Annotated in this window: 52 protein-coding genes and 1 pseudogene (2 of these 53 only partly in view); 31 read left to right on the plus strand and 22 right to left on the minus strand. The window is 40.6% G+C overall.

Annotated features, from left to right (window positions below; translation table 11 throughout):
* From EHO58_RS14880 to EHO58_RS19580, 9 genes are all read left to right on the plus strand, one after another.
* Positions 1-353 carry the 3' portion of a hypothetical protein gene (locus tag EHO58_RS14880; RefSeq protein ID WP_135680429.1) on the plus strand. The gene continues 136 nt to the left of window position 1, outside the view, so the window shows 353 of its 489 coding nt (coding positions 137-489); its start codon lies off the left edge, out of view; the stop codon is at positions 351-353.
* Positions 354-461: 108 nt separating this feature from the next.
* Positions 462-818, plus strand: a complete 357-nt coding sequence (locus EHO58_RS14885; RefSeq protein WP_244241188.1) for a hypothetical protein — start codon at positions 462-464, stop codon at positions 816-818.
* 111 nt (positions 819-929) lie between these two features.
* Positions 930-2345: a TolC family protein gene (locus EHO58_RS14890; RefSeq protein WP_135680430.1), complete on the plus strand. Its 1416-nt coding sequence runs from the start codon at positions 930-932 to the stop codon at positions 2343-2345.
* Positions 2342-3337, plus strand: coding sequence for an efflux RND transporter periplasmic adaptor subunit (locus EHO58_RS14895; protein ID WP_135680431.1), 996 nt, complete (start codon positions 2342-2344; stop codon positions 3335-3337). Before EHO58_RS14890 ends, EHO58_RS14895 begins: the two co-directional genes overlap by 4 nt.
* A gap of 5 nt (positions 3338-3342) precedes the next feature.
* Positions 3343-4077, plus strand: a complete 735-nt coding sequence (locus EHO58_RS14900; RefSeq protein ID WP_135680432.1) for a hypothetical protein — start codon at positions 3343-3345, stop codon at positions 4075-4077.
* The gene (locus EHO58_RS14905; RefSeq protein WP_135680433.1) at positions 4077-7397 is read left to right on the plus strand and encodes an efflux RND transporter permease subunit; all 3321 of its coding nucleotides are present in this window, start codon (positions 4077-4079) and stop codon (positions 7395-7397) included. Before EHO58_RS14900 ends, EHO58_RS14905 begins: the two co-directional genes overlap by 1 nt.
* A gap of 380 nt (positions 7398-7777) precedes the next feature.
* Positions 7778-11071: an efflux RND transporter permease subunit gene (locus EHO58_RS14910; RefSeq protein ID WP_135680434.1), complete on the plus strand. Its 3294-nt coding sequence runs from the start codon at positions 7778-7780 to the stop codon at positions 11069-11071.
* Between the two features lie 37 nt (positions 11072-11108).
* Entirely contained in the window at positions 11109-11510 is a 402-nt protein-coding gene (locus tag EHO58_RS14915; RefSeq protein WP_135680435.1) for a hypothetical protein, read from the plus strand.
* Between the two features lie 195 nt (positions 11511-11705).
* Complete coding sequence (locus EHO58_RS19580; RefSeq protein ID WP_167483220.1) at positions 11706-11849, plus strand: hypothetical protein; 144 nt, start codon at positions 11706-11708, stop codon at positions 11847-11849.
* A gap of 107 nt (positions 11850-11956) precedes the next feature.
* Here the strand turns inward: EHO58_RS19580 and EHO58_RS14920 are convergent, their stop codons facing one another.
* From EHO58_RS14920 to EHO58_RS14940, 5 genes are all read right to left on the minus strand, one after another.
* Positions 11957-13543, minus strand: coding sequence for an outer membrane beta-barrel protein (locus tag EHO58_RS14920; RefSeq protein WP_425269455.1), 1587 nt, complete (start codon positions 13541-13543; stop codon positions 11957-11959).
* 286 nt (positions 13544-13829) lie between these two features.
* Complete coding sequence (locus EHO58_RS14925; RefSeq protein ID WP_135680436.1) at positions 13830-15125, minus strand: CCA tRNA nucleotidyltransferase; 1296 nt, start codon at positions 15123-15125, stop codon at positions 13830-13832.
* Positions 15122-15481, minus strand: a complete 360-nt coding sequence (locus EHO58_RS14930; protein WP_135626232.1) for a hypothetical protein — start codon at positions 15479-15481, stop codon at positions 15122-15124. The genes EHO58_RS14925 and EHO58_RS14930 overlap by 4 nt, the downstream gene beginning before the upstream one ends.
* Positions 15482-15563: 82 nt before the next feature.
* Positions 15564-15959: a ribonuclease HI family protein gene (locus EHO58_RS14935; protein ID WP_135680437.1), complete on the minus strand. Its 396-nt coding sequence runs from the start codon at positions 15957-15959 to the stop codon at positions 15564-15566.
* A gap of 6 nt (positions 15960-15965) precedes the next feature.
* Positions 15966-16277 carry a hypothetical protein gene (locus EHO58_RS14940; RefSeq protein ID WP_135626234.1) on the minus strand — a complete coding sequence of 104 codons (312 nt, stop codon included), beginning with the start codon at positions 16275-16277 and terminating at the stop codon, positions 15966-15968.
* 70 nt (positions 16278-16347) lie between these two features.
* On the opposite strand from EHO58_RS14940, the gene EHO58_RS14945 reads away from it, so the two are divergent.
* From EHO58_RS14945 to EHO58_RS14955, 3 genes are all read left to right on the plus strand, one after another.
* Positions 16348-17136, plus strand: coding sequence for an arginyltransferase (locus EHO58_RS14945; protein ID WP_244241189.1), 789 nt, complete (start codon positions 16348-16350; stop codon positions 17134-17136).
* 75 nt (positions 17137-17211) lie between these two features.
* Positions 17212-17937 (plus strand): SDR family NAD(P)-dependent oxidoreductase, encoded by a 726-nt coding sequence (locus EHO58_RS14950; protein ID WP_135626236.1) that lies wholly within the window; start codon positions 17212-17214, stop codon positions 17935-17937.
* Positions 17938-17954: 17 nt separating this feature from the next.
* Positions 17955-19448, plus strand: a complete 1494-nt coding sequence (locus EHO58_RS14955; RefSeq protein ID WP_135680439.1) for an FAD-binding oxidoreductase — start codon at positions 17955-17957, stop codon at positions 19446-19448.
* 75 nt (positions 19449-19523) lie between these two features.
* On the opposite strand, the gene EHO58_RS14960 is transcribed toward EHO58_RS14955, so the two are convergent.
* The gene (locus tag EHO58_RS14960) at positions 19524-21053 is read right to left on the minus strand and encodes an LA_3751/LA_3752 family putative glycosyltransferase (RefSeq protein ID WP_135680440.1); all 1530 of its coding nucleotides are present in this window, start codon (positions 21051-21053) and stop codon (positions 19524-19526) included.
* A gap of 121 nt (positions 21054-21174) precedes the next feature.
* Between EHO58_RS14960 and EHO58_RS14965 the strand changes: the two genes are divergently transcribed.
* Both EHO58_RS14965 and EHO58_RS14970 read left to right on the plus strand, forming a co-directional pair.
* On the plus strand, positions 21175-22821 hold the full coding sequence (locus EHO58_RS14965; RefSeq protein WP_244241190.1) for a hypothetical protein: 1647 nt from the start codon (positions 21175-21177) through the stop codon (positions 22819-22821).
* 95 nt (positions 22822-22916) lie between these two features.
* The gene (locus tag EHO58_RS14970; RefSeq protein WP_167483221.1) at positions 22917-24200 is read left to right on the plus strand and encodes an EAL domain-containing protein; all 1284 of its coding nucleotides are present in this window, start codon (positions 22917-22919) and stop codon (positions 24198-24200) included.
* Here EHO58_RS14970 and EHO58_RS14975 read toward each other — a convergent pair.
* Together EHO58_RS14975 and EHO58_RS14980 are read right to left on the minus strand one after the other, a co-directional pair.
* A complete protein-coding gene (locus EHO58_RS14975) occupies positions 24197-25057 on the minus strand; it encodes a fatty acid desaturase (protein ID WP_135680443.1) in 861 nt (286 codons plus the stop codon). The two genes, EHO58_RS14970 and EHO58_RS14975, sit on opposite strands and share 4 nt — an antisense overlap.
* A 123-nt stretch (positions 25058-25180) precedes the next feature.
* Positions 25181-26341, minus strand: coding sequence for a DUF1577 domain-containing protein (locus EHO58_RS14980; RefSeq protein WP_135680444.1), 1161 nt, complete (start codon positions 26339-26341; stop codon positions 25181-25183).
* An 88-nt stretch (positions 26342-26429) separates the two neighbouring features.
* On the opposite strand from EHO58_RS14980, the gene guaB reads away from it, so the two are divergent.
* From guaB to EHO58_RS15010, 6 genes are all read left to right on the plus strand, one after another.
* Complete coding sequence (gene guaB / locus EHO58_RS14985; RefSeq protein ID WP_135680445.1) at positions 26430-27956, plus strand: IMP dehydrogenase; 1527 nt, start codon at positions 26430-26432, stop codon at positions 27954-27956.
* 72 nt (positions 27957-28028) lie between these two features.
* Positions 28029-28787: an outer membrane lipoprotein-sorting protein gene (locus tag EHO58_RS14990; protein WP_244241200.1), complete on the plus strand. Its 759-nt coding sequence runs from the start codon at positions 28029-28031 to the stop codon at positions 28785-28787.
* Positions 28787-29485, plus strand: coding sequence for a 16S rRNA (uracil(1498)-N(3))-methyltransferase (locus EHO58_RS14995; protein WP_135680446.1), 699 nt, complete (start codon positions 28787-28789; stop codon positions 29483-29485). Before EHO58_RS14990 ends, EHO58_RS14995 begins: the two co-directional genes overlap by 1 nt.
* A 441-nt stretch (positions 29486-29926) precedes the next feature.
* Complete coding sequence (thiS, locus tag EHO58_RS15000; RefSeq protein WP_135680447.1) at positions 29927-30127, plus strand: sulfur carrier protein ThiS; 201 nt, start codon at positions 29927-29929, stop codon at positions 30125-30127.
* Between the two features lie 7 nt (positions 30128-30134).
* Positions 30135-30803, plus strand: coding sequence for a thiamine phosphate synthase (locus tag EHO58_RS15005; protein ID WP_135680448.1), 669 nt, complete (start codon positions 30135-30137; stop codon positions 30801-30803).
* 97 nt (positions 30804-30900) lie between these two features.
* Positions 30901-31731: a WecB/TagA/CpsF family glycosyltransferase gene (locus tag EHO58_RS15010; RefSeq protein WP_020771613.1), complete on the plus strand. Its 831-nt coding sequence runs from the start codon at positions 30901-30903 to the stop codon at positions 31729-31731.
* A gap of 1 nt (position 31732) precedes the next feature.
* Here EHO58_RS15010 and EHO58_RS15015 read toward each other — a convergent pair whose 3' ends face one another.
* The gene (locus EHO58_RS15015; protein WP_135680449.1) at positions 31733-35470 is read right to left on the minus strand and encodes a tetratricopeptide repeat protein; all 3738 of its coding nucleotides are present in this window, start codon (positions 35468-35470) and stop codon (positions 31733-31735) included.
* A 122-nt stretch (positions 35471-35592) separates the two neighbouring features.
* Here EHO58_RS15015 and EHO58_RS15020 point away from each other — a divergent pair, with 122 nt between their 5' ends.
* Both EHO58_RS15020 and EHO58_RS15025 read left to right on the plus strand, forming a co-directional pair.
* Complete coding sequence (locus EHO58_RS15020) at positions 35593-36471, plus strand: early set domain-containing protein (RefSeq protein ID WP_135680450.1); 879 nt, start codon at positions 35593-35595, stop codon at positions 36469-36471.
* Between the two features lie 31 nt (positions 36472-36502).
* Positions 36503-37225 (plus strand): hypothetical protein, encoded by a 723-nt coding sequence (locus EHO58_RS15025; RefSeq protein ID WP_135680451.1) that lies wholly within the window; start codon positions 36503-36505, stop codon positions 37223-37225.
* A 22-nt stretch (positions 37226-37247) separates the two neighbouring features.
* On the opposite strand, the gene trxB is transcribed toward EHO58_RS15025, so the two are convergent.
* The gene (gene trxB / locus EHO58_RS15030; RefSeq protein ID WP_135616441.1) at positions 37248-38195 is read right to left on the minus strand and encodes a thioredoxin-disulfide reductase; all 948 of its coding nucleotides are present in this window, start codon (positions 38193-38195) and stop codon (positions 37248-37250) included.
* Between the two features lie 170 nt (positions 38196-38365).
* Here trxB and EHO58_RS15035 point away from each other — a divergent pair, with 170 nt between their 5' ends.
* Together EHO58_RS15035 and EHO58_RS15040 are read left to right on the plus strand one after the other, a co-directional pair.
* Positions 38366-39676, plus strand: coding sequence for an LA_2490 family SGNH/GDSL-type esterase (locus tag EHO58_RS15035; protein WP_135680452.1), 1311 nt, complete (start codon positions 38366-38368; stop codon positions 39674-39676).
* A complete protein-coding gene (locus tag EHO58_RS15040; RefSeq protein ID WP_135680453.1) occupies positions 39666-41096 on the plus strand; it encodes an MBOAT family O-acyltransferase in 1431 nt (476 codons plus the stop codon). Before EHO58_RS15035 ends, EHO58_RS15040 begins: the two co-directional genes overlap by 11 nt.
* A gap of 101 nt (positions 41097-41197) precedes the next feature.
* Here the strand turns inward: EHO58_RS15040 and EHO58_RS15045 are convergent, their stop codons facing one another.
* Together EHO58_RS15045 and EHO58_RS15050 are read right to left on the minus strand one after the other, a co-directional pair.
* Positions 41198-42253 (minus strand): LA_2486 family SGNH/GDSL-type esterase, encoded by a 1056-nt coding sequence (locus EHO58_RS15045; protein ID WP_135680454.1) that lies wholly within the window; start codon positions 42251-42253, stop codon positions 41198-41200.
* Positions 42250-42798 carry a tetratricopeptide repeat protein gene (locus EHO58_RS15050; protein ID WP_100724731.1) on the minus strand — a complete coding sequence of 183 codons (549 nt, stop codon included), beginning with the start codon at positions 42796-42798 and terminating at the stop codon, positions 42250-42252. The genes EHO58_RS15045 and EHO58_RS15050 overlap by 4 nt, the downstream gene beginning before the upstream one ends.
* Before the next feature lie 173 nt (positions 42799-42971).
* Between EHO58_RS15050 and xerD the strand changes: the two genes are divergently transcribed.
* From xerD to EHO58_RS15065, 3 genes are read left to right on the plus strand one after another with little or no spacing between them, the layout of a single operon-like run.
* Positions 42972-43868, plus strand: coding sequence for a site-specific tyrosine recombinase XerD (xerD, locus tag EHO58_RS15055; protein WP_100724756.1), 897 nt, complete (start codon positions 42972-42974; stop codon positions 43866-43868).
* A 17-nt stretch (positions 43869-43885) separates the two neighbouring features.
* Positions 43886-44311 carry an ATP-binding protein gene (locus EHO58_RS15060; protein WP_135626253.1) on the plus strand — a complete coding sequence of 142 codons (426 nt, stop codon included), beginning with the start codon at positions 43886-43888 and terminating at the stop codon, positions 44309-44311.
* A gap of 60 nt (positions 44312-44371) precedes the next feature.
* Complete coding sequence (locus tag EHO58_RS15065) at positions 44372-44776, plus strand: LA_2478/LA_2722/LA_4182 family protein (RefSeq protein ID WP_135680455.1); 405 nt, start codon at positions 44372-44374, stop codon at positions 44774-44776.
* Between the two features lie 7 nt (positions 44777-44783).
* Here the strand turns inward: EHO58_RS15065 and EHO58_RS15070 are convergent, their stop codons facing one another.
* Entirely contained in the window at positions 44784-46502 is a 1719-nt protein-coding gene (locus tag EHO58_RS15070; protein WP_135680456.1) for a DUF342 domain-containing protein, read from the minus strand.
* A gap of 211 nt (positions 46503-46713) precedes the next feature.
* Between EHO58_RS15070 and EHO58_RS15075 the strand changes: the two genes are divergently transcribed.
* Both EHO58_RS15075 and EHO58_RS15080 read left to right on the plus strand, forming a co-directional pair.
* Complete coding sequence (locus EHO58_RS15075) at positions 46714-47319, plus strand: LIC_11485 family protein (RefSeq protein WP_135680457.1); 606 nt, start codon at positions 46714-46716, stop codon at positions 47317-47319.
* A gap of 1 nt (position 47320) precedes the next feature.
* Positions 47321-48298 (plus strand): tetratricopeptide repeat protein, encoded by a 978-nt coding sequence (locus EHO58_RS15080; protein WP_135680458.1) that lies wholly within the window; start codon positions 47321-47323, stop codon positions 48296-48298.
* Here EHO58_RS15080 and EHO58_RS15085 read toward each other — a convergent pair.
* Both EHO58_RS15085 and EHO58_RS15090 read right to left on the minus strand, forming a co-directional pair.
* Positions 48295-48759 (minus strand): chemotaxis protein CheX, encoded by a 465-nt coding sequence (locus EHO58_RS15085; RefSeq protein WP_086446434.1) that lies wholly within the window; start codon positions 48757-48759, stop codon positions 48295-48297. The two genes, EHO58_RS15080 and EHO58_RS15085, sit on opposite strands and share 4 nt — an antisense overlap.
* Positions 48759-49976: a hypothetical protein gene (locus EHO58_RS15090; RefSeq protein ID WP_135680459.1), complete on the minus strand. Its 1218-nt coding sequence runs from the start codon at positions 49974-49976 to the stop codon at positions 48759-48761. Before EHO58_RS15090 ends, EHO58_RS15085 begins: the two co-directional genes overlap by 1 nt.
* A gap of 104 nt (positions 49977-50080) precedes the next feature.
* Between EHO58_RS15090 and EHO58_RS15095 the strand changes: the two genes are divergently transcribed.
* The gene (locus EHO58_RS15095; protein ID WP_135680460.1) at positions 50081-50788 is read left to right on the plus strand and encodes an LIC_11490 family protein; all 708 of its coding nucleotides are present in this window, start codon (positions 50081-50083) and stop codon (positions 50786-50788) included.
* 23 nt (positions 50789-50811) lie between these two features.
* Here the strand turns inward: EHO58_RS15095 and lmtA are convergent, their stop codons facing one another.
* From lmtA to EHO58_RS15130, 7 genes are all read right to left on the minus strand, one after another.
* The gene (gene lmtA, locus EHO58_RS15100; RefSeq protein ID WP_135626260.1) at positions 50812-51570 is read right to left on the minus strand and encodes a lipid A Kdo2 1-phosphate O-methyltransferase; all 759 of its coding nucleotides are present in this window, start codon (positions 51568-51570) and stop codon (positions 50812-50814) included.
* Positions 51571-51649: 79 nt separating this feature from the next.
* Complete coding sequence (locus EHO58_RS15105; RefSeq protein WP_135680461.1) at positions 51650-52651, minus strand: DUF4340 domain-containing protein; 1002 nt, start codon at positions 52649-52651, stop codon at positions 51650-51652.
* The gene (locus tag EHO58_RS15110) at positions 52651-54309 is read right to left on the minus strand and encodes a GldG family protein (RefSeq protein WP_135680462.1); all 1659 of its coding nucleotides are present in this window, start codon (positions 54307-54309) and stop codon (positions 52651-52653) included. The genes EHO58_RS15105 and EHO58_RS15110 overlap by 1 nt, the downstream gene beginning before the upstream one ends.
* Positions 54306-55052 carry an ABC transporter permease subunit gene (locus EHO58_RS15115; RefSeq protein WP_135680463.1) on the minus strand — a complete coding sequence of 249 codons (747 nt, stop codon included), beginning with the start codon at positions 55050-55052 and terminating at the stop codon, positions 54306-54308. Before EHO58_RS15115 ends, EHO58_RS15110 begins: the two co-directional genes overlap by 4 nt.
* Before the next feature lie 3 nt (positions 55053-55055).
* Positions 55056-55967: an ABC transporter ATP-binding protein gene (locus EHO58_RS15120; RefSeq protein WP_135680464.1), complete on the minus strand. Its 912-nt coding sequence runs from the start codon at positions 55965-55967 to the stop codon at positions 55056-55058.
* 51 nt (positions 55968-56018) lie between these two features.
* Positions 56019-56321: an STAS domain-containing protein gene (locus EHO58_RS15125; protein ID WP_100707228.1), complete on the minus strand. Its 303-nt coding sequence runs from the start codon at positions 56319-56321 to the stop codon at positions 56019-56021.
* Positions 56322-56417: 96 nt separating this feature from the next.
* Complete coding sequence (locus EHO58_RS15130) at positions 56418-57203, minus strand: class I SAM-dependent DNA methyltransferase (RefSeq protein ID WP_135680493.1); 786 nt, start codon at positions 57201-57203, stop codon at positions 56418-56420.
* A gap of 59 nt (positions 57204-57262) precedes the next feature.
* Here EHO58_RS15130 and EHO58_RS19880 point away from each other — a divergent pair.
* A pseudogene (locus EHO58_RS19880) lies at positions 57263-57671 on the plus strand (SpiroCoCo family coiled-coil protein) (its annotated part continues 830 nt past the right edge of the window); the annotation flags it as partial.

The following is a 57671-nucleotide window of genomic DNA, read 5'->3' on the forward strand; positions in this document are numbered from 1 at the left end:
ATGATGCGAAATGTAAAGAGTTCGTTCTCAAATCCATTCCGGATGCGGATGTGAATTTATTGGGACAAAATGCAAATCAGACGGAGTTGGAAGCTTCTGCTCATATCTTTATCCGTTCCGAACTGATCCAATCGCTTCTATACCAAAATAAATTATATGTAAAAAACAAACTAGGGGAACCGGACGAAAAAAGGGTCGTGAATAACTGGGCTCCTGGAATGGAAGAATGGCTTTATTATAAACCTGTTTCTAAATTTGCAGAAGGGTCCAGGCCTGATCGAGAGATCTTAATACGTTTCCAACGAGGTGCAGTAGTCCATGTGGGTTATACTCCACCTAGGCCTAATCGTTAGTCCATCTTCTATATAATTTAACAAAAAACTTATTGGAATGCCAGCCATTTCTTCGTAATATATAGTAAGGATTGACGGAATATACACCTATATTCTTTTGGCATAATAGTGCGGCGCATACCTTACATTCTGCTGATTTTGTTACAGATTGCTCTGGTAGTCTTTTCATCCACTTTGGAATGGGTGGATAAGGACTTAGAGAGCCGTGCTATTTCTTTATCCCAAACAAAGAAAAACATTTCCACCGCCCTGGAATCGGATCTTAAGGACTCCGAAGGATTAGTTTATACACAAGCAAGAGAAAGAGACAGTAGACTTATTGATTTTCTTGCAGAAGCGTTATCCAGCTATCCTTGGACCCCGTCCACATTCGTTTCTAAGTTCGTAGATATAAGCGGCCCATACAGATCGGACCGACTTCTCCACTTTTCCCTAACAAATCTCCCTCCACCTAGCCTGGCTTAATCGGTTTTATATTACTTCGGAACGATTTTCGCGCCATAGGTCTATTGGCATCGTTCCACAGGGGAGTCTTGCATAAGCAAAAGCTATCTTTAGGGATAACTTCGTACAACTATGAATAAAAAGATACTAACGTTTCTAATCTTGGTCTGGGCGACGAATCAGACCGTTTCTCAGCCTGATCCTAGTCCGGGTGGAGCTTCCGGTGGGATAGATCCTTTGTATTCTGAAGCTAAGATCGCTGCAGCTTCAGGAGACCAGGAAAGAACACAAGTTCGTTTGGAACTTGCAAAGGCAGAAGAACTTCTTTGGAAGAATAACCTTCTCTTACTCGCTTCCAAGTTTAATATAGACGCGAGAAAAGCAGGCATAGAACAAGCAGGTCTCTATGCGAACCCGAATATTTTCGTGGATCAGAGTATTTTCGCGGAGCCTACACAACGTTATTTCGATTTTACCAGATCGGGACAAACTGTAGTGCAGATCCAACAAGTATTCTTACTCGGCGGTAAGATAGACAAACGTGTTCGTGTCGCCGAGTTAAGCGCTAAGATGAGCGAGCAAGAGTTTTATGATCTTGCAAGAGCGTTGATCACTAAGCTACGTAGGACCTTCTACTTTATTCATTATTACCGAGATGCTATCGCTTTTTACGATAAAAGTCTGATCGCCTTAGATAAGACCGTAAACTCTGCAGAACTTGCTTATAAAAGAAGAGCAGTCCTTCAGTCCGAAGTTTTACGTTTAAAGGCACTTCTATTCTTCTTAAGAAAAGAAAGAGAAGATCTTAGGATTAAGGTCCTGGAGAAGGAAGCAGACCTAAGAGTTTTGCTTAACGAAGATGCTTATAGAAGCCAGTCAGTCGCAATCGTTCCGATCTTGGATCTGGACTTTGTGGAAAAGGCAACTATCGAAGGATTTAAATTAGATAATATGCTTGCTAAGGCTCGGGAATACAGACCCGACCTGAAAAAAGCAGTACAAGCTTTAAGATACGAAGAAGCGAACCTGGAATTGCAACATGCAAACGCGATCCCGGATCTTGCATTCGGTCCGATGTACAACAGAGGGGGAACCGCCTTCCAGAACTATTGGGGGATTACCGCTCAGTTGAATATTCCGATCTTCGATAGGAACCAAGGTAATATCAAGGCAGCCGAAAAATCCATCCAAGTCAGAAAACAAGAATTAAAAAACCTGATTTTGGAAGTGGAGAACGATGTGAGCGTAGCATTGGCTACTGCGAAAGCAAAAGACGATCTCTATAGAAAATTCAGAAATACTTATACTAAGGATTACGCAGATTTAGCGGAGGATATGATCCTTAGTTACGAAAAACGTTATATATCCATTTTAGAATTCGCCGACTTCTTCGAAACATACAGATCCAGTATCGTGGAAATGTTACGCCTCCAAACGGACAGAATGGAAGCGATCGAAGGAGTAAATTACTCGGTCGGAACGGGGCTGATCGTCCCAAGTTATAAATCCAACGGAGATTCCGGTACTCAGGAAGGGGGCTCGAAATGATTCCATCATCTAACAAACTTAGAATTTTATTAATCGTTCTGGTGGCGGCAATTTCCGTTTCCATCGTTTCTTTCACATTGAATAAGGGTGGGAAAAAAACTCCTCCTCGCCCTCAAAAGGCGATCGTCCATGATAAAGGTGAAAGGATAGAGTTTAAGGAAAATAGTCCTGGGCTTGAGATTATCAAAAGTGCGGAGATCGGCAAACCGGGCGAATTCGTGAATGTAGAAGCCCCTGCAAGGTTGATCGCAACTACTTCTCCTTCCGTATCCGATTCGGAGCATATCGTATTATTCGAATCCGCTGAATTGAACGATCTATATGTAGGTTATGTCCATGCGAAGAACAGTCTGAACAGATCCCGCAAAAATTTGGATCGTATCAAAGACATGTTCAAACATAGGGTTGCTACCGAAAAAGATTTGGTAGAAGCTGAGACCGAAGTGAATAACGACGAAGCTGAATTCGCAGAGTTCGAAGGAAAGCTGAGAGCTGTGGGTTTGAATCCCGCCTTGATCAAAAAGGCGGCCGGTCAAACTGCATGGATCATTTCCGACGTTCCAGAATCCCAACTTTCCAGTCTGCAAAAAGGAAGAAGAGTGAAGGTTATCTTCAATTCCTTCCCGAACCAAGAATGGAACGGAACTGCAGAAGCGCTCGGAGATAACGTAGATCCTTATACAAGAACTGTAAAAGTCAGGATCGCGATCAAAAACGAAGGTTATAGATTAAAACCGGGGATGTTCGCAACCGTAAAATTTCCGGAAGAAACAGGAAGCGACTCGGTGGTGATTCCTTTCAATTCCGTAGTAACCGTAGAGGGAAAAAATTACGTATTCGTAGAAGAAACTCCTCACGAATTTTTCAGAAGGGAAATTGTGCTCGGGATCTCTACCAGAGAGAGAGTTAACGTTCTGGAAGGACTGACTAAAGGCGACAGGGTGGTTATAGAAGGAGCCATTCTATTAAAAGGACTTAGTTTCGGATTTTAATCTCTATGAAAAGAATACTAAGTTTTATTATTATAATATTCTTATTTTCTTTTGTTTCTTCCGTTTATTCGGAGGAAAAAAAGAAGGATTATAAGAGCGAAGAAATTTCTCCCGAGTGGACACCGGATGCAGATCGTAAAAGCAAATTTGGTGCAGAAGAAAAAGATGAACTTTCACAAAAGGCGCTTCCAAAATCTACGAACTTTTTCGTATACGGAGCGAGTGTTGGTTCTCCCGGAAGCATCAATTTTAATTTAGGATATTATTATAAGGATATAGTAATACGCGGGTCCGGCGGGCATTGGGGACCTCATTGGTGGGGATGGCAGGCGGACCTAGGATTTAGTTTCTGGAAAACTTCCGTCATCGCACATAGTGTTTCCGTAGTAATAGGACAATTCCAAGTGGACCCTTTTGCCCCGGAGTTAGGAAGAGGTGGACAAACTTCTTATCCAACAGGCAGCGATTTCCCAGGATATCAACACAGAAATCCGACATTTGAAGATCTGATCATTCGTTCTTATATAGCCGAACAAAATCCGAATTTGGCAGCTGTTTTGGAATACCAAAGTAGAGATACCCAAAAAGTTACGTTGAACCAAAGGTATATTGGACTAACCTATGATTTCCTTCTAGGAAATTTCTTTCTGCAAGTTGGAGGAGGGATAGGAAGCGGAGATTATAAAAATCCTCAACTTCTCATCCAATTAGGCTACTTCTTTGATACTAGGTCCTACTAATGAAGTTTATCAATTTAATAATAGAGTCCTCGCTACGTTTTAAATTTATCACTCTTGCGCTATCCATATTGGCATTGCTCTTGGGAGTGTGGTCTTGGATCCATATTAGAAAAGAAGCATATTCTGATATTGCGGATACGCAGGTCCGTATTGTAGCAAAGTTTCCCGGAAAAGCTACCTTAGAGGTAGAAGAAAGGGTGACCATGCCGATTGAGCGGGTACTTCACTCAACTCCGAATGTGATAGTAAGACGTTCTAGGACGATCAATGGACTTGTAGTATTCCAGTTCGTTTTTGAAGAAGGAACAGACGATTATTTCGCACGTATGCGACTCATGGAAAAAGTGAGGGACGCAGTCATTCCGGAAGAAGTAAGTCCAACTTTAGCACCGATGAGTTCTCCTGTGGGAGAGGTATTCCGATATGTAGTGGAATCCGTAGACGGTACTAAAACTTCTATGGAGCTTAGAAGTATCCAGGACTGGATTGTGATTCCTAAGTTACTTCAGGTTACCGGAATTGCGGATGTGGTTACCTTCGGAGGTTTACCTAAACAATATCACGTAGTAACTTCTCCTGATAAACTAATCCGATATAAGGTCACAGTTGCTGATGTGATCGAAGCGATTCAGGATAATAACCTGAACACTGGTGGTAATTTTCTATTACAAGGGGAGCAATCTCTCCCGATCCGATCCTTGGGATCCATTCGTTCGCCTCAAGATATCGAAGACATCGTAGTAAAAACCGTGAATGGAGTTCCGGTTTACGTCAAGGACGTGGGTACGGTGGAAATCTCTCATCCTATTCCGAGTGGGGTTTTAGGTTATACTGTCCAGAATGATACGGAAGGTCTGGTCGATGTAGACTCAGCAGTCCAAGGTCTTGTGGCAATGAGACGTTGGGTGGAGCCTAACGCGTTCGGAGAAAGGGTCAGAGCTAAGATACAAGAGATCAATGAAAAGTATATGCCGGAGGGCACTCGACTTAGACCCACCTATGATCGTGGAGACTTGGTCAATTATACTCTGAGAACCGTAGGAACTACTTTGATCGAAGGGATCGGAGTGGTAAGCCTTGTGGTTATCTTCTTTATCGGAAGTTTTAGGGCTTCGGTGGTGGTGGTTGCTACCATTCCTTTCGCATTATTATTCTCGTTCACAGTGATGAACGCATCAGGGATCTCCGCGAGTTTGCTCTCCTTAGGAGCTGTGGACTTCGGGATCGTTGTGGATAGCGCCGTGGTCATGGTGGAAAATATCATGAGGCGGTACAAGGAAGCTTCTCCGGAAGATAAACAAAAGGGGATCATTCGATTTACGTATGAATGTGCCACAGAGGTCGGAACAGAGATCTTATTTGCGATCATGATCATCATTCTGGCTTATCTTCCTATCTTCTCTTTTGAAAGGATAGAAGGGCGACTCTTCAAGCCGATGGCATTCACATTGTCTTTCGCAATCTTCGGTGCGTTATTATTTACGATGACCGTAGTTCCGGTATTGATGGCTTTCTTCTTCCGCAAATTTTTCGAAGGGCAGACAAATAAACCGATCGAATGGCATAATCCATTCTACCATTGGGTGGAAGCAAAATACGAGAAGATCGTACACTTCTTAGTGGATCGTTCTAAACGTGTAGTCGCCATTGCATTCAGCATTGTAGGGGGACTTCTCGTAATCGGCGGCATGTCCTTAGGAACCGAGTTCTTACCTTCTTTGGACGAAGGTGGATTTACTCTTCGATTGTATTTCCCTGTAGGTATCTCATTACCCGAGGCCAAAAAATTCGTACCTGAAGTCAGAAAGATCATTTATAAGAATGAACAAGTGAATATGATCCTTTCTCAATATGGAAGGAATGATGACGGAACGGATCCACTTCCTCCAAACCGTTTGGAAGTTTATGTAGGTTTGAAAGACTATAAACAATGGAAGGAAAGGATCACAAAGGAACAATTGCTGATCCGAATGAGAGACAATCTTGAAAGCGGATTGCCTGGAGTTCGTGTGAGTTTCTCTCAACCTATCATGGATAATTTGTCGGAAGCGATCATGGGGACTATTGCAGACTTAGCAGTTTTCGTTTCAGGCCAAGACTTGACCGTTATGCGGCATTTGTCTGAACAAATTTTGGAGATCGTTGCCAAAATGAAGGGTGCAAGCGAGTACGGGATAGAACAGGAAGCTCCTGCTCCTCAACTCGTGATCCGGATCAAACGTGCAGTCGCTGCCCGTTACGGAATCAATGTAGAAGATATCCAAAAAGTGATCGAAGCAGCTGTAGGTATGGAACCGATCAGTTATCTTTACGAAGGCCCAATGGATAATCCTCCTAAAGAACGTGCGTTATTCGGAATTGCAGTCCGTTTTGCCAAAGATTATAGACAATCTGCGAGAGAGATTGCAAATATCCCTATCATTTCTCCTAAAGGAGAAAGGATCCCACTTTCTCAAGTAGCTGATATCACTCAGGAAGATTCTCCTACTATGATCTTCCGCCAAGATGGAAAACGTACACTTACGGTTCGTATGAACGTTAGGGGAAGAGACCAGGGTGGATTTGTTTCCGAGCTGAGAGAAAGAGTGAATAAAGAGATCCAGATCCCAGAAGGATACGAAGTCAAATATGGGGGCCAATACGAAAACTTGGCAAGGGTTGGGAAACAATTAGCTATCGTGATCCCATTAACAATCGGGATCATTTTCGGGCTTTTATTCATGCTCTATAGGGATCTAAAATCTGTGATCGTTGCCCTATCCTGTATTCCTCTTTCCTTGTTAGGCGGGATTTACGCTCTACTTGCTAGAGGATATTACTTCAACGTATCAGCCGGAGTTGGATTCATTTCCTTATTCGGTATTGCTACCATGGCAGGAATCCTATTCGTGTCTAAAGCAAATCATATGCTTAGGGACAATCCGAATATGAGCGTAAAGGAAGCTTCCGTTCATTCTGCAGTCACGCAGTTAAGACCGAGATTGATGACAATGTTATTGGCATTGCTTGGTTTGATCCCTGCAACGATCGCAACCGGAGTAGGATCGGATGTGCAAAGACCTTTGGCAACCGTAATGGTGGGAGGACTTGCTTCTGCACTCTTACTCATCTTAACTGTGATGCCTAGTTTGTACATTTTAGTGATCGGTGGTTCGAAAGGATCCAAGCAGGAGCAGAAAAAAGACACATTCGAACTTCATCCGGAAGCATACGTTTCTTTATACGAGAATTTAGAGGAAGAAGAACCTAAGTCTAAAAAGGGTAAAACTTCTTCTAGAAACTCGAAGGTTCGAAAATCCAAGCGATTACTCCAACGGTAAAATATCGATTATTGTAAAACGGAAACTTCAGTCTCCGCCTAACAAAGGATAAATTCATTTTCCCCGCTTTTTGATCGACAGATCGGGAAGCGGGATCTCGTACGCTTTCATTGAGATTCCATTAAAAAAAGATTGCTCCACAAGCCTTGAACGATATTGCTAAACCCGGAGACTATAGGCCTATAATCCGGGGAATCTTAAGTCCGACTTCTATAATATATCCAGGTCCCCTTTTCGGGAGATTTTGCATGAAAGTCTATGAATCAGTTCTTGCCCGAACTGTTTGTATGACTTTTCTCTGACCTTTTCATGTTAATTTGAAGATCCTCTTTCTTTCCGGCCTCGTATAGGTCCTTATTTAATTCCAAAGGACTTAAGTAATGATCGATAAACTCATAGAATCTGTTCTCAAGTTCAGGATTCCTACTATCATCGCTTGTTTATTCATTTCGATTTTAGGAGTTTGGGCTTGGACAGATATTCGAAAAGAAGCTTATTCGGATATCGCAGATACTCAAGTTCGCTTGATCGCGAAATTTCCGGGTAAAGCCGCTGTTGAAGTAGAGGAAAGAATTACTCTTCCGATCGAAAGGGTACTGAATGCCATCCCTAAAGTAGCAGTCCGTCGCTCCAGAACCATCAATGGTCTTGTAGTATTTCAATTCGTTTTTGAAGACGGGACCGACGATTATTTTGCCAGGATGCGACTCATGGAAAGGGTCGCGGATGCTGATATTCCTGAGGAAGTCCAACCTGCTTTAGGACCTATGAGTTCTCCTGTGGGAGAAATTTTCAGGTACGTTGTGGAGTCTTCCGGAAACCACACTCCGATGGAATTGAGAACGATCCAGGACTGGATTGTAATGCCTAAGATGCTTTCTATACCTGGAATTGCGGATGTAGTCACATTCGGAGGTTTACCTAAACAATTCCATATAGTAACTTCCCCCGATAAATTAGTACGTTATAAACTTACAATCAGTGATGTGATCCAAGCTGTTCAGGGAAATAACTTGAATACGGGTGGAAATCTACTTTTGCAAGGTGAGCAAGGATTTCCAATCCGCTCGTTAGGTGCAATACGAGAAGCTCAACATATCGAAAATATCGTAGTAAAAACAGTGAATGGAGTCCCTGTATTTATCCGGGACTTGGCTACTGTAGAAATTTCTCACCCGATCCCAAGTGGAGTCTTAGGTTATACGGTCCGTGTAGACGATCAGATCATGGATATTGATTCCTCGGTCCAGGGGTTGGTGGCTATGCGTCGCTGGGGTGATCCGAATGAGATGGGAGATAGGATCCGCGCCAAAGTAAAAGAGATCAATGAGAATTATCTTCCAGACGGAGTACAACTTAGAACTACCTATGACAGAAGTGACCTTGTAAATTATACATTACGCACTATCGGAAGAACCCTTTTAGAAGGAGTGATGGTTGTAAGTTTGGTGCTAATTTTCTTCATAGGAAGTGCAAAAGCATCCCTCGTGGTAGTGGCAACCATTCCGTTCGCATTATTATTCGCATTCCTTCTAATGAATATAACCGGGATCCCTGCGAGTTTATTGTCTTTGGGAGCTATCGACTTCGGGATCGTAGTGGATGGTGCCGTGATCATGGTAGAAAATATCATGAGAAGATATAGGGATGCTACTCCGGGAGATAAGAGCAAAGGGATCATTAAGCTGACTGCAGAATCCGCTTCCGAGGTCGGGACCGAAATTCTATTTTCAATCCTGATCATCATACTTGCTTATTTGCCTATTTTTTCTTTTGAACGTATCGAAGGACGTCTTTTTAAACCGATGGCCTTCACAATCTCTTTTGCGATCTTCGGGGCTTTGATCTTCTCCATGACGGTCGTTCCTGTATTGATAACTTATATGTTCCGAAAGTATTTCGAATCGGAAAACCCGGGACCGATCGCGTGGCATAACCCAGTGTATGCGTGGATAGAGGAACGTTATAAAAAGTTAATAGACTATCTAGTGGAAAGATCCAAGAGGGTCGTCATTTATTCCTTCACTGCCGTGGTCATACTTTTAGGGATCGGTGGATATAAACTCGGAACGGAATTCTTGCCCGAAATGGACGAGGGCGGTTTTAATTTAAGAATATTTTTCCCTGTAGGGATCTCTCTACCGGAAGCTCGTAAATTTATGCCTAAGATACGAGAGACTATTTATAAGAACGAACAGGTAAGCGTAGTACTTTCTCAGTTAGGAAGGAATGACGACGGAACCGATCCACTTCCTCCGAACCGTTTGGAAGTGCTCGTAAGTTTGAAGGATTACGATGACTGGAAGGAAAGGATCACTAAACAAGAACTTCTTCTTAGAATGAAAAATGATCTAGAGGCCACTCTTCCCGGAGCAAGGATCAGTTTTTCTCAGCCTATCATGGATAACTTATCGGAAGCGATCATGGGAACCATTGCTGACCTTGCAGTATTCGTTTCCGGACAAGACTTAAAAGTGATGCGTAAACTTGCGGAAGAGATCTTGGATATTGTAAAGGATATGCCGGGAGCAAGTGAGTTCGGTATAGAGCAGGAAGCTGATAGCCCTCAGTTAACTGTTCGGATCGATCGAGAAGCCGCGGCCCGTTATGGTATTAATGTAAGCGATATACAACAAATGGTAGAAGCTGCCATCGGAATGCAGAGGATCAGTACTTTATACGAAGGGCCTTCCGACATTCCCCCAAAAACACCTGCTAGATTCGGGATTGTAGTTCGATTCTCAAAAGATTATAGGGCTTCCAAAAGAGCTATAGAAGCAATGCCTATCATTTCTCCAAAAGGAGAAAGGGTGCCTCTTTCTCAATTAGCGAAAATTACTTTGGAAGACGGGCCTACTATGATTTTCCGCCAGGAAGGTAGAAGGACAATTACTGTTCGAACAAACGTAAGAGGAAGAGACCAGGGTGGATTCGTAAATGAACTTCGTAAAAAAGTCCAACAGAAGATAAAACTCCCGGAAGGATACGAGGTCCGTTACGGAGGACAATACGAGAATCTTGCTCGAGTAGGTAAAAAATTGGCGATCGTTATTCCGGTTACGATTGCCATCATTTTCGGAGTATTATTCTTACTTTATAGAAATCTAAAATATGTTTATGTGGCTTTGGCCTGTCTCCCTCTTTCATTGGTGGGAGGAATGTATGCACTTCTACTCAGAGGGTATTATTTTAACGTATCTAGTGGGGTAGGATTTATCTCTTTATTCGGGATTGCCACTATGTCTGGGGTACTTTTCGTTTCTAGGACAAATCACCTTCTAATGGACGAACCTACATTAACGACTAAAGAAGCCGTAACACAAGCTGCCGTGATCCAATTGCGACCGATGTTGATGACGATGTTACTTGCTCTACTCGGATTGATCCCTGCTACTTTGGCATCGGGAGTAGGTTCCGACGTCCAGAGACCATTGGCAACGGTAATTGTAGGAGGATTATTCTCCGCATTATTCCTGGTATTGAGTGTTCTTCCTTCTCTCTATCTGGTAGTAGTAGGGGATAGAAAACATCCGATTGAAGAAGAGACATTCGAACTTCATCCGGAAGCGTACGTTTCCTTATATGATGAAGAAGATATCGAAGATGCCTCTCCTGCGCATAGGAACGGAAGTAAGAAGGTAAAGAAAAAAGTTCTCGCTAAAAAGAAACGTTAGGTTATGCACTTGTCTTAAATAAAGACAGGTGATGACAATGAATCTACCCGAAAAAATTTTGATCCTGACTGGGGTCTTAAATTTAGCATACGGAAGTCTAACAGGCTTCGCGTATGCATTCGCGAGAATGAAGGCTGAGTTTCCTTCCAGATATTTGCAGGCTGCCCATATCGGACCATTGATGCAAGGTGCTATGATCCTTGGTTTGGTATTTGCATTTCAACTAGCTCCTCTTTCCGAAACGTCCGCTCTAATCGGTGCAATTTCATTTGCGGTTTCTTCCGGATTTATCGCCTTAAAAGATACTGTGGACTGGCTCCAAGGTATCAAAGATGAATTTAAGGAAAATCCGCCTCTTGGAAAGGTCCTCGGTGGAATAGGTGTCACTGCGAACCTTGTCGGGATTGCGATTATCGTCTATGGGGTTTTAGTAGCTTAAAAGTTAAGGAAGAAGGATCGGTGAGGCATACCGGTCGCAAAACCGATTCATTATCCGACGTAAAAATCATAAAAATCTATCTGGGAAATCTAAAATTTCTTGGATAGATTTTTGAAATTCCGAACCGAGAAACGACTAACAGGACGAAGTTTTTTGACGATTTTTTCGCTCTAAAAATCTTAGAGGGTCTGGAAGATGAGCGAGAACTTAAAAGCAAAACTTAAAAAAGCAGACGTCGGCTTTTGGAAAAAGACATTCAGATCCTGTTGGAATATTCTCCCTCATTCCTTTAGAAGGCAATTGGTTGCCATGTCTGGGCAGTCGGATCTGGATTTTTGAGAAGTTAACCTTCTTCTTTCCTTAGTTTAAATTTCCCTATTTATCCGAAGATAAAAAAAGAGCGCCCGAAAGGACGCTCTTTTTTGTAGAAATCTACTAAATCCGGATTAATCGAACTTAGCAACGACCCCTAAGGTTATACCGTATTGGTCTTTACTTTTCTCACCACTTTGAGTTACGAATTGATAACCGGTTGCCCAGTCTCTTCTCATATCCAATTTGATGAGTAGATTTTCAGTGTAGTTCCAAACTGGAGTTACAGTAAATGTTTTATACTGTCCGTAGTTAGAAGATCCACCGTAATCTTTGTAGTTTTTAGGATCAAGAGCAGCAAGAAGTTGATCTGCGCTTAAACCAGCCAATGCAGGATTAGTTGCAAGGATTTGTTCTGCAATAGCTTTGTCTTGTGCATATTTTCCTGCATACCAAGAGTTAGCTGCTTGAGATCCTGCAAACGGGTTGAAGGTAGTCAAACGGCCGTTGTTATGGCTATCGTCGATATACTCAAAACGAACATTGATTCCCCAAGTCTCACCGATCTTGAATTTACTGAAGATACCGTAAGACTTATAGGTACTTTTGGTTTTTTCAGTAGTAACAGTTCCGCCAAGAATAGTTTCAACATTTGCAGTACCTGCTGAGTTGTACTGTTGTTGGAGAAGGTTAGCTGCAGCAGCGCCACCAGCTTTCTCACTCCAAGTATAATCTAAGTCGATTTGGATTCTGTCTGTCGGAGTCATGGACAAGATTGCATGGTTCATGAACCAATAATCTTTATTATACTTTGCATTAGGAGCAGTAAGAGCTGCAACTGCAGGGTCACCTGTAGCAGTAGCTAATTGATCAGCTGCATATTGTTTCCATGGATCGATTCTTCCTGTAGCACCATCTTGAGAATACAAAGTGTTCCAAGTAATGGATAATTTGTCTTCAATCAAGGTTCCCTTTAGCTGTGTTCCAATCGCTTTATGCTGAGTAGCTGCTTCGTAGAAGTAGTTATTAGTAGTACTTCCATCAGGAACTCCAGTTCTATAACCAGTACCACCACCACTGTTATACAGATAAAAGGTTCCTGCCCATTTGTCTGTAAATTGAGTAGTTAAGCGAGCACCGGTGTGAATGAACGGGATGGTGTTTTGGAAGATGGCCCCTATCGAGTAGTTAGGGTTGTTCATCGATTCCAACACTTCATATCCAATATGTGTTGCCATCTTACCAACGTCTAAGGTCATCCCCTTTAACACAGGGAAATACATACTGATATACGCTTGTTTCAGCATGTTATAGTTATATACACCGTTAGCTTGGGAATATGGCGCCTCTTGGAACGCGTTGTTTTGTCCGTTTTGGAAATCCACACGGAATCCCCAAGGGCTGGATTTTTCAGCTGTTTTTTGAACAGCAAGAGCTGCTGCGTTAACACCAAAGTTTTTGTTGCTAGTTTCGAACGATCTGGTCGTATCTACGGCGCTTCCTTGGAGTGGGTTGTTATTGTACATGTAGTACACATCCACAAATCCGGAAAAGTCTACCTTATCATACCATTTCGTATCTTCAGGTTCTGGGGCTGGAGCAGCTTTCACTGCACCTGCTGCCTTCGGGTCCGGCGTTTCCTTCTTCGCTTGGGCAAACATCGAAGAGGCGGTCACCAGAGTAAAGGTAGCAATGAGGCTGGCTGTTTTTTTTCTCATCATTCTCCTAAATCTCCTATGCCGATAAGTATGCAACTAGCGTGCCAACATGTTAAAAATAGGCAAAGAGACTAAATAAGGCTTAAAAACGATTCTAAAACCAATATTTGATGCTCATATTTTATAAACTTTTTGGACTAATTTTTCAATAAGCGCAATATGCTTAAATTTTGAGCATGATTTAGTGTGCTGAAGGACTAGGCAGACTAGAAGATGTTTTGGTATAAACCGGGTTGGAAGAAGGTGAATTTTGTAGTAGCTTCGACGAATTTAGATCTTAAGCCCTCGGTTAGAGTGATTTCCGGATACTATCTAGAAGAAGTTCCTTTGAATTCAGGCTTGGATCTTGGAGCACGGAAATCAAAGAGGATCGCAGTACCTCTCCCAATTTAGGCGCAGGAAGTTCCGGGAATTTTTCCCGGACCAAGTTTCCGTCTATGGTTAGGTCTGAAAGAAGAAGAGGGGGATTCTTCTTCCATTCTTGTTCTGCGTTTGAAAGCCAAAATGATTCTTCATTTAAGAAAGCGGACCAAAGAAGGGAAAGTTCTAAGCACCAATCCCAAAGATCTTTTTTTCCTGCATATTGAGCGACGGGATGGAGCAGATGAGTGCGAAGTCCTGGAGAAGTTTTTAATTCTTCTCTGTATTGGATGATTGAATATAAAGTTTTTACCAAAAACTGAGAATCTTTGGTCCTCTGGTTGGAGAATCTGAGTTCTTTAAAAAATACAGTCGAGTCAGAAAACCAGGTTTGTTCTGCAAAACAGGAAGCCAAAAAATAAGCCAGTCTTGGTCTTTCGGAAGTTTCTATAAGTTTGGAAAATCCGTTTTTATATTTTTCCCAGTCTACCGAATATAATTTTATTTTGGTGAATAATTCCAGAATTTTATGTTTTCTTAATAGATCCAATCCTCCGATCGGATTTTTACTTTTGAGTATTTTTAAAAATTCGTCATGTATTCTTTCCGGGGAAACCTTTGCTGTGACCTGTTTGCATGTTTCGATCGCTTCTGAAGTATCAGGGTGGATTGTAAATCCGAGTGTAGAAACAAATCGAATGGCTCTAACCGGTCTAAGTCCATCTTCCGTAAATCTGGAGACCGGGTTCCCTATGGTTCTGATTAAAGAATTTTGAATGTCTTCTTGTCCGGAATGTTCATCTACTAATATCTCTTGGAGAAGATCCAGGGCGAGGGCATTCATAGTGAAGTCCCTTCTTTTTAGATCTTCGCTTAGGCTTACTCCGAATTGTACTGTTTCGGGCCTTCTTCCGTCTATATAGTCTTCGTCTTTTCTGAATGTGGTCAATTCATAAGATCTATCCTGGAATAATACCGTGATGGTCCCATGTTTGATCCCTGTCGGCACGGTCCTTTTGAAGATCTTTTGCATTTTTTCCGGAGAGATAGAAACTGCGAGATCGTATTCGTGTGGGATTCTATTTAAGATCAGATCTCGGACACTTCCGCCGACTAAATAGGCTTCTCCTCCATGATCTTTTATCGTTTTACTGATCTCTAATAGATCCTCTATAAAAGGAGAAGGGATTTGCGAGATAAGTTGTTTCGGATCGGGGCTCATCATTCCTGGACGATCTTTTTCCAAATCGGTAGATAACGATCTTTGAGTGCAGGGTTCTTGGAAAAAATTTCCTCTACCTGCTTTTTGGTTTTTTGATCTACGGAAACTCTTAAAAAGGGAAGATCCGCTTGTTGGGAAAGGATTTGGTCTATCCTTCTTCCTGTTTCGTCCCAGGCAGTATTACAAATTTCTTTGTATTCTTCGTCCTTATGCTCGTTGCATAGGATGGCAAGTTCCAAATATTTTCCTTCTTTTTGTAGGTCTTTCATTTTATCTAAGATACTACCTTTACAGTTGGGCAAAGATAGAAGGCCGAGAAGTGCAAAGCAGATCGGAAGTAATTGCCTTTTAGAACTCATGCTAGGAATTTTTTATAAAGAACTCCATTAGGAAACCATTTTTTATTTTGTAGGAACTCCAACACGGCGGTTGAAGGTGCGTTTAAGATTCGAAGGCCAGGTTTGCTAACTTATCTGCCCGCTTGTTTTTCTCTCTCGGAACATGGTGGATTGAGAAAAGTTTTAATTTAGAAGTCAGACCTTTGACCTTTTCCTTTGCAATTTGTAGGTGAGGAGATTTGACCTTATATTCTCCCTTGAACTGTTTTACTACCAGTTCCGAATCCAAATAGGCTGTAACTTCGAGAGCGTCTTGGGAGAGGCAATATTCGATCCCCGCTTCCAGAGCCGCCCATTCCGCAACATTGTTTGTTCCGTCGGAGATCCTACGCGAGATAGAATGTACCTCGGTTTCTCCTTCGTAAACGGCAATCCCGATGGAAGAAGGTCCCGGATTTCCTTTGGAAGCTCCGTCGCAGTATATTTTGAACTTTTTCACCTGGTTTTAATCTTGGTTTTTAGATCCCAAAATGAATTGGAATGGTCTCCAGAATATTAAATACCCGATCAGGATGAATAAGGAAAGGAAAAAGGAGAGTATCCCTAAAACCAAAAATTGGAAGGTCCGATACAAATGATCGAATGTATGGGGGAAAAATAACCCTCCGATCAAACATAGAAGTCCGACTGCTAATAAGGCAAACAGAACGAAAGGAAGGGATAAAAAATAAAAAAGATAACTTAAGGCAGTAAGCCCGAAAGCCAATTTATAAGCGTTCCAACGTGCCGGATGATCTATCATTAAACCAAATACCATCAATAGTCCTATCCTTCGGAGGCTTTGGTTTGGCAATGTAAAAACTATCTAGGATATTGGCATTATAACAATGCAGATAGATTATTTTCAGTTCCTAAATTCACTCCCCGAAACTCCTGAATCGGAATGTAGTTATTATCCGGACAGGCGTTCCAAGGTAAAAGGTTTTATCTTAAGGGAAAATATTCCTTTAGAGGGATTGGACGTACTGTTTAGATTTGGATTTAGAAGATCCGGGAACTTTTTTTATAGAACAAATTGTTCGAACTGTTCCCATTGTTTGAGTTATCGTATTCCTCTCGAAATCTTTCAGAAAACTTCCTCACATAAAAGATTGGAAAAAATCAATTCTGATCTAAGTCTCAAAACATCTCTCCCGCAGATTGACGCGAATAAGGAAAGTTTATATCTAAAGTATCAAAGACATAGGCATAAGGGAAGTCACGGAGAATCCGATTTTGAAATTTTGGAAACGATGAAATTCCAAATGTATGTAGGTTCTGAAAATTCTTTAGAACTTCTTCTTTATAAAAACGATGTACTTTTAGGTTGGATTTTATTGGATCTAGGACTCGAGACTGTGTCCGCTGTGTATTCCGTTTTTGACCCGGAAGAATCCAAAAGAAGTTTGGGAAATTTTCTGATATTATCTTCTATTCTTTGGGCAAAAGAAAAGGGATTTAAAGAATTTCAATTGGGTCTTTTTCTTCCGGGACATCCTAAGATGGATTATAAAAAGAACTGGAAACCTTCTGAAATTTTAAATCGTAATACCGGTGTTTGGTATGAAAGCGGATCTTTTCTTTCCGATTATATTTCGGAGAATGGTCCCAACGGAGATAAACGATTAGGCGCATAGGCTCGGGTCATTCTTCTCCCCAAAACAGCCCAAATCAGGCTTGTCATACTGGCCTTGCATCCCAGAAAGGTTGGTATGGCTAAAAAGATCATCGTAGTAGGCGCTTCTAGCGGTATCGGAAAAGAAATTGCATCTCAATTGATCGAAGAGGGACATCAGGTCGCTGCTTTTGCAAGAAGAGAGAAGGAACTGAAAAAACTTCCTTCCTCCAAGACAAAAAACTTATTCGTCAAACATGACGTTACTGAATACTCCAAGGTCCCGGGAGAATTTGCCAAGGCAGTAAAAGCCTTAGGCGGTTTGGACGAAATTTATTACGCATCCGGTGTGATGCATAGAGTCGGCGCAGAAGAATTTTCTGTCGAGAAAGACTTGGAAATGTTAGAAGTGAACCTTTTAGGTTGTGTGGCTTGGTTGAACTCCGCTGCTACTTATTTCCAAGAGAAGAAGGCAGGCAAAATTATAGGTATCTCTTCCATTGCAGGTGATAGAGGTCGTAGAGGGAACCCGGTTTACAACGCATCTAAGGCAGGTATGTCCACTTACTTAGAGGCTTTACGCAATCGTTTGGCAGTAAAAGGGATCCAAGTTGTTACAGTAAAACCTGGAATGATCGAGACCCCAATGACGGAAGGTTTACCAGGCCTTATGTGGCTTATTACCGCTAAGGAAGCTGCTCAAGTTATATTAGCAAAAGTGAATGCAGGAAAAGAGAACTTCTATGTGCCTGCTCGTTGGGCTTTGGTCTCTTTGATCATTAGACTTATCCCTTCTTTTATTTTCAGAAAACTTTCCGTTTAAGGAAAAGGTGATCTAAAATGGCAACCGCTTCTAAAAAAAAGACCGTTAAAAAAGCGACATCCTCCAAAATTAAAAAAACAGGTTTCGATCTGAAAGAGTTCGAGTCCCATTTAAGTCCTGCTCAAAAGGTAGAAGCTTGGGGAATGAATCATTTCTCCAATAGTAAGGTTTTTTTACCTACATCTATTCAGGATTTTAAGGATCTATTCTCTTATGCAAGAGATACGAATACGAAAGTTGCATTTAGGGGTGGCGGTTGCAGTTACGGTGACGCTGCTACGAATGAACAAGGGATCGTAGTAGATATCCGTAATTTTAATAAGATATTATCCTTTGATCCTAAAACAGGTGTCTTGGTTGCTGAGTCGGGAGTCACCATCAAACAACTTTGGGAATTCGGGATCGAAAGAGGATTCTGGCCTCCAGTTGTAAGTGGTACAATGTTTCCTACTCTAGGTGGCGCACTTTCTATGAATATTCATGGAAAGAATAACTTTGCTGTTGGGCCGATCGGAGATCATATCCAAGAATTTACTTTTTTAAGTCCTGATGGAAAAGAATCGGTATGTTCTCCTAAAAAGAATTCTGATCTATTTTATTCTGCAATTTCAGGTTTTGGAATGCTTGGAGCATTTCTTACAGTAACGATCAAACTCAAAAAAATCTACTCAGGTAAGATGAAGGTTTGGCCGGTCAATACTGCAAACCTCCAAGAGATGTATGATTATTTCGAAAGAGAATACAAGCAGTCCGATTATTTAGTAGGTTGGGTGGATGGATTTGGTTCTGGAAAAGGTTTAGGTCGTGGCCAGATCCATAAAGCAGTTCATCTAAAAGCAGGAGAAGATCCTGGCTTTCCTGAAAATTGCAAATTAGAAAACCAAATTTTGCCAAGCACATTCTTAGGGATAATTCCTAAGTCTTGGATGTGGTTATTCATGTATCCATTTAGCAATAAGTTTGGAATGAGATTTGTGAATTTCGGAAAATGGATCTCAGGGTTTTTAAATAATAATAAACCTTACGAACAAGGACATGCTGAATATGCTTTTCTTTTGGACTATGTTCCGAATTGGAAATTTATGTACAAGCCTGGTGCAATGATCCAATACCAAAGTTTTATTCCGAAAGAGAACGCAGTCAAAGGTTTCGAAGAAATTTTAAGTCTTTGTCAAAAAAGAGGGATCGTAAACTGGCTTGGTGTCTTCAAGAAACATAGACCAGATAAGTTTTTACTCACTCATGCAGTAGATGGTTATTCTATGGCTATGGATTTCCCTTTGACCAAAGGAAATAAGACTAAACTTTGGGAACTCGCCAAAGAAATGGATGAGATCGTTGTGAAAAATGGAGGAAGATTCTATTTTGCAAAAGATAGTACTCTTCGTCCTGAAGTTTACAGAAGATCTATGCCTAAACAAAATCTTGAGAAGTTCAGAATTATGAAGAAAAAACTAGATCCTAAAAATCTGCTAGAGTCTGATTTGTTCAGAAGAGTCTGGGGAAAATAAATCTCGCTAAAGAGCCGCGAAGTTGGAACTCCAACAGAAATCCTTTGCGGCTCCGTGAACTCAGTCCGAAACAGATCATTTAGTTAGTTTAGAAAATTCTAAAGTTTCCATATTGATGGAAGGACTTTGGTAGAATGTCCTGTTCTTAAACTCAAAAATTTCCGATTTAGGAACTAAAACTTCACGAGGGTAGGAATCTTTAAAGCCTACTACTGTTACTTGGGTTTTTCCGATCGTATACAATTTTTCCAAAAGTGCATCGAAAGATTCGGAAGAATCGATCTCATATACCTCTCTTTCTTCTCTAAAAGAATTAGAAGGTAAAAATACGGAACCTTTTCTGTAGATTACGATTTTGGAAGTATGATCGCTGAGTTCACTTTGCTCGGTTACAACTGATTTAGTGAATTTATAATATAGCCTGTCGAATACTACTCCACCTATAATAGAGTAGGAAATAAGAAGGATAGCTGCAATCCTAAATGGTTTATTGAGCTTCTCCCAATTTTTTTCTAAAATCGAGAATAAGAATAAAAGCAAAAAAGGTAGGATCGTGATTAAGAATCTAGGTCCGAATAATACACCCTGCCAAAATTTTGTAGAAGTTAAAAGACCTGAAAGAAGTATAAAAATCCCGAGTCCGTATAAAATCCGAGTTAGAGAATCGAATTTCGGTCTCCACAAAATAATAAATGCCAAAGCAGGGTAGGCTCCAAATAGTCCCAAAGAACCGTTCCCTAAAAACACCAATTGCCATAAATAGTAGATTTGAGAAACTAATTCATAAGAAGAAGATTCCTGCAAATAACCTCTAGAGCCTAATGGATGTCCAACTACCGAATAATTGATCACTGCCTGGATGATTAAAAGAGTCCCGAAAGTAAATGGGAATAATGCAGTTTTTGGATTTCTGAATATTCTAAAAGCATAAACTAGGGAAATACTGGCAGCTAGTAGGATCGTTTCTTGTCGAAAGAAAGCGGCAAATCCGAAAAATCCGCCCGCAAATATTAAATCGGTAGATTTGGAAGATTTGTCCTCTTTGAGTAAAAAGTAAATTCCTTGGGTAACTCCATAGATCGCGAGGATTGTTTCAGATAGATCCGTAGAGAATAAGCTGAATGCCGATCCTAATAATAATAAGATTAAAAAGAAAAATTTGGATTTTTCATTTAGTCCTAAAAGTTCTGAAATTTGAAATAACGCTCTTAGTGTTAAAATCCCGAATATTAATGATAAGAAAAAACTTCCAAATCTTCCCATGAGGACTGCGAAGGGATACTGGATTGCAGTATAATAAAAAGGAAAAATATAGTAACATTTTCCTTTATAAACATGGGCCATGGTAGACCCTTTTTTTAAATCTAAAGGTAGGAATCTAAACTCAGGATCTATCTCTTTTCCCGCATATCTACAAGAAAAATCAGGAAGACCGTTACGCAAAAGATCGGCAAGTTGTTGTTCTTTAATTGCCCCATCTCCGACCCGAATTCCAGTTTGGTATTGCCATGCTAAAAATAAGCATAAAAACACCGTTCCGAAAATCAGGAATCCCGCATACTTGCCAGTAAAGGAAGAGATCCGGGAAAGAAGGCGATTAAGCATTCTACTAAGAAGCTTCGGGAAAATCCAAGGTCAAGAAGAAATCCCGGAGGAAAGTTTTGATCTTTTTTCGGCTGTCCGAATTCTGAATGACACTTAGATTCCGAATGTTTCTTTGGAGGTTGTGAATTCCGTCTTAGAAAAGGTCCGTTCCTTTTTCCTTAAACCGCTTCCTAAATTCTTTTTTCCGATTTCTTGTATTCTATTCGCCTATGTGTTGATCATGAATTCTTGGGTCACGGAAGATGCTTATATCAGTTTTAGGACTGTGGAAAATTTTCTAAACGGATTCGGTCTTAGATGGAATACTTATGAAAGGGTCCAGGCTTATACTCATCCACTTTGGTTATTCGGTCTGATTTTTCTTTCTTTTTGGACAATCCCCGTATATTATTCTTCCTTAATTCTTTCTTGGATCTGCGTTGGACTAACAGCTTGTTTGCTTGTTGCTCGGTTTGGGAAAAAAGAAGGAAATTTGTTTCATGGCTCTTGGATATTTTTGATTTTACTTACCTCGAGAGCATTTGTTGATTTTTCTAGTTCAGGTCTGGAAAACCCACTTTCTTTTCTTTTGATCGTTTTGTTTTTAGGGAAGGCATTCGATCTGGAGAAGAAGGCTGATTTTCGAGATATTTTTCTTTTCTTCTTTTATCTTTCTTTATCTTACCTAAACAGACAAGACACTGTTCTTCTCGGACTTCCTTTCCTTCTCTATTTGTATAAACCGTTAAAAGAAAACAAATCCTGGGGCAGGTTTATTGGGGCTGCTATTTTGGGGCTTCTGCCTGTTGTTCTTTGGTCTGCATTTTCGTTGGTATATTACGGATATCTGTTTCCGAATACTGCATATGCAAAATTGAATACTGATCTTACCGTTTCTCATTTATGGCCGTATGGGATCGAGTATTTAGAAAATAGTTTTCGCTGGGATATTTTCACTTCACTTACGATCAGCTCTGTAATTTTATTTTTACCTTATTTTCTCTGTAAAAAGAAATTTTTGCAGGCAGCACTTTCCGCAGGTGTAGGGCTTTATACTCTATATATATGCTCCATAGGCGGAGATTTTATGGCAGGGAGGTTTTTTGCTCTTCCATTTGTAGCCTGCATATTTTTGTTTTCGGGATTTTCCGGTGCTTATATTCCTAGAGTGAGCGTTCTATTTTTCGTCGCCTTATTCCTGTTAAACCAAAATTCCTATTTGTATATTACAAAAGATTATACTAGACTTAGGAATGATGGAGAGATCCAGGATGAAAAGGGTGCTTATTTTAGAAGCACTAATCTTCTTCGCTCCTTTAATTTCAAAGAATTCCCAACTCACGGCTGGGCAGACGTAGGTAGAAATTATAAAAAAACACCTAAGGACCCGGACAAGGCATGTTCTACGATTAACGTAGGCTTTTATGGCTATTTTGCAGGTGAAAATCGTAAGATTATAGACTCTAATGCTTTAACGGATCCTTTATTAAGTAAATTGAAATCAGTTTCTAACTGGAGAGTGGGGCATTTTACCCGAAATATTCCTCTAGGATACTTGGAATCCGTTACTTCAGGACAAAACCTGATCCAAGATCCGAATCTAAAAGTATACTATGATCGATTGAAATTGTTAACCGAATCGGAAGATCTTTTCACAAAAGAGAGATTTATGGAAATTCTCCGAGAAAACTTAGGCGGTAATAGAAATTTGATACAAAATTCTGGGCCAAGAACTCCATGGGTAGGTATCCCAGAAGATTTCCGTTGTGGACTGGGAGTCGGTTACTAGTTTAAGTAGTCTTCATTCTTCTTTTATCATTTGATCTGAACTTTTGATTTTAAATTCTTGATCCTTCTTACAGGGTTTCCATTTTATTGTTAAGAATGAGTGAAGGAAGAGCTTCTTGGAATGCATCCAAATGGCGGGAATGGTTTTCCGAAGGTGAGATTGTTCCGTACTTCCAGCCCATCTTGTCCGTCGAAAAAGATTCTATCTTCGGTTACGAGGCTTTAGCTCGTTTTATAGATAAAGAAGGCGTAGTCCATAGTCTTGGTCCATTCTTCTTAGCCGATATTCCTCATTCTTTTTCAGTTTCAGAAAGAGAAGAATTCAAAAATCTTAAATTAGAAATAGATAGGACCATTCGCAAAAAGGCAGTGGAGAAGATTAGTAATACTCCGGGTCTCGATCCTAAAACAAAACTTTTTCTGAATATATCTCCTTCTTTCATGCAGGACTATTTATTGTCCAAAACGGACGAAGAGCCTTATACTTTGCAGATAGCGAAACGTGGCGGTCTAGACCCTAAAAGGATCGTGATTGAGATTGTAGAGGAACATTTTTCCGGAGAAATAGATCAGCTAAAACCACTGATCAATTTATATAAAAGATCGGGATTTTTAGTGGCGATTGACGATCTTGGATCTAAATCTTCCAACCTAGATCGGATCGGTGCATTACATCCTGATATTATCAAAGTGGACCTAGGGTTGATCCGCAGTTCGGTTGCTTCTCGAAATTTTCAAGAGATCTTATTCACTTTATCTAGACTTGCCGAAAGTTTGGGATGTTCTCTTTTATTCGAAGGTATAGAAACGGAGACGGAGTTATACAATGCTCTTACTTATGGAGCTAGGTTCTTACAAGGTTTCTATTTTGCAGAACCGGCGCCTGAGTTAATGGATATCAACGGCTTGAGTATCCGTTTCTCTCAACTTCATGAATTGTTTTTTAATTATAAAAAATACCAGTTACTCCGGCGTATTAAAAAGGAGAAAGAACTTGAAGATCGTTTAGAATCTTCCGGTATAGAAGTGAATACTTCCAATGGAGTTGTGACTATTAAATTAAGAAATTCTTATCTTCTGGAAAAATCCGTTTTTAGAATGTATGTAACCAATCATGAAGGAAGGCAACTTTCTCCAAACTATTCCGGGATTTCCGATTCTGGAATGTTAGAAGACGATTCTTTTGTGGGAAGGAATTGGAGTTGGAGACCATACTTCTTAGAACAATTTTATAAAAATGCAAAAGACTCTTCCGGCGGTTGGATCGCAAGTAACCCATACTATGATCTAGAAAGTAATCTGCTCTTAGTCACTTATTCAAAAAGTATGGAAGAAGGAAATGTTCTATTCGTAGATGTAAGAATGTGGGACTTTCCTTAAGGCCTGCTTACTTCCGCTACATTTGCTGTTTTGATCCAACCGAATAAACTTAAAAACCGGATGCACCACCAACCCGGATCTAATTCTCCCTTTTGTAAAGAGAACTTACTAGATTCCGGAAATGCATGATGATTATTATGAAGAGATTCTCCCATAGTCAAAAGTGAAATAAAAGGAATATTATAACCTTGGGTGCATGCATTCGGAACGACTCGAACTAACTCTCCGCTCTTATGAGCATAATGACTTACAAGCCAATTCCCTATAATACAGATTGAAATTCTTCCGCAGACTCCCCATACAATCGCTCCTAATCCACCCATAAAACCTAAAATCGCGATGATCGGGATTTGTTGTATTAACCAAGTTTTCTCTAAAAATTGAATGAACTTATCTTTTCCATAATCGTTGGAATATAGAAAGGTTTGTTGTTCTTTCATCTTTATAGTGCAGTTATTCTGTATTATAAAATCTTTAAATAAATTATCGTAATGGCAGAAGTATGGGTGGCATGCCTTACTTCTTTGCGCCCAGTCCCTTAGATCATGAAAATATCTGAGAGATAGAGGACCACCAAGCCCGGTTAAAGCCGCTATATAAAGTAAAACCCTTTTTAAATGTATAGAGGAAGAAAATGAATCGTGTAATATTCCCCGATGTAATCCTACCGAGTGACCAAAACTAAGTGTGATCGCGGTTAGAGAGAAGGAGATAAAAGTATTAGTGGGAGAGTAGGTGGAGTAACCGAAGATCAAAAAAACGGTTAAACATATTATGAATAAAATGGATTTGGTTGGTGCCCAGACAATTTTGCCATCGCAAGGGTCTAAGGTTTTAATTTCTGGAGAGTATATCATAGAGCCTCCATCAGCGGGACTCTAAGAGGGCTTAGGTGTTACCCGCTTCTCTCTATATAATATACCCTTTTGAAAAACAATTAAGCCAAAATTAATATCTTCTTTTGGAAATTTTTTTCAAATTTAGCCAACTTTTACACCTGAGTCAGAAAGCATACGATTTACATTGTCTATAAAACGTTTTTTCTCCCCAGGTCTTGCGGAGTTTCCTTCTAAAGAAAGTCCTACATATAAATTTCCATCCGTATCTCTTGCGATCGAACGTACTACGCCGTAAGCAGTGATCGGAGATTGCATTTTGAAAAATATATCGAATGTGAATCCTTTTCTTCTAGGAAGCTCGCTATTTAGATCAGGATGATTGATCTTTACTCTTAAACCGCCGGTAGAAAGATCTATAACTGAAAATCTTTCCTTTACCAGAATGGTATTGGATTCCCTGATCCGGTCCACCATATCAAAGGTAAGGGTTTTAATTTCCATTACTTCGGTGATATCTATTTCTCTGGTCTTATTTTGGGCATGCACATATCCGATAGGAATTGCCTGCTCATCATGGTTGATATAGATAACTGGAACGATTAATTCCGATTTGATCTTTTGGTTGGCGTATTCTATGATCTTTTTACGAACATCGTCTTCGTCGCCAAGTTCATGTTCGTAATCGATAAATCCGTTCGGATCCGAAGATTTAAAAGAGTCCGGTTTTTGAGTATTCGGAATATATAATATTTTACCCGTCTTTTTAACTAGGTCGAACTTATCTCCGATAGAATTGAAAACGTCTATTTTGACTATATCGAATTTAGGTTTAAGAGTTCTTTCCGTATCCGCAAAATTCACTTTTACGGAAGTGGGGATATTGAATAAGTTTGCATCAATTGTGGTCCTGCTAGTACGCAGATTAGTGATCCAAACGCTTCCATCCGGCGGTTTGATCCTAGTAAATTTTCTCTCTCTACTTGCGATGGAAACATGGTCCACCTGCATGATATATTGATTATTCGGTTTTTCTTCCAGGACCTCGCATTCTAGTTCGACGTATCTCGCGAGCAATTTGTACAAAACAATATGAGCATTCAGCTTAAATTGTTCGGCCATTCGACCTTGTACTAAAATTTTTGTGGCGTCCTTATTGACGGAGAGGAGTTGAACGGATTCATGAGTTTCCGTATCCCTTACGAGTAGATCTGTTTTAAGTAGAAATTTTCCAATGATATGGAGTTTTTTACCAGGATCTGTGATGAACTCTTTGTCTCTTTGTTTCCTTTGAACCTTTTCCATTAAATTCCTAAGGTGATCGGATTCCGGCGGAAAATTATCTTGATTCCAGCCTTTGGCTTCGTTTTGATGTAATAGGTAAGGTACACTAATGTCAAACCAATCTTACCGAGACTCCCAATTTTTAGACGGCCTATCCGGCGAAGAACTTTTCAGCATGCAAATCGGGCTTACCTATCGGGACTTTTTAGTCCTGCCCGGTTTTATCGATTTCAATCCATCCGACGTAGAACTAGAGACTAGATTAACTAAAAAGATCAAACTCAAAAGACCATTCGTAAGTTCTCCAATGGACACTGTGACCGAGTCCTCCATGGCTATCGCACAGGCCCTTATGGGAGGGATAGGAATTATCCATTATAATAATTCTGTAGAAGAGCAGGTTGCTGAAGTCAGCAAAGTGAAACGTTTCGAAAACGGCTTCATTTCAGACCCGGTTGTTCTCGGGCCAAAAAATACAATCCACGATCTAGACAAGATCAAAGAAACTTTGGGATTCACTGGAATTCCAATCACTGCTGATGGAACCAGAAATTCTAAATTGGTCGGGATTGTAACCAATCGAGATATCGATTTCGAAAGAGATCGTTCTATCCCTGTGGAAAAAGTAATGACCACGGACGTGATTACCGGAAAAGCGGGGATCACTTTAAAAGAAGCAAACGATATCATTAAAAAAGAGAAAATAGGAAAACTTCCGATCATAGACAAAGACGGAAAACTTGTCTCTTTAGTGAGTCGTTCTGATCTGAAAAAGAATAAGGAATTCCCTGATTCTTCAAAGGATGAGAACAAAAGGCTCAGATGTGGGGCTGCAGTTTCTACCTTACCTGAATCCAGGGACAGGGTCGCTGCATTGTATGAGGCAGGAGTGGATGTGATCATCATCGACTCTGCCCAGGGAAACTCGATCTACCAGATAGAGATGCTCCAATTCATTAAATCTAATTTCAAAAACCTGGAAGTGATTGGCGGTAACGTAGTCACTCGTGGCCAAGCCGAAAACCTGATCAGTGCAGGAGCAGACGGACTCAGGATCGGAATGGGACCCGGTTCCATCTGTATCACCCAAGATACCATGGCTGTGGGAAGAGCCCAAGCAACTGCGGTGTACCAAACTGCGGCCCATGCAGCAAAACATGATGTTCCAGTTATTGCAGATGGTGGAATTTCCAATATTGGAGATATCGCAAATGCTTTGGCAATCGGAGCATCAGCATGTATGATGGGATTTATGTTCGCAGGAACATCTGAGGCACCTGGAGAGTATTTTTATGAGAATGGAATTCGTCTCAAGAAATACCGGGGAATGGCAAGTATAGAGGCCATGAAAGCGGGCGGAGACAAACGTTATTTCAATGAGGGCCAAAAAGTAAAAGTGGCTCAGGGAGTTAGCGGTTCCGTAGTGGATAGAGGTTCAATTCTGAACTTTATTCCATATTTAAGCCTTGGATTGCGACTTTCTTTTCAGGATATGGGATTCCGTTCCGTCCAAGATTTACATAAAGGACTCCGAGAAGGAAAACTCAGATTCGAGAGAAGGAGTGAATCCGCTCAAGCCCAAGGTTCTGTTCATAGTCTTTACTCTTATAGTGCACCTAGTTTAAGAGCAGAGTAATTAAATTAGATCCCTTGGATTTGTCGGGAAGGAAAGGTTTTGAAAAAGTTTCATCTTATTTCGATCATCCTAATGTTCCCGATTTTAATGGGTGGGGAAGTTTCCCATGCGCAAGCTCCACCGGATAAAGCAAGAGTTGCCCAGGAGTTAGTCGCAAGACTAGACCAGGCACTCTTGAAGGCGGACGGTTTAGTTAAAGCAAATTTGATCCTGATCAAAAAGACGGGAGATTCCTGGACTTGGGACATGAGCATTTTCAGAAAGGGAGAAGATTCACTCTCCCTATTCGAAAGTAAAGGCCGTGGTCTAGAGTATAAGATCTTATTTAAAGAAGACGGAGAATTGATCTTCGCCTTCAATGCACTTTCCAGAAAAATTTTCAAAAAGAACGACGAAGAAAAATACGAGAACCACCTTAACACAGGATTCAGTTTTGTGGATCTGGCCGGAACTTCTTACCAAGCGAATTATAATCCGATCGTACAAAGTGATTTGGATATTGCCGGGAAGAAGATGAAACGTGTGGCGCTTCGACCAATCGTTCCTTATTTTTATTCCAAATTGATCCTACTTTTAGAACCGGATACATTGAGACCTACTCGTTTGGATTTTCATGATAAGGACGGAGTACTTTATAAAACTATGAATATAAAGTACGGTCCTGTTAAGGTAAAAGCAAAGCAGAAGGTCACAAAAGAAGATATAGTCAGTAGATTGGAAATGTTGGATCTGAATACTGGTGCTATCAGTGTATTGGAATATACTGAAGTGGACAGGGACGTAAAACCGGATCCTTCTCTATTCGAATTGGATAATCTAAACAGACTCTAATGTCGTCTGAAGAGATCGTTTTTTTTAGACCAGGATATTCTTCTTCTCCCGAATTGAAACTAGAAGGAGAAGAGATCTCTCATTTAAAAGCATTTCGAGTTTTTTCGGAAGAGAAAACTGTGATCATCAAGGACGGTGCAGGAGCAAGTTTTGCTTATAGTGTACCTTCTTCTTCTAAAACCGGAAATCTGATCGGTACTGAAAAAAAAGAAAGACCTAAAACTAGAGCAAAGATCGCAACTGCGATTCCGAAAGGAAACAGATTGGAATGGTTGATCCAAAAAGGAACGGAACTTGGGATCACTGAATTTATTTTTTTAGTATTTTCTCATTCGGATAGAAAGGACTTAAATCCGGAAAGACTTTTGAAAGTAGCGGCGGAAGCTTCTTCTCAATCTAACCAAGATTTTTTGCCCGAGATCAAAGGACCGATCTCTCTTTCTAAATTTTTAGAAGAGTCTAAGTCTACCAAAGAAGAACTTCTACTTTTTGATCCAAGATCTGAAATAAGGATCAATTCTGAAAACATTCAAAACAAAACGGTTTTGATCGGACCGGAAGGCGGATTTAGAAAAGAAGAATTAGAACTGATCTCTCAGTTTGGAATTTTATCTGCGAATGTGGGAGAATCTATTTTGAGAATAGAGACCGCTGGAATTTTTGCGGCCTCTTTATTTAGGTTAGGAAATTTGTATTAATTATTGGCCGAATCCGCTCGCGCCTAAGATTAAAACGCAATGAGTCATATAACTATCACAATCACTCTTGCAGCTCTGAGACAACTGGAAGCAAAAAGTAGAAATATTGCAGCTTGTATTACAAGAAGTAAGGCAAGAATTTAAACCAGCCAAATTCGTTGTAGTGACCGTGGTGCCGTATTTGTTTTCGCAAGCATTCTTACAGGCTGGATAAGATCCTCCTGTGCAGTTTGCATAGAAAGTTGCCAGAGCATTTCCCTTGATATCTCTCTCTCCGGTATTACAAGATAAAATACCTAGGAGTGCGATTGCTAGTAAAAACGGGAGAAATCGGGTCATATAAGTAAATCGTTTTCGGCCGGGACAGAACGGTAAACTAAAAAACATTCGACGTTAGCGGAGAATCGATAGGAATGAAGTATCTAGACCGAGGTGCATGGAATGATCGTAAACGGTAAGGAATTCTCTCTCCGGGAACTTTCTTCTCCGGATTTATTTTCCCTATTGGAATCCTTAAAACTAAAACCGGAAACGGTGGCGATTCAGAGAAATGGAGAGATCCTAAAAAGGGACCGTTGGAAGAATTCTTCCTTAGAAGAAGGGGATAGAATAGAGATCCTGAAATTTGTAGGAGGAGGTTGAATCATTTTTGGAATTCCCACTTAGACCCAGACATAGTATCTGGAGAGCACCCGGCATTTATCCAATCCTAGATCTAGAATATTGTTCCAAATTTTCCAAGGATCCGGTGCATATTGTCGAACTTTGGAATTACCAAAGAGAATGGATCCCATTCTACCAGATACGCGCTAAAAAAGAGAGCCCGGATACATTAAGGAAGATTTATAAAAGCCTGATAGATACATTTCCTGATTTTCCGATCATATTGAATGATTATTGGAAAGAGGCCCTGGAATGGAGATCTTTTGGACTTCATATTGGAAAAGAGGATTATGCTTCTCTTTCCTTCGAGGATAAGAAGAAGATCCGCTCTAGCGGATTATACCTAGGTACTTCCTGCCATAATTCTGAAGATATTTCCGAGCTGGAACCGGGGGTCTGGGATTATACGGGGCTTGGGCCGGTTTATGCTACAAGTTCCAAAGACACGGAGGATCTTCCTGTGGGTGTTTCCGGCGTCCAAGAAGCCTTACAAATTGCTAAAATACCTGTCACTCCGATCGGAGGGATCGGTCCTAAACAGATTATCGAGTTATCCGAGTTAGGCCCATTATCTTATGCAATGATCGCTTCCGCATCTGAAAAGGATTCCTTTTATGAATGTATTCGTATCCTTAAGGAGATAAAGAATCCGTAAAGGACTTGAGACTGGTATTTCACTTCTTCCTAATTTTGGAGGCTGAGAACCCCAAGTTTCAATTGACTCACAAATTATGTCCAATAAGATGATCCCTATGAAACAGCCAGGGGAAATACGCCATCTATCTGCAAAGGATGATCGCGACTACTTACTAGATTATCAGACCCTGAATGTGGATGATCTGGAAAAGGCTCCCATTTTAGGCGTGCCTTTTGATAACGCCAGCCTAGACGAGGCAGTGGCAAAAATTTATCATCTCATGGAAGAGAAGGATAAATTCCATCATGTTCTTCTATTGGATCCGATCAAGACTATGGCTCTTCGCAAAGGGAAGAAGTTGCATAGGATCGCACAAAAAGCTAGCTTAATTTTAGCGGAAGGTGCAGGTCTGCAGTGGGCCGCTAAAAAATTAGGCGGGGAATTAAAAGAGAGAATTCCCACAATCGCACTTATGATGGACTTGGTTCGTCTATGTGAACTCAGAAATTATTCCATTTTTCTTTTAGGCGGAAAGGAAGAGATCGTCGAAAAGGTTTATTTCAATCTTTCTAGACATTTTCCCGGAGTCCGTATCGTAGGACGTCATGCGGGATACTTAAATACTCAGCGAGAGTTGCTTGTTAAAGAATCCATCCGCAAGACCAGTCCGAATATTATATTTCTTGCAATGGATTTTCCGGACCAAGAGATCTGGGTAGAAAATAATACCGCATTTTTCGGTCACGCAGTAGTGATCGGTGTAGGCCCGGCTATGGACATTCTATCCGGAAAAGTAAAAAAGGCTCCGAATGTTTTCAAACTAAAAGGTTTAACTTGGCTTTGGAGAATTATGGTTCGTCCTTGGAGATTAATTCGCCTAAGCAGAATGTTCGGATTTTTTATCGTAGTAGCTATCAAATCACTTTTTGTAAAAAAGAAGAAATAATCTACTTACGCACTAAGTCTTTAATCGAATCTAAAGTTGGAGAAACCCAATCTTCTAAGAGAGGTTCTCTTTTAAGAGCTTCTTTTTTGAATAAAAGATCTTTATTAGAAAGTGAAATTTCGCTAGCTTCATTGATCTTACGTGCAGTTTCGATCGCTTTCCAATAATTTTGCAAAGCTTGTGCAGTATAATTTTCAGACTCTTGCACATTTGCTTTTTTAGAAAGAGTCTCGTAACAAGCACCAATATTATTATAAGCGGCAGTCAGAGTTTGATAAACTTCTTGGTGATATGGATCTTCCGTTTTAGGAGAACTCATTTGAGGAAGTTTTTCTTCCATATCATCTTTTACTCTTAGGAAATATCCAAGAGCGGTTTTTGTCTGGCCTGTATAGAAGAAAGCATTTCCTTTTGCCATGAGAAGAGTAGGATTATAATATTCGTCCTTGTCTTCGAAACCTGTCCAATCCGCCAAAGACTTGTCAAAGTCGGAGTCCATATACTCCACCCAGCCTTTGAAAAATTTCATTTCTCTCAACAGGGGCTGAGGAAGTTCTCTTCTCCATTTACGGATAAGATCAAACTTAGGTTCTTCCGAATCCACTTTTGCGAATTCTTGGAGGGAGTTTCTAAGTTCGTTCCTTCGGTTTCTTTTTTCTTCCTCTTCTTTTAAGACAGAAAGACTTTTTCCGTCGGATTCGGAGCGGGACCGGAAAGGATAAATTTTTCTTCCAGGAAATTCTTTGAGAGAATCTTTGTCGGAAAGTCCGGCGGACAATAAGTATCTGATCTTTCCTAAATCAAAATGGATACGAGCAGGATTTCCCTCGAATAATGTTTCGTCTTCGTCTTTGGAACCGAACCAACGCTCGCTGTTTGTATAACGAGATTCTGCCTCTTTTAAAAGATCTTTTGCTTCTTCGAAATTTCCTACACGGATAGAATGTTCTGCAAGTTCCAGAACTGCCAACCAATGTTTAGGATCCAGAGTGGCCGCTTTTTCGAAGAACCTTCTAGCATTGCTGTTCTCTTTTTGAGAAAGATAATATTGTCCGCGTTGGTAATAACCTTCTGCGTAATCTTTTCCTTCTATCTCAACTCCAGTCCTTTCATCTTCCATGGACTTTCTGTAGATAGTATCCAAGAGACGGATCGCGCTTTCTTCTATCTCTATTCCGGAAACTTGGTCTATAGGATTGATATTATATTTGATCCTAAGTTCTTCCGGATCGATTGCAGCATAAAAAGATGCTAACTTTGCAAGAGTGTAGAAGGGGAGTTCCGACTCCATGTCCAGATTGTTCCTAAGCAGACGGTGGTGATTTAAAACGAATTGAGGATCCCCACTTTCTTTCCACATTTCTAAGTAGGTGGAAACAAGCCCGGCTTGGCCAGGGATACTTTTAGGATTTGCTTCTACAATTCGATTGTAAAAGGACGCTGCTTTTCCGAATTCTCTTCTATTATAATATATTTTAGCGATACCTGCGGTGGAATCCTCATCATAAGGACTTTCTCCGTCAGTGAATACCTTGGAATAATAATCAACTGCTAACGCGTCGTTCTTATATCTTCCTTTTTTGCCTTCTGTAGGTTCAGCAAAATCAGGCATGATTTGAGAATGGAACCAACCTAGATTTCTGTAGGTTTGGTTATCATGAGTCCTTTCTTTTAGTCTCATTGCCAGGAATGCACCGGCGATCAAAACTTTTCTAGGAGTTTTTTCCTGGTCTAAAAGGAATTTGATCCCTTCTATTCCTTTGTTTACAACCGCGCTGGTTTTTAGCTTTTTATCATTCCAGGATTCTCCTTGGGCCAATCGGACCATAGGAGATTGTTCTCTTTTATTCCAAGAATCTAATGTTCCCATTCCTAGATCCGGCTCTATCTTACCGAATAATTTCTGGAAGGAATATTCGTATTCTCCCGCACGGCTGTATTCCACTCCGTACAGGTTCATGTATTTCAGATTGTAAGGATCGATATCGAATCCTTTATCATAAGAATCTTCTATACTGATCAGATATTTTTTTCTATCTTCTTCGCCCAAAGTTCCTGCGAATCTTTTGGCGCCCATCTCACGTATCTGTTCCAGACCTGCTTCGTAATTTTGAGCGGCTTGTCTAGGAAGAATGATATGTTTATAAGTGAAATAACTTCCAAATCCGATTAAAAGTGCTGCTGCGGCCGCGAAGAATGTCCTGCGGATCTTCTTCCTTCTTTCTAATACACCTTCTCTTGTATAGATAGGGTCGGAAGAAATGATAGGAACACCGTCTGCGGAGTAAGCTCCACTTCTATCCGTAAGAGCGACTGTAACTCCTAATGCGGATGATAAGAATGCGGCAATATCCTCAGGGCTACTTTCTATTTTAATAAGTTCTAATAGATCTCTTTGGGCCTTTTTAGAAAGACGGTCTTGGACTATCGATTCTATGACAGTTCTTCGTAAAAGAGGAGGGTAACGAAGTATTTCTCTTTGGATGATTGCGAGTTCTTCGTCTGTGAGAGACTTATCTATTTCGTCCTTATCTTCTCCGCCTAAAGAACGTAAGTCTTCTTCGAATGCGGCTGCTCCCAGATCTTCGTCTCCCGAGTCTGAATCCAGATCTGGGGAGAAGCTTGTAAAATCGGAAGATTCCGGAACGGATTCCATTTCCATCGCGGAAGCAGGCTCTGCTGCAAAATCAGCGAATGGATCCGATTCTGGAACAGAAGTTGCGCTGGAAAGATCCGAGAATGGATCGTGGTCTCCGCCGGAAACAGGTGCAAAGTCTGCGAATGGGTCTGAATCTGTAGGAGCTTCGGCAAAACTATCTCCGCCAAAATCTCCCGAGTCGGAAGGTTCTGAATCGAAACCGCCTAGGTCTCCGAAATCTGAATCGCCGGATGCAGGGGAGGCACCAAAAGGGTCACCTTCTTCTAAACCAAATTCATCTCCAGGAGTATCTTCCATTCCGGAAGCATCAAATGCCGCAAATGGATCGTCGGTGTCTGAAGAAGCAGGAGAATCAAAATCTTCTAGACCGGAACCTCCAAGCTCTTCTCCTCCCATACCAGCGAATGGATCATCCGAATCCGAGCTTGGCCCTGTGTCAAAATCATCCATTCCCAGATCGGAATCCGCAAATGGATCAGCACTAGGAGTAGAACCGAAATCTTCGTTAGGAGAAGTTTCAAAAGGAGTATCTAGATCAGGAGCAGAATCGAATCCACCGAATGGATCTTCTTCGCTTGTAGGAGCCCCGAAATCTTCTAAACCGGCTGAAGGTTCTTCTGTTTCGGAAGGAGCTCCAAAATCATCCAGACCTGAGTCCGCAAATGGGTCAGATTCAGGCTCTGGAGTTGCAAAATCACCGAAATCGTCGGATGCTGTAGGAGCTTCGTCAAATCCTCCGAAAGGATCTTCTCCTGCATCTGCGCTTGGTTCGCCCCCTTGGGAAGGCTCAGTTAATAATTCATCAAGATCGATATCATCGTCTTCAGAGAAAGATAATGGCTTTGGCTTTTGGATAGGTGTAGGAGCTTCGTCTTCGTCGCCTAAATCGAAACTTTCTTCGGATCCTTCTTCCGGTTGGTCCTCATCATCGTCCCCGATAGATATAGGAACACCGTATCCCATCTTCTCGCGGAACGAGGAAAGCATAGGATTCAAATCTTCGGAGGATTCCGGATTCTTGTTTAACGGATCCAAGATGGAGCGGATCTGCTCCAGTTCCTGTTCTGAATAATCAGCCATAAAGTCCTTCCAATAGTATCGGCTGGTCTCGGAAAGAGCAAAGATTTTTTCCTTATGTCGGATCTAGGACAGGTCCCGGAAATACGCTTAGGGTTTCCGGGAAAACCTACGACAATCGGTTTATGGTGCATAAAGCCAAGGCGGTTGCCTTACTTACCTTGATATTGACCTTCGCCCTTGCTGCGGAAGACGCGGAAGATTGGATCGGAGCCTTCCGGTCTGTGGATTATGAAGAAGGGGAAGAAGCCCTTCCCGAAGAAAAAATTTATTATTTCTGGCAATTGGAAAATTTGAGAAAGGCGGTTCCGCCTAGATTCATCCGATTAGTGGATACATTCTCCGCTTTAAAGACCGGAAAACTATTAAACCGTGGAGTTTTGTTCAGTTACGAGGGTCTTGCAAACGACGAGGTAAGCGTTTGTGGAGAATTCAGTCATTGGCAATGTGTTTCCTTACAGAAGAATGATAAGGGAATCTTTTATGGAGTAGTGGACATCCACGGAGACCAACTCTATGAAGCAAAACCGGCTTACGAATACAAGTTCAAGGTAGACGGCATATTCACACATGATCCTGAAAACCCAGACACGGTAGAAGATGGAGAAGGTTCTTTGGTATCCAGGATTGCATTCAGAGAAGGTGGACCCAATAAACAAACAAGCACCAGGGTTTTAGAAGATTCTCCTTACGAAGAAAAAGAATTTAGAACCGTTGAATTCAGAATTTATCAACCCCAAGCAGAATCAGTAAGTCTGATCGGTGATTTTAATCATTGGGATCCAGAGTCCGATTTTTTGATCAAAGAAAGGAATGGAACCTTTAGAGTAGTAAAGAAGTTAAAGCCTGGTGAATACCAATACAATTTTTTAGTCGATGGAAAGATCGTTGTAGATACTTATAATCCTCTTACAGTGTTAAGAGAAGACACAGGCGAGATCTCTTCTGCATTAGTAGTTCCTACCAGAACCGGGGTTTTGGAAAGAAAGAAGATTGACCCCTAAGGCATAAGAACGGATTGTTTAGATCCGTTCTATGGAAAAGTTTCGTCTCTCCGTATATTTTGTGATCGGGATCATAATCATCCTGATCGTATTTACCCTTTTAAAAAGTTGGTTCGTATACGACCGAGGGATCGAGCTCGCAAAACATCCGTCTAACAGTATCCAGACTGTATATGTGGAACCGGATGATGATCTGGTGGAACATTCAGCTGTAGTTTGGGGAAAGTTCTTATACTACCCGCTTGGCTTAAATAGGGACAGAGAAAACTTCGGTCCCCGCAAAACATTAAATCATGCTCAAAACCTTGTATTTGTTGATCTTCAAACTGGAAGAAATCGTAAGGTATTCAATAAAAGTGTATATATCTGGGATTATTTTTACGGAGCAGAACCTGAAAAGTCGAGTTCCGATCCGGAAACACAGGAAGTTTCAGAGGATGTGTTCCCTAGTTTAAAAACTGGAAAAAAATTCGTGATCGTTGGAATGCCGGAGGATACCAACAAAGACGGATACTTAAATCAAAAGGATTCCAAAAAGGTTTTTGTATACGATCCAAGCTATGACGAACTACTTCCGGTTCTCCCCAAAAAATTCTATCTGGAAAAAATCCTACCGGATACTCCGGAAAACAAGCTAGTAATGATCGTAAAAAGGGAAGAAGAGTCCGGTCCCAGCAAAAAGAAACCGAATCTTCCTACATTATATATTTATGATACTCTTCAAAAAAGAGGTCAGATGATAGAGCGCCCTTAAGGTTTTTACGAGCGCTATATTTCTACTCTTCCTGAGCTTCTAACCATCTTTCTGCTTCAAGAGCAGCCATACATCCTGAACCTGCAGCAGTGATCGCTTGTCTGTAAGTTTTGTCCTGAACATCGCCGGCAGCAAACACACCATCTACACTTGTACGAGTTGTACCGGGAACAGTTTTGATATAACCTGTTTCATCCAAATCCAATTGGCCTTCGAAAATTTCGGTATTCGGTTTATGACCGATCGCGTAGAATAAACCGCCCACAGAGAGTTCTTTCGTTTTTCCTGTGGTAAGTTCTTTTACGGAAAGGGAAGTGAGTTGGTTTCCATTTCCTTGCGCACCCTCTACGGCAGTATTCCAGATAATTTCTATCTTAGGATGAGTGGTTGCTCTTTTCTGCATGATCTTAGATGCTCTTAAAGAATCTCTTCTGTGGATCAAATACACTTTAGATGCAAATTTGGTTAAGTGAGCCGCTTCTTCTACTGCGGAATCTCCTCCACCTACAACAGCTAGTTCTTTATTTCTGTAAATTGGAAGTGCACCATCACAAACCGCGCAGGCAGAAATTCCTTTTTGCCAATAAGAATCTTCCCCTGGGATGAACATTCTTTTTGCAGTTGCACCTGTTGCAATAATCACAGTTTCTGCTTCAATCAGTTCATCGTCGGACCAAATACGGAATGGTCGTTTAGAAAAGTCCACTTTGGTGATTGTTTGTGTGATAATTTTAGTGCCGTATTTTTCGGATTGAGCACGGAATAGATTAGTAAGTTGGGTTCCGTCGATTCCTTCCGGAAAACCTGGGAAATTTTCCACCTCAGTGGTTGTGGTGAGCTGTCCACCTGCGGCGATTCCTCCTGCCATAAATCCTTCGTACATAACAGGGTTCAAATTCGCTCTTGCTGCGTAAATTGCAGCAGTATGACCCGCAGGACCGGATCCAATGATGACTACTTTATGGGGCATCTCATTTCCTCTAATGATTTAGAATGATTCTAAATTGATTTTATTTTTAGACTGGGGAATTGTAAAGTAGATCTTTTTTTTCGAGAAGAAAGAGTCGGAATTCCAACAGTCCCATTCCTAGATGAATTGTCTTGTCATCCGGGTAGGAATCCAAATGCTATCCAGTATTCATGGATTTCGCCAAAAAATCGTTTTTCGGCCTAGTTTTTTTGATCTTAATCTTCCTCGGAACCGAAGCCGGTTTGGTTCTATTACGCAGTCCTTCTCTCCAATACTATAGAGATCTCAAACTCATCCACAGTTTTCATCCGGATTATTACGTGGCTCTTGCGCCGGGCGAGTCCAAATATGTCAGCCATTTTGCCGGAAAATGGGAAGGCCAATTTACTATCAACTCTCTGGGCCTTCGTGGAAAAGAAGAACCCATTCCTGGAAAACCGAAACTTCTATGCTTAGGGGATAGTTTGGTGATGGGATTCGGAGTAGGGGACTCCGACACATTCTGCCAACTTTTGGATGGAATCCAATTAAAGGGAGAAGCAAGACAGGCTCTGAACCTCGGAGTAGACGCCTATGGATCCAGAGGTTCTTATTACAGACTCAAAGATATTTCTTCTAAATTGGACAATGTAAAAGAAGTATTATTCTTCATTTCTCCAAATGATTTCGATATGCCGGAAGTTCTTGCAAAAAAAGGAATTTTGCCTGACGACCAAACGGACGCGATCCGAGAAAAAGATCCGAACTACGCTAGGAATTTTAAATTACAATTTATTTTAACAAGAATTTCTTATACACTCCAAGCTCTCAAGCTGGCTTATGAGCAGATCCAAGTTACATTTGCAGTCACTAAACTTTCCGTTTGTAAAGAGTTGGATTCGGCCGGATTTTATAGATGTCGCTTACTAGACGGAGACGAAATTTCAACCCAGCCAAAATTAGCATCCGGAAATCTAGTTTCTTATTTTGAGTCTTCTTTTTTCAGACCTATTAAAAAGCCTAACTGCGATTCGGATATTACACCAACTTCAGCTGTATTTGGAGCCATGTGCCCTGAACCGGTTCCTTCTCATGTGACCTGTATGGATTCTGCTCCTTCTTTAGAAACTCTTCCGGTTTTACCTGAACTCACTCAGGAATATTATCAAAAGATGATAGATCTTGCGAAGGAAAGAGGATTTAAACTGGTCCCGGTAATTCTTCCTATCCAAATAGAAGAGATCTATTGTTATAATAATGGAAAATACCATCCGTTAGAAAATTATGCAACCCGTGCTTCCGCATTTTTTGAAAAACGTGGAGTAAAAGTTTTACGTTTTAAAAAGGAAACCGGATCGATGTGCGGTTTTGATCAGAACGGTAAAAAATTCGGGATTTTAGACCATTATATCCCTGAAGATGGGCATTTTACAAAAAGAGGAAATATTTGGGCGGCGGAATCTCTTAAGGCCAAATTGAAGGAGACTGACCTTGCTCTTTAATTCCCTTCATTATTTATTTTTCGCACCCATAGTCATCTTAGTTTATTTTCTGGTACCTTCTAGGTTCCAAAAACTTTGGCTATTAGTTACTAGCTTATATTTTTATGCGGTTTTCAGAGTTCCATTCATCTTATTACTGATCTATTCCATAGCGATCACATATTTTTGTACACTTTGGATGGATAAGTCAGAATCCAGATTTGGAAAATTATTTTTCCTGAATATAGCTATCTGGGGAAACCTGTCTTTACTTTATTTCTTCAAGTATCTGGACTTCTCTTTTACGGTCTGGAATACGATCCTCGGGCTCGTTCCTTGCGAACCATATTATGCGTATCCTTCCGGGATACTACTTCCAATGGGGATTTCATTTTTCACCCTTCAGGCGATTGCTTACGCGGTGGATGTATATCATAAAAAGGTAAAAAGAGCGGAGAGTTTATTTCAGTTCGGATTATTTTTAAGTTTTTTCCCACAATTGGTAGCAGGACCGATCATCCGTGCTCAGGATATGCTCCACCAATTTCTGGACACGTACACATTCAAAAAAGAAAATTTGTTACCAGGGATCAGACAACTTGCCTGGGGACTTTTCAAAAAAACATTCGTAGCGGATCCAATCGCAGCAGTAATCGATCCGGTATTTGCGGATCCACTTCATTATGGTTGGTTCTCTTTAGCGGTCACAGGTTCCTTATACATCATCCAAATGTATTGCGACTTCTCCGGATATTCGGACGTAGCCATCGGAACCGGAAGGATCATGGGCTTCCATATCCCGATCAACTTTAGACAACCGTTCCTTTCCCAAACAGTTTCGGAATTCTGGAGACGTTGGCATATTTCATTCAGCTCTTGGTTGAAAGAATACGTGTACATCTTCTTAGGTGGAAATAAAAAAGGGATCTCCAGAACTTATATCAATCTATTTCTCACAACATTCGTGAGTGGGATCTGGCATGGAGCGGATTGGAATTTCGTTGTCTGGGGATTTGTTCATGCAAGTTTAATGGTGATCGAAAGATTCGCATTCTCTTTCGAACGTATTAAAAATTATTGGGATAAGATCCCAAGCACCATCAAAGTAGCGTATCCATTCACTATCTTCGGGATTTCCATGTATTTCTTCCGAGCAAGACCAGTCGAAGGGATTGGAAATAGTGTCCAGGTAGGTTGGGCGATGGTAAGTAGAATGTTTTCCGGGGTCGAAGGTGACTTCTTGCCAGTACCGTTATCCGTTCTTTTTACGGTGTTTATCCTTATGCTCGGGGATTATCTGATGGAAAAAGAAACTCCTTGGGCCAAAAAACTTTTCGAGAATCGAATCTGGGTCTATGGGATTTCAGGTATTCTGATCTCTATCTGTTTTATCTTATATAGTGTGACAGTAAGCGCACCTTTCTTATATTTTCAGTTCTAAAATTTGCTCACGCGGAGACGCAAAGCCACAGAGGGGGAAGTCTTAAAATTTAATTTCTCTGCGACTCAGCGCCTCTGCGTGGAAATTGCCCTGAAATTATTTTAATGAATATCTTTTACTATTTCTTCCGCTATAAAATGATATAACGCTGGGTTCGGATGCCCGTCTTTCGGAAGAAAGATCTCCCGATTTGATTTTTGCCAGAAATCGAAAATCGGCTTTTGCAAATCGAGCACGGAAATTCCGGAATCAATTGCGATTTGTCGGACTTCTTTCACTAATGCGGAATCTACTACAGGCTCATAGCTTCCGGAAGGTTCAGGAAGAAATACCAGAATAAGTGGTATCTTATTCTCTTTTACAAATTTAAACAAAGAAAGAGCTGCTTGTCTATGAGGATGGTCTGGGCCCAAAACGGAACCGCTAGAAGGAATTATTAAATTATCTGCGGCTTCAGGCTTGTACTTTTCATAAACAATTTTGAATGCGTTGAATACAGCGCTATATTTAGAAAGAATATAGGAAACTCGAACGAATATCCTTTTTTTAACGGAATTTTGTAATTCTAGTTCTCTAAAAGAATCAGTAAAATCGGAGATATGATAAATCCAATAGGCAGCTTGAGGCGGGAAAGAATCCTTCAGAACTTCGGTTAGTCTTTCTTGGATCCCGAAACTCCCGAGTGCATCCACTCCCAGATTTCGAACAATGCCAGTTCTTTTATTTTGGACTAATTCATTTTGTAGGGCCCAAGGGAGGCTTTCTTGGTCGCTAACCAAGTATCCTAAGGCAACAGAATCTCCTAAAATCCAAATTTCCGGTGTATCCTTGTTGTAGGAGTTCCTACCCGCGCTTTCGGGGACATCTATACCAACTGGAGAAGTAATCCTTTCCCCTCTAAAATCAGTGGAAACATGATATCTAATATTTTTTTCAGGATGATACAAATCCAAACTTTGGTTGGAACAAAGCCTCATCCATGGGATAGATAAAAAACTTCCGGAAGTTTCTAAACAATGAAGTTTTTTATCCACTAATCTGAATTGAACGGAAGGAAAATAAGGAAGTCTAAGTAAAACTTCTAAAAGTAAAAAAAGAAAAATAGAATATAATAAAAACTGAAAACGAATTTTCCTAGAATAGGTAATATCTCTCATTTACCTGAAGTTTCCTCGTAGAGTTTTTTACCGCAGAATTCGAATAATCTTTTGGATGCGGGATTGGATTCAGGGATCCGGTTCTCTACAAAACGTTTTCTTTCCGAAACATTCTTCTTAGAATCTAAGATACAGGAACTTAAAAACCTGGCTAAACTCTCTCTGTCCTTATCCCAACTTTCCGAAAATCCCCTCAAAACGGTTTCAGTCTCGTCTCTGGATCCCGCCAATAAGTAAATTTCCAAAAGATAAAGAAGTATCTCCGGATTTTTAGGATCTTTTTTGAGAGCTTTTTCTAGATAGAGGGCGGCGGATCCGGGTGCTTCTCCACTTTCCGCTAAAAGAATTCCTAAATTTTTATTCGCAGTAAAATTTTCAGGATTTTCTCGAAGTGCTAAATCGTAATAATATAAAGCCTCTGCAGTGTTGCCTTGCGCTTCTTTTTCTCTCGCCTTACTTGCTAACTCACCCGAGGAATCGCAATTCAAAGCAATTTGGGACATAAGCAAAATTATGGCGTATCGGAACTTCTGTCTCATTTCCATAGTTTTTTTTCCCTTAGGGGATAAGAAAAAGGGCAGTTTTTTGTTATGTCAGCCCGTCGAATTTGTACAATTTACGGGCCTCCTCGTGTCGCAATCTTAAAAAAGTTTCAATCTCGAGGGAGAATTTGTCCGAAGGATTTAGTACTGTAATAATCGGAAGCGGGACTAAGAAAGTGACATCTTCTCATAAGAATCTACTGCAAAATTTTCAAGAATACCTCTCGGTTGAGAAGGGTCTGAGCGACAATTCCATTTACTCGTACGGATACGATCTGAACAAGTTTAAGAACTTCCTCGAAAAAGAACATATAGACTTCTTGGAAGTCCAAGCGAACGACATAGTTCGTTTCTTGAACGAGGAAAGGAATCGTAAGATCTCCGCAAAGACGATCGCTCGTGAAGTGGTTGCCATTCGCCAATTTTATAAATTTCTAAAAGACGAAAAGAAGCTGGATTCAAATCCAACGGAGAAGATCGAAACTCCGGAAGTGATGAGATCCATCCCCGATTATCTGACCCAAGAAGAGATCGAGGAATTGTTCAATGTGATTAAAGAGGATAATCTTTACGAACTCAGAGACAAATGTATTTTCGAACTTCTATATTCTTCCGGACTTAGGATCTCTGAAGCATGTAACCTAAGACTAACGGATATGGATATGTCCGGAATGACTCTCACTGTAGAAGGTAAGGGCGGACGCCAAAGACTAGTTCCATTCGGTGAGAAATCTTTGGACATTCTGAATCGTTACTTAAAACAAAGCAGACCTTATATTCTGAAAAACAGAAATTGTGATTATCTTTTCGTTTCTAAAAAAGGATCTTTCATCAACAGAAAATCCGTTTGGAGACTTCTGAACCATTATATCAAAAGAACAAATATCAAGAAAAAGGTGACTCCACATACTCTGAGACACTCTTTCGCGACCCACTTGTTGGAAAACCATGCGGATCTAAAATCGGTTCAGGAACTTTTGGGGCATATCGATATTTCGACTACCCAAATCTACACTCATATGGCGAATAAAACTCTGAAGGAAGTTCATAAGAAATTCCATCCTAGAGGATAATTTCACCGGACCTAATTTTGGCCGAGATCAAAAAAACCGACTATTCGAATCAATTTCGGATACAAGTTCCTTCCCATCCGCGTTACGTGACTGTAGCGCGGAACTTCGTTTATAACCTAGCAAGAGAATCTGGATTTTCACTCTATGATGCTGCCGATCTGAAATTGGCAGTGGGGGAATGTCTTTTGAACGTGATCAAACACGCATATCTTGGAAAAACGAATTATCCGATCTTTTTAGAAGTTACGGTTCTGGAAAACCGTATGGAAGTTCGTATTAGGGATTTCGGGGTCCAAAAAAATATTTCCGAGATCAGAGGATACGATCCGGGAGATTATAGGGAAGAAGGGATCGGATTGTACCTGGTACGAAAACTAACGGATCATTTTTATATAGACCAATCCGGAAAAGGGAATCGCCTGATTCTCACAAAAATGAAATAATTCAAAAGAACGGCTTGCAGAATAATAGAATTGTCCGTCTATTCTGTATAATCCAAGCATATGCTTTCGATAACCCAAATGAAATTTATCTCCATACTAGTATTTTCGATCTTTATTCTTTCTTGTAGAAAGGGACCATCCTTGTCCAAAGAAGAAGTAAAGGATCTCAGCCAAAACTATATTAAAGAGTTATGTAAAAAGAATTTAGAATGTTCTGCTCAGTATCTGGAATCACTTCCTTCCGGAGAACAGAGAGCCGCTAAGTCTGGATTTTCTTCCCTAGACCAATGTATGGCCGAACAAAGTAACCAGTCCATTCTTCCTGACGATTATGAAAAGGTCACGGACCAGCAGATCGGAAAAGTGAAACGTTGTATGGACGACCTTCTTAAAACTCCTTGTTCCGAAATGGAGCAGTCGGGTGGGATCCCGTCTTGCAGGGAATTATTTCCGGACAGTAACTGAGAGCTTTTTAATCCGCAGAAGATTCAGATTCTGAAGATTCTTCCTGTAAAAGGCCGAGTCGTTTCGGTTTTACCTTAGAATGAGCGATCTGTCCATCTCCCCCTAAATATAAGAAAGAAGGACCTGGGATTTCCTTTAGTTTTACGCTGAACTTTTTATTCCTGCCCAGGTTTGCTTCTACTCCCGGGAAAATTTCTCTTTCTACTTCTATAAATGAATTTTTATCGGGATCGAAGGATAGTATTGCTGATTGTTCCTGTGCAAACAGGTTTTCCAGGATAGAGCTGTATTTTTGACGGATCGCTTGAAGTTTAGGAAGACTATCTTTTTCTTCAGGGCTCAAACTTCTTCTTTGAGAATCGTCGCTTAGTTTTTGGATACTAGTATCTACTTTTTTTAATATATCTTGGTTTTTACGGATCTCCGATTTTAGATCTTCTAACTCGGAAAGAAGTTCTGGAGGCATTCCGCAACTGAGTACGGTTCGTGTCTCCACAATGGCTCCTAATTTAGTGCAGGTAATCATTTTTCCTGCAACACATTGACCCCCGATGATTTCTCCTCTTCCGCCCCTGACAACTACGGATTCTCCTGCTATCAGTTCAGAGTGCATCGCCGCTTCTTCGATGAAGATGGAATTTTTAGCGATCATCTTTCCTTGTTCTATAAATTTCGCGTAGATATCGGCTCCTGATTCTATCATTCCTCCGTTTCTTCCCATAAATCCTCCGGAAAGAACGATATCTCCTTTTGCTTTTAGGAAAACTTTACCCACTGATTTTTTAACTATGATGGATCCGTCGGTTTCCAGGGTGAAACCGTCTGCGATGGATTCTTCTACGATGATTGTACCTGGAAAGTTAATGTTTCCTGTGGAGAAGTCGACATTCTCCAGTAAACAAACCTCATCCACACGAATGACGCCGAAACGATCGATGAGAGGTCGGCCGTCTATCAGAGATTGTACTAAATTTCCATCTTCGGAAATTTTAACATTAGGACCTAGTTTCCATTCCGCTAGCTTACCTTCTTCGAATGGAAGTACTTCTCCTTTTACGTTTTTGCCGGGTTTGCCCGGAGAAGGGGAAACTTTTTCAGCAAGTTTTTGGTTCTTCTTCACACTTTGGATGATCTGTATATTTTTGAAGTCCACTCTTCCGAATTCATCTTCTTCCAAAGTTGGTGCGCCTGGGTGTTGGAATAAAATACGTATATCCCCATCTTTTCCAGGAATGGGAGATTCACCTTGGGCGACTAGAGTTCTTTTTCCGTAATCGTCCGCTTGAGAAAGTTTGAGTATTGATTCTTCTATAATTCCGAAAACGATCCCGCTCACTTGTAATTGAGCAAGTATCTCGTCTCTAGTTAATAATTTTCCGCCGAATTTTGGTGGATGGAGAATACCATGGACTGTCATTTTATCTTCTGAAATTTTCAAGTCCAAGCTGGAGGCTTCCGGTTTGCCTGGCCATTTTCCGATCAGATGTGGTTCCGAGTCTTTGGACTTTAAGATACGTTTTACTTCTTCTTCTGCGATCCCTGAAATTTTAAATACATCCAATCGTTTTAGAATTTCACGATATTCTACTTCCTTTCCTTTTTTTCCTGCGGGGAAGATGGTGAGATACGCGAGTCCGTCCAGATTTTCTACCTTGAAAAATCCGTTTTCGTTCTCTTCTAGATCTTTTAATAGGGATTCTGTAAAATTGCGGATCGAGTCGCTCATCCTGGGGGGCCGTTGTTGGAGAGTAAGTCCCATCCTATTTTTTACAATCGAAAACCTGTAAAAAGACTTAATGGCTGAGGACCGAAAAACTCCTAAATTTGTCTATTTTCAGACTGGGTCTAGTACGTCGAAGTTACTACAACCCTTCCTTTTTTGAAAAATTATGTCCTTGAAAAATCGTCAAATCGGCCGATGATCCTAGGGTAATACTATGGCATTCAACCCATTCTCCATTCTGACCAATATCAGGGTATCGATAGACCAAGTTCTGGGAAATCTCCCTCCAAAAGTGGTAAAGACGATCGGAAGCGCAGCTCTCAGCTTGGCGGTCCTGGTAGCGGTCGTTCTAGGTTGGTTCAGTTTCCAAAAAGGTTTGGCATTAGCGGGAGAAGAGGACCAGGCCAAAGAATTAGATCGTAAGGCATTATTTTTAGAAGATATAGAAAGAGAATACAACCGGAAAAGAAAGGACGTAAGATGGAGCGATCCTTCTTACTCTGATTCCGGAAGTTCTTCTTTGGATATAGAAAGATACGGTTTGGAAAAACCGAAGATGGACCCTTCTTCCCCTAAACCTGAGCTGGAAGAGTCGGACACGATCCGTAATTCTAAAATGAAGGATGGGGATTCCAGAGTTTTCTTTCCTACAGAAAATGAAAGGCCTGCTCGTGAGGATTTAGCTCCGAGCGATAAGAGCTCGGATTCCCCTCGTTTGGAACCGAACACAAAACAGCCTAGTAGAGAACTTCCTGCAGAAAAGGAAGAGTCTAGACTGAGTCGTCCACCTAGAAAAGAACAAAGACCTAGGGGAGAATGAGATGAAATATATTATCCTTTTTTTAAGTATTTTTCTTTTTTCAAACCAACTCTCGGCGGATTTTCCTCTCCCAATTCCGGAACCAAGCGAGGGAAATTTTTCCTCAAAGGGAACTTCTCCGGATGAACCACTTCCTCCGATCGACGCGAGTTCTGTAGTTGCAGAACAGAGATCCGGACAAACTGGACCGGAACTCGTTTCTGAAACTGCATTGGCTGCCAGTGAAGAATCGAAAATTGCGGAAACAAAACAAACCGTTTCAGAACCTGTAAAAGAGAAAAAAACCAAACTTCCGAATCTTGCAGATAAAAAAGATAAAAAGAACGGCAAGAAGAAGGAAGCAGCTACTGATCCAAGTAGAGCAGCTTACGAAAGAGGACTTTTACGTCTTCGAAACGGGCAAAAAGACGCCGCCAAAGAAGAATTCGGTAAGGCAGCATCAACCGAAGGAACTGCAAGTTCCCAAGCAAAATTAGAATTATCTAAATTAGAAAATGCCAAGGCTCCTGAATCCAATGCGGAAGCTCCGGCAGAAGATGATTCCAGATGGAAAACTTCTCTCGAGACTGCAAGATCTCTTAGAGCTCAGGGTAAAAATTCGGAAGCAGAGTCCATTCTTCTTAGAACCGCAACTGAGGGAGAAGGAGAATACAGATCCAGAGCTTTATTACAATTAGGTGATATGCTTTTCAGAATGGGAAGATATTCCGATGCTCGTAGTTATCTTATGGATTTTTGGAATCGTTTCGGGAAAACTTTCCCGAACGCTGAAGATACAAGTTCCAGAGAATTCAAAAGACAAAGAGAAGAAAAAGAACTAGGCGCTTATTTACTTTTTAAATCCAGCTATAAGGCAGGAGAAGGGGAATGGGCAAAAAGGTTCTTGAAAAAATATTTGGATAAGTCTGTTTCCGAATCCCAAGGAGTATATTCCCCCTTGAGAACGGAAATGGAATCTTTCGCGAAAAGCGATCTTTAAGTTAAGGCTACGTTTACTTCTAATTTTCCGAATTTGGAAAATAGACTGATCCCAAGTGCTTGTTTTTTAGGGATCTTGATCGTTTCGTTTTTTGCATCCACGATATTCGGAGCAGTGATCTCGATCGATTGACCTGCAGTTGCGAAAATATTCATCGCGTTACCTGTAGTCATGTTTGCGATCTCACCTAAGATATCTTTATATTCATTTTTGATATCATCGTCGCTCATACCTGGCATCAGCTTCTTGGAAATTTTATAAGCCGCGTCGTAGTTCAAACCGTAGATCACTTCTCCATTAAACGTTCCTAAAACTCCGATGATGATCGCAAGTTCTAGTGTGGTTTCAGGAGTGTCTTTGATACCGATCTTTCCACGGATCAGGTCGGTCTGCAATATATCCCGGAAAACAATTGTAGCAGCTTCCAGGAATGGGTTTACTAACTCGGCGCGGATTTGCATTATTCCTCCGAAACGGATCTAACGGATGCTCGTTCGACTTTGATACTTTCCTCTAGGGACTGTGGAATTTCCATGAGTATTGCAGTGAGTAAGGAACCGTTATCCCTGGTTCTCAAGAATGTCGGGTCTGGAGTTCCTAATTTGACTCCGGAGAAGGAAACGATCGCGTATTTTTCTCCCTCTCTATATGGTCCGATATTTTTCTTTTGGGTCAAACCAGGAAGGCTTAAATCCTGTAAGAACTTTTTGTCGGAGGTTAAGGAGAATATATCTTTACCTAGGTTGATCTTTTTCAGGTCGGAAAGAGATTTACTCTTAAGAGAAACAGTTTGTCTTCCTAAAAGTGTAGCGATCTTTTGTAAGCCGTCCGGCTCGTTTTGTAGAGAAACTAACTTTGCTTTTAAAGACTCTAAAGAGTTTTTACGTGCTTCTACCAAAAACTTACTTCTGAGTACTGTTTTTCTTTCCTCGAATGGAATCGCCTTACCATCTTTACCTTTCAAGGTATTTGGATCTAAGGATTCTTTATCATAAAGTTCTTTCAGCTGTGCGTCTGTAGGCTCCAGATTTCTCTCGGAAGCTTTGACTAGGTCCTCTTCCGTATATAAAACTGCGTCCAGATCCACTCTTGCACCGGAAGCTTCGGAAAGCACATTTAGCTCTCCATCCGTGCGTCGGATCTCAGTCGGAAGGAAGTTTTGGAAAAGAGACTGGGACACTTTATAATCAATCCTAAAACGTAGGGGTGCCTGCTGGAGGAACTGACGATAAATTTCTTCCGGTTTTTTCAGGTCTTCCTCAGAATATCCTGCACCTTGGAGAGAATTTTTAGAAACTCTTTTGGCTTCTTCCCATAGAGCCTGTCTTTCGGACTCTTCAGTGATAGTGTAACCTACTGAATTTCCGATCTTGCGGAAAATATATTGGCCTTTTAAAGATTGAAAGGCGCAGTCCGCCCAAAGTGCCTCGGAGCCTTGCCCTTGGTACATCTGGATACAAAATCTTTTAGCTGCGTTGAATGAATCGATTGGGACACTCTGGTCGTCAATGCTTCCCATGGTGATGCTTGCCTTTCCGGCAAGCATGTCTATACCTACTTGTTCCACATCCGGCTTTAAGAGCATGATGATCAGCATCAGGACAAGAATTCCTAAAAAAACTGCTGATCCGACTTTGAATAAAATATCTTTAATTGAAATTCCGTCTGGATTTGTCATAAAACTACGTTTACAAGGAAGACTGGCCCGCGCCTGGAATCTGTAAAGGAGAAAAACCGCCCGAAAAATGCTTCAGAAACGGACGAATCCGATAGATACATATAATGATGCTCTATATTGCCTTAGCACTCATTTTAGTAGGAATTCTCTGCTTTATTTATGTTTCCTTCCAGCCAAATTCTAAAAAAGAGTTTAGCGTCGGTCCGGGAAACCTGCCTCCAGCTAGAGAGAAAAAAATTTCTCAAGATACTTTAGCTTCTCTTAAAAAACAGGGACGATCTGAAATCTATTCCCAAATGGATCAGGCATTTGCAGAAGAAAGAAAGATCCGCCCTCTTTCCGAAAGGCAAAGAATTGAATCTCGATCCGAGCCTGAGGTTTCGGAGGGGGAAGAATTCGGAACTGAGATTTGGGATGAACCAAAAAGGGGAGAAATTTTAGAAATGGTAACTGAGCCTGAACGCACTCAACCTAAAATCCCTAAAGAAGAAGAATGGTCCATGGAAGGAGTATTATTCCTAGATCTTTCCGGAAGATTACCTTACGAAGCTCTCCAAGAGAAGATCCGTCCTGAAACTTTAAAAGGTTTTAGAAGAATGGGAAAGGGGAGTATTAGAGAGATCCCGGGCGGATTCACTTTCCAAGCTAGAAATTCGGAATTTAGTTATAAACTGAATGAAGTGGAGAAGATCGTTTTTTACGACCAAGGTTTCGCGCTACTTCCTCTAAAAAGAGAATACCCGACCCCGATCTTTTTGACCAAGGACGGAGAGAAGTTTAAATCTTATTTGGAATATACTGCGAACGCTTGAGAAGATAAGAAGAAGGCCGGAAATTAACGGCCTTCTACCACCAACCACTTGGTGGTTTTTACTATAACTCTAACGATCGTATAGAATGCAGCGCCGATTCCGAATGCCCAGATCTGCGGCTCAGTGATCACTGCCCAAGGTTCTTTCCAATCTCCGAATCCGATCTTAAAACTTGCCGCGTAATCAAATACTACGAAGATCACCAGGATCCCGAATAAGCTCGGATATTCTCTTTTAAGAATATTTCGGAAAGAGAAACCTAGTTTAGGTTTTACATAACCTGAAAATTTAGGAATGAATGCAGGGATTTTGTCCGCCCAGTTTAGATAGTCCTGGCCGAACTTATCTCTTAAAAATTTTTCTTCCGCGAACATTATTCTTTCGTAATAGAATCCGAAAAATAATGAAAATACCAGAAGTAAAGGTATATCTCTGAAATACAGAACAGGTCCTAAATACATTAGGAAATTTCCGAGATAAAGAGGATGGCGAACTAAGGAATAAATTCCCTCTTGGTTGACCACATCAGCCACTTGTTCCTTCGTATTTCTACCGGAAGTGCGGGCAGGAGCATAACCTATTACAAAACAACGGACTGCTAAACCTAGTAAACTTACTAGAAAACAAGCACCGGCGTAGTATAAGTTGATCTCATAAGAATCTTCTAAAAATTCGAACTTGCTTAAGGAGTATAGACAAAGAAGAAGAATAAATCCTGGTATATAAGATCTCCAGCGAAATAGAAAATTCCCCTGCTGATCCAATTCTTCAATTAATGCCATACGAATTCCTTGTAAGGTTGTAGTATTAAGGAAGGAAACTTTTATCCCCTCGGAGTGTCAACCATTGATTCTAAGCCGTTCAGGGGGAAACAAACCTGCTAGAAAAGTCTGCGAGATCCTTTTGTAGAATCCTTTCCAGGTTCCAGGGATCCAAAACCAATCTGTAACTTAGGCCCTCTCTCTGGAAAACATAACTTCCTAATTTAGTCATTCCGATCGGAGAAACTATATAACGATCCGTACTAGTAATGATCTCTATTTTAAAATTTCTATCTTTTGGGACCGGGGAAAGATCTTCCGACTTCTCCAAAAGAACTTCATCCGCACTTAGTTTTTTGATCTCTTCCAAATAGTTTTCTACTTCTTCGGAAGAAGCGACGATCTGTCCGCCGGAAGTTTCTAAGATCCAATTTTCACCTTGTTTACTTAAGTTAAAATTTATGGAAGAAAGTCCGGAGATCTTGATCTCTGAAACTTTTTCTCTAGAAGGGAAGGGAGGAACCAAAGATCTGCTCAGGAAAAAATCTAATTTACCGCCACCTGTGACTGATTTTAAATTTTCTTTAACTAACCAGATCTGATTTTTTTCATCCAAGATATAAGTTCCCGAACCTTTTCTGACAGGTGCTCCTATTAGGATTTTTCCTAAAGAATTTCCGGAAACATCTTTGAGCTCTAATACGGGTTCATCTCCCCCTAATCCGAATTCTTCTTTAGAAACTGAATTAGATTCTGAGAGCAAGGTGAATTTACGTAAATTTAAACAGGTTTGGATCAATTCTTCAATTCTGGCGGAATCACCCGGCAGAACTAACCCCGAAGGCAACTGAACCGTCCATCCATCCAGATTCCTGTTCAGGATACTTTCTTGTCCTTTACGACCACTGATAATCGTTTGTATCTCTTCCGATTTGGTTTTGTAGAAACTTTCAGAATTTTGATACGTCTTTTTGAACCAGTCCCAAGGATCTTTTGCGATTAAAAGTGAAATGGCTAAAACTATATTTCCAAAAAATAATAGGATTTGCGGATATTCTTTATATGTTCTGCGGAGAAGGTCCGAATATTTTAAAAAATCCATTATCCGTTCCTTCTTTTTAGTCTACGGAAAGCATAAAGAGCTAATAAAGCAGGAACCAAGAATAAATGAAATAGGCTGATCGATGTTTCTAAGAAGAACGGCAAAGGTTTTAGTTTTAGAACTGCCGACTGTTTGGAGCGGACTTCTAATAGATCCGTTTCCCCTTTGAGTATATCTATCGCATTTAATAAAAACGGAATATTCGAGTTTTTCAGGATTTCCGAAAATTCCGGAAATGCCAGAAGATCGGAAACTAAATAAGGAGAACCGAATACTAAGATCCGACCTGTTTTGACTGATTTTTTTTGTGACTGCGGACCTTCTTGTTTGTTGTCCGGGAAATAAGAACTAAATTTTCCTTCCGCATAAACACCTAAAAGGAAAGGCCCGCCGTTTGCTTGGATCGGGGTGGAAAGGATTTGTTTTTCTCCGAGTGATATCGGTTCCGTTCTGGATTCCGCATCTGTTCCGCTTTTTGCTATAACGGTAAATTGTACTTCTTTCTGTTTTTCCGGAAGAATATTCAGACTAGAAGACCAAGGAACTAAAAGACTTTCTTGGTTTTTAGTAAATGGACTATTTGGATCTAAAGTCTTTGATTTTTGGTCCGGAACGATCCAAGGTGGATAAGGATATTTTCCTAAAACTCCAGGTTCAATTTCTATTACGGAACCCATTGGCAGAGAATGATCCGGTTCTAAAACGATATCATAGTTGATTCGAATTCCATAATGTTCTAAAAATCGGACCATTTCTTCTGAGTCAGGATTTTTTTGAGCAAGGCCTGCTCCTAAATCTCCGGAAAGAAGTCCGAAACTACCTCTTTCAGAGTTTGTTTTGAACTCCATTGTTTTAGCTAGGAGGATAAAACTTCCTCCTTGTATAATGAACTGGTCTATTTTACGTTCCGTGTTTTTAGAAAGGGTTCCCCCACCAATCCATAATACCACTTCGGTTTCCGGAGGAAGATCTTCAGTTTCCAGATCCAATTCTAAAATCGGACCATATTCTCCTCTCAAAACCCTTCTTGCGAAAATTTCTATCCTGTCTTTGGGAGAACCTTGTTCTTGGAAAGAAAGATTTCCTGGAGATTTTAAAAGAACAATTCCCGAATCCTTGTCCTGTCTCTGCATCTTTCGGATAGAATTTAAGATCTGGTATTCTAAATCTTCCGTGAAGAATGCAAAAGATAAAACTTCCGTTTTATGACCCAGGGTCAGAACGATTCCCATAAACGCCTGTTTGACTGATGCTGAATCCCTGGAAGTTTGTTGTAGGATTTGAGGCTCTAATCCAAGCTCCATTGCTTTTCTAACATCTTCTTCCAAGGTAGAAGGGTTATAGAATCGCAAAGAAATATTTTCCTTTCCGATTTTAGAGATCTCTTTTAATAATTCTTTGCTAAGTTCTGCTCTTGCTTTATATTCTCCGGGGATCTCTGAAGAATAAAAAGCATCTATATACAATGGATCATCTAATTCTTTTAATACTTTTATGGTGCTCGTAGTGATCTGGAATCTTCCCGATCTGGAAAGATCAGCCTTGCATGGAATTGTGGAGAAGATCCCATTCAACAGAACAAAGAGTAAAATGCCGTTCGCGAGCCCGAACCAGGGAGATTTAGAAATTTCTAATAAAGGCCGGAGCAATTCTCTCATGGATAATTTCTCCTGAGAAAAAAAACGTTCCCCGCTAGATTTGCAGCGATAAAACTAAAAAAGTAAAGTGTATCCGAAAGATCTAATATCCCTAAACGAAATGACTCAAAATGAGAAGATAAGGCGAATAGATACGCGAAAGCGGAAGGACCACCTCCGAAAAACTTTAAAACCGGTTGAGTTCCCAGTAGAAAAAAGAAAAGGCAAACAAGAACTGTGAGAATATAAGAACTGATCTGGTCTCTTCCGAAAGAAGAAAGAAATATCCCCAGGCTGATATAAGCCCCACCGAGCAACCAGCAGCCTGCATATCCTGCAAATACGATCCCTAAATCTAGATCCCCGAATGCCCAGATAAAAAATGGAATGCTAAGACTTAAACAAACCGTGAATCCTAAAAACGACCAGGCAGCTAAAAACTTTGCAGCGACGATTTCCCATTTGGAGATAGGTAAAGTGAATAAGATCTCTAAACTTCCGGATCTTTTTTCTTCGGACCAAAGCCTCATCGTGATCGCAGGAGCAAATACGACGAATAAAAGGGGAGTCCACACGAAGTATTCTTCCATACCTGCAACTTTTCTGTCCCAGAAGGAACCTTCTCCCAAACCGTAAAAGAATAAGAAGGAAGATAAGAATAAGTATAGGATAGAGAAAACGTAACCAATCGGTGTATTAAAATAACTGAACCATTCTTTTTTAAAAACAGAGACGAGTCCCGGAGGTAAGTTGAGAAGTTTCATATTTTAGCCGGAAACCAGGTCCTGAAAGACTGATTCTAAAGATTTTTGGGAAATCTTATATTCTAAAATAGGAAATGATTCTTTTCGGATGATCTCGAAAATTTCCTCAGGTTTAAGAGAAGTGGATTCTAATCTGAACTTAGTATATTCACTTTCTTTTTCGGAAGATAGAATTTGTATATTCTTGCCTTCTAATACTTTTCCCAAGGTTTCTTTATTTGTTTTGGCTATTAGAAGAACTGAATCTGATCTTTTAAATTCAGAAACAGGTAGATCGGCGACTAAATTTCCTTTATCCAGGATCAATGCGTGATCGCAGGTTTCTTCCACTTCAGATAGGATATGAGTGGATAATAATACTATTTTATCTTTTCCTAAATTTCTTAGTAAGTCCCTGAAATGAGAAATTTGTATAGGGTCTAAACCTGAGCTAGGCTCATCTAAAACGATCCAATCCGGATCATGAAGTAATGCTCCAGCCAACGCCAATCTTTGTCTTGTACCTTTGGATAGGATCCCTGCTAAAGAAAAAGTTTGGGATTTTAGATCACAAAGTTCTAATACTTCTTTTTTTCTTTTTTTGAAGAAGGAAGTTTCCATTCCTCTCGCATTTCCTATAAAATCCAAATATTCCCCCACAGTCATATCCGGATAGATCGCGGAAGATTCTGGAAGATAACCTAATCTTTGTTTTATTCTTTGAGGATCTTTTTCTAATAAGACTCCGTCTAGTGATACGGATCCTTTATCCGGTTGTACGAAGCCTGTGAGTATTCTGAGCGCAGTAGTTTTACCTGCGCCGTTAGGACCAAGTAAACCTGTGATCCTATTTTTCGGAATGGAGAAGTTAAGATTAGAAATTGCGACCTTCCCGAAATAGGATTTAGAAAGATCGGATACCTGGAGAGAGGCCACGAAAGTTATTCTTTCGGGCCTTAAAGCCTATGCAACTTTTTTTCCCGGGATTTATGCCTTGATGCGTAGCATTGTATCCACTTTGAACTTACGGAGTACATCCATTAGAGTAGGCTGAAGATTCACCACCTCTAATTTCACTCCGAAATGATCCAAAAGGTTTCTAAGAGTGAGTAGTTTTGCAACACCGCTGGAAGTAATTTTTTTGGTGGGGGTCATGTCCAAAGTTAGGTTTTGGATATGTGCCCTGGAAGCCTGTTCCGAAATCTCATCAAAGACTTTTTCGTATCCGTCCAGAAGTTGATTTTCGAAACGAACGATTCCGTGTTTATTTTGTATCGTTAATTTGGCCATAGGTAACAGCTTGTTTACTTAGATAGACTCCTAAAACTAGAGCATCCCAACAATAAAACAGGGTAGGAACTCCAGTCTATTAACCAAACAAGCGGCTCAAATTTTTCGGCACATAAAATTCCAATAATTTGCCTTGGGAAAAATTTCCCAGGCCTCATAATCCGAGCCGATTCCTAAAATTTCTAGGCCTGAATTTTGTAGTAGCTTCGACCAAGTTTCGAGAGGATAGGCCCTATGAAAATGTTCCTCCAGCTCCGAAATTCCTGGTCCAGAAAATTCCAAACTGGTCTTTAAAATGGAAGTTTCCGGATTAAATTCATTCTTCCAGACGAGTTTTGTCTTCCCGTGGGTCTCTTTTAGGACCTTATTCTGAAAATTTTTTCGAAAATTTTCGGAGGTGCTTACATCAAAAAAGAAGACCCCATTCTTCTCTAAAACCCCTGAAACTTGGGCAAATACCCGAGAGAGTTCTTCTTCTCTTTGGAAATAATTCAGAGTGTCATGTACTGAGAAAATCAGATCAAAAGATTTGTTCAATTTGGGAAAGGAGAGAAGGTCTCCTAATTTACGGACCCCTCTAATTTGTTCAGAATCGGCGATTTGGAGCATTTCAGGAGAATTATCGATTCCCCAAAGTTCTGTAGAAGCAGGTAGGAATTTCCAAATTTTGCAGGTTCCACAGCCCAAATCTAATGCGATTTTCGGGTGGATTTTTTGGGTTCCGATCTGATAAGATTCCAAAATCATCTTAGCCCAATCTCTATATGGTGCCCTTTTCATGACCCCGTCATAAATGCCTGCAAACGCCGTATACGGCCTTTTTTTGGGGATTGGAGAAATAATTCTTGATTTATTCCCCTGCTCGCGAGTATTCCTATCCATTTGATGCGACATAATTCTTTGAAGAGTTTTCTTCATCGAATCTTCGTGAAACTCTAAGTATGGGCCTAGAACTTCTTTTACCCTTTTTAGCCAGTGTAGGCATTACGATCCTCCTTCGCAGGATGGACAAGTCGAATTATAAGCTCAGCCAGATCAAAAGATATACTGGTAAACTCCAGGAAGAATTACAAGAGATTGCCCTGGAAAAAATCCAATCCGTAAAAGATTCTGGAATTGAACTGGAGATCAGTTTAAAACAAACCAGAAAACTTGCGGAAGAGGTAAGAGGCCTTAACGAAGAATCCAGACAGTTACTGGATACAATTCGTTCCAATCGGGATTTTTTAAACGCAGTTACATTAGATCTAAAAGAAGTAGTTCATCTTTCTTCCGATATCCGCCAAGAGTCCCAGTCCATCCAAGATGGATTACAAAGATTGGAGCTTGGCAAAAAAGAAGTATATGGGA

It is taken from the genome of Leptospira selangorensis (genome assembly GCF_004769405.1).
Taxonomy (GTDB): Bacteria; Spirochaetota; Leptospiria; order Leptospirales; family Leptospiraceae; genus Leptospira_B; species Leptospira_B selangorensis.

Excerpts from the sequence above, each read along its gene's own strand:
- EHO58_RS14890 (WP_135680430.1), top strand. The coding sequence starts at position 930 with ATGAATAAAAAGATACTAACGTTTCTAATCTTGGTCTGGGCGACGAAT.
- EHO58_RS14895 (WP_135680431.1), top strand. The coding sequence starts at position 2,342 with ATGATTCCATCATCTAACAAACTTAGAATTTTATTAATCGTTCTGGTG.
- EHO58_RS14900 (WP_135680432.1), top strand. The coding sequence starts at position 3,343 with ATGAAAAGAATACTAAGTTTTATTATTATAATATTCTTATTTTCTTTT.
- EHO58_RS14905 (WP_135680433.1), top strand. The coding sequence starts at position 4,077 with ATGAAGTTTATCAATTTAATAATAGAGTCCTCGCTACGTTTTAAATTT.
- EHO58_RS14910 (WP_135680434.1), top strand. The coding sequence starts at position 7,778 with ATGATCGATAAACTCATAGAATCTGTTCTCAAGTTCAGGATTCCTACT.
- EHO58_RS14915 (WP_135680435.1), top strand. The coding sequence starts at position 11,109 with ATGAATCTACCCGAAAAAATTTTGATCCTGACTGGGGTCTTAAATTTA.
- EHO58_RS19580 (WP_167483220.1), top strand. The coding sequence starts at position 11,706 with ATGAGCGAGAACTTAAAAGCAAAACTTAAAAAAGCAGACGTCGGCTTT.
- EHO58_RS14920 (WP_425269455.1), bottom strand. The coding sequence starts at position 13,543 with ATGATGAGAAAAAAAACAGCCAGCCTCATTGCTACCTTTACTCTGGTG.
- EHO58_RS14925 (WP_135680436.1), bottom strand. The coding sequence starts at position 15,125 with ATGATGAGCCCCGATCCGAAACAACTTATCTCGCAAATCCCTTCTCCT.
- EHO58_RS14930 (WP_135626232.1), bottom strand. The coding sequence starts at position 15,481 with ATGAGTTCTAAAAGGCAATTACTTCCGATCTGCTTTGCACTTCTCGGC.
- EHO58_RS14940 (WP_135626234.1), bottom strand. The coding sequence starts at position 16,277 with ATGGTATTTGGTTTAATGATAGATCATCCGGCACGTTGGAACGCTTAT.
- EHO58_RS14945 (WP_244241189.1), top strand. The coding sequence starts at position 16,348 with ATGCAGATAGATTATTTTCAGTTCCTAAATTCACTCCCCGAAACTCCT.
- EHO58_RS14950 (WP_135626236.1), top strand. The coding sequence starts at position 17,212 with ATGGCTAAAAAGATCATCGTAGTAGGCGCTTCTAGCGGTATCGGAAAA.
- EHO58_RS14955 (WP_135680439.1), top strand. The coding sequence starts at position 17,955 with ATGGCAACCGCTTCTAAAAAAAAGACCGTTAAAAAAGCGACATCCTCC.
- EHO58_RS14960 (WP_135680440.1), bottom strand. The coding sequence starts at position 21,053 with ATGCTTAATCGCCTTCTTTCCCGGATCTCTTCCTTTACTGGCAAGTAT.
- EHO58_RS14970 (WP_167483221.1), top strand. The coding sequence starts at position 22,917 with ATGAGTGAAGGAAGAGCTTCTTGGAATGCATCCAAATGGCGGGAATGG.
- EHO58_RS14975 (WP_135680443.1), bottom strand. The coding sequence starts at position 25,057 with ATGATATACTCTCCAGAAATTAAAACCTTAGACCCTTGCGATGGCAAA.
- EHO58_RS14980 (WP_135680444.1), bottom strand. The coding sequence starts at position 26,341 with ATGGAAAAGGTTCAAAGGAAACAAAGAGACAAAGAGTTCATCACAGAT.
- guaB (WP_135680445.1), top strand. The coding sequence starts at position 26,430 with ATGTCAAACCAATCTTACCGAGACTCCCAATTTTTAGACGGCCTATCC.
- EHO58_RS14990 (WP_244241200.1), top strand. The coding sequence starts at position 28,029 with ATGTTCCCGATTTTAATGGGTGGGGAAGTTTCCCATGCGCAAGCTCCA.
- EHO58_RS14995 (WP_135680446.1), top strand. The coding sequence starts at position 28,787 with ATGTCGTCTGAAGAGATCGTTTTTTTTAGACCAGGATATTCTTCTTCT.
- thiS (WP_135680447.1), top strand. The coding sequence starts at position 29,927 with ATGATCGTAAACGGTAAGGAATTCTCTCTCCGGGAACTTTCTTCTCCG.
- EHO58_RS15010 (WP_020771613.1), top strand. The coding sequence starts at position 30,901 with ATGAAACAGCCAGGGGAAATACGCCATCTATCTGCAAAGGATGATCGC.
- EHO58_RS15015 (WP_135680449.1), bottom strand. The coding sequence starts at position 35,470 with ATGGCTGATTATTCAGAACAGGAACTGGAGCAGATCCGCTCCATCTTG.
- EHO58_RS15020 (WP_135680450.1), top strand. The coding sequence starts at position 35,593 with ATGGTGCATAAAGCCAAGGCGGTTGCCTTACTTACCTTGATATTGACC.
- EHO58_RS15025 (WP_135680451.1), top strand. The coding sequence starts at position 36,503 with ATGGAAAAGTTTCGTCTCTCCGTATATTTTGTGATCGGGATCATAATC.
- trxB (WP_135616441.1), bottom strand. The coding sequence starts at position 38,195 with ATGCCCCATAAAGTAGTCATCATTGGATCCGGTCCTGCGGGTCATACT.
- EHO58_RS15035 (WP_135680452.1), top strand. The coding sequence starts at position 38,366 with ATGGATTTCGCCAAAAAATCGTTTTTCGGCCTAGTTTTTTTGATCTTA.
- EHO58_RS15045 (WP_135680454.1), bottom strand. The coding sequence starts at position 42,253 with ATGAGAGATATTACCTATTCTAGGAAAATTCGTTTTCAGTTTTTATTA.
- EHO58_RS15050 (WP_100724731.1), bottom strand. The coding sequence starts at position 42,798 with ATGGAAATGAGACAGAAGTTCCGATACGCCATAATTTTGCTTATGTCC.
- EHO58_RS15065 (WP_135680455.1), top strand. The coding sequence starts at position 44,372 with ATGCTTTCGATAACCCAAATGAAATTTATCTCCATACTAGTATTTTCG.
- EHO58_RS15070 (WP_135680456.1), bottom strand. The coding sequence starts at position 46,502 with ATGAGCGACTCGATCCGCAATTTTACAGAATCCCTATTAAAAGATCTA.
- EHO58_RS15075 (WP_135680457.1), top strand. The coding sequence starts at position 46,714 with ATGGCATTCAACCCATTCTCCATTCTGACCAATATCAGGGTATCGATA.
- EHO58_RS15080 (WP_135680458.1), top strand. The coding sequence starts at position 47,321 with ATGAAATATATTATCCTTTTTTTAAGTATTTTTCTTTTTTCAAACCAA.
- EHO58_RS15085 (WP_086446434.1), bottom strand. The coding sequence starts at position 48,759 with ATGCAAATCCGCGCCGAGTTAGTAAACCCATTCCTGGAAGCTGCTACA.
- EHO58_RS15090 (WP_135680459.1), bottom strand. The coding sequence starts at position 49,976 with ATGACAAATCCAGACGGAATTTCAATTAAAGATATTTTATTCAAAGTC.
- EHO58_RS15095 (WP_135680460.1), top strand. The coding sequence starts at position 50,081 with ATGATGCTCTATATTGCCTTAGCACTCATTTTAGTAGGAATTCTCTGC.
- lmtA (WP_135626260.1), bottom strand. The coding sequence starts at position 51,570 with ATGGCATTAATTGAAGAATTGGATCAGCAGGGGAATTTTCTATTTCGC.
- EHO58_RS15105 (WP_135680461.1), bottom strand. The coding sequence starts at position 52,651 with ATGGATTTTTTAAAATATTCGGACCTTCTCCGCAGAACATATAAAGAA.
- EHO58_RS15110 (WP_135680462.1), bottom strand. The coding sequence starts at position 54,309 with ATGAGAGAATTGCTCCGGCCTTTATTAGAAATTTCTAAATCTCCCTGG.
- EHO58_RS15115 (WP_135680463.1), bottom strand. The coding sequence starts at position 55,052 with ATGAAACTTCTCAACTTACCTCCGGGACTCGTCTCTGTTTTTAAAAAA.
- EHO58_RS15125 (WP_100707228.1), bottom strand. The coding sequence starts at position 56,321 with ATGGCCAAATTAACGATACAAAATAAACACGGAATCGTTCGTTTCGAA.
- EHO58_RS15130 (WP_135680493.1), bottom strand. The coding sequence starts at position 57,203 with ATGGATAGGAATACTCGCGAGCAGGGGAATAAATCAAGAATTATTTCT.